The sequence below is a fragment of the Deltaproteobacteria bacterium genome (assembly GCA_016210045.1).
Classification (GTDB): Bacteria; UBA10199; UBA10199.
Genome location: JACQUX010000019.1, coordinates 1 through 57,671, shown reverse-complemented (window position 1 = coordinate 57,671; position 57,671 = coordinate 1). Strand labels below are relative to the sequence as shown.

Here is a 57,671-nt window from a genome sequence, read left to right as displayed (position 1 = left end):
CCGCGAAGGGTCGCAAACGAGTCCCAATTGCCGGAAGAAAGAAAGCCCCAACCGCGAAGTAAAGGAGAGATGGCATTATGTCGACGAACCAAGAAAAACAGACGCCACCAGCGACCGCTGCGGAAGCGGCGAAGCCTGAAGTCGCCGCCGCCGCGACCCCGGTCAAAGGGAAGCGAAAGAGCAAAAAGAATGTGCCGACCGGAGTGGTGCATATCCTGGCGACGTTTAATAACACCCACATCACGATCACCGATCTGCAAGGGAACGTGCTGTGCTGGTCGTCGGCCGGGGCGCGCGGTTTTAAAGGATCGCGTAAAGGGACTCCGTTCGCGGCGCAAGTGGCGTCGGAAGATGCCTGCCGGCGAGCTCGCGATATGGGGATGAAAACAGTCACGGTGTTGGTGAAGGGCCCGGGTGCCGGCCGCGAATCCGCCATGCGGGCGATCGGGCAAACGGGTTTGAAAGCGACGTCGATTCGAGATGAAACTCCGATTCCCCACAATGGGTGTCGGCCGCCTAAGCGACGGAGGGTGTAAGTCTATGTTCCCCTCTCCCCTTGGGGAGAGGGTTGGGTGAGGGGGAGGAATGTCTTGGTATGCGCTCCCCCTCACCCCGTCCGCATGTTGCGGACTTCCCTCTCCCCAAAGGGAGAGGGAGAGCAAGGAAAGGGATTGTGGTATGGCACGGTGTACGGATTCAGTGTGTCGGCAATGCCGGCGAGAGGGAATGAAGCTCTTCTTAAAGGGCGATCGGTGTTTCACCGATAAATGTGCCTTCGAACGGCGTGCCACCCCGCCGGGGCAGCACGGCGAAAAACGGACCAAGCCAACGGAATATTCCGTGCAGTTGCGGGAGAAGCAGAAGGTGAAGCGGCTCTATGGCATCTTGGAACGTCAATTTCGCGGCACGTTCGAACGCGCGGAGCGGATGAAGGGCATCACCGGCGAAAACCTGCTGCGCCTGTTGGAACTGCGACTCGATAACGCCGTGCAACGTGCCGGACTGGCGCGTTCGCGCAACGCGGCTCGCCAGTTGGTACGTCATGGGCATGTGAACGTGAACGGCAAACGGGTCTCCATTCCCTCGTACAGCTTGCGCGAGGGCGACGAGATCGCCGTGGCCGAACCGAGTCGGAAATTGACGACCGTCGTGGAATCCTTAGAGGGCGTGGAGCGTCGCGGTGGCGTTCCCGATTGGCTCCAGCTGGACAAAAATGCGGCCAGTGCCAAGGTCGTTGCGTTGCCGCAGCGTGAACACATCACGTTGCCGGTGCGGGAGCAACTGATCGTCGAATTGTACTCGAAGTAACATTGGGGCCACGGTGCCTCCTGGAGGATCTATGCATCTTTATCGGAACTGGCGCAGTCTGATTCGTCCCCGCGGGTTGTTGCGTGAAGAGGTCAGCGGGACCTACGGAAAATTTGAAGTGCGTCCGCTCGAACGTGGCTTCGGGATGACGTTGGGCAACAGCTTGCGGCGCATTCTACTCTCTTCATTGCAAGGGAGTGGGATCGTCGGCGTGAAAATCGACGGCGTGTTGCACGAATTTTCGACGATTACCGGCGTCGAAGAAGACGTCAGCGATATCCTCCTGAATCTGAAACAAGTGCGCTTCAAGATCCATGAGGTGCAGGAAGCCACGTTGACCGTGAAGGCCAGTGGGCCGAAAATCCTGACGGCCGGCGATATTGAAGTCTCATCGCAAGTCGAAGTCATGAATCCGACGTTGAAGTTGGCCACGCTGGGCGAAGGTGCCAAGTTGAACATGGAACTGCTGGTGCGGATGGGGAAGGGTTACGTCTCGGCGGAACGCCACAAGGAGAACGAGTTCCCGGTCGGCATGATGGCGATCGACGCGGTGTTTTCCCCAATCCGGCGCGTGAACTTCACCGTCACGAACGCGCGCGTCGGTCAAATCACCGACTACGATTGTCTCAATCTCGAGATCTGGACCGACGGCTCGGTCCGTCCCGACGACGCGATGGCCTATGCCGCGAAGATCTTGAAAGAACAGTTGCAAGTGTTCATCAATTTCGACGAAGTGCCGGAGCCGACGGAAGAACTGCGCGTGGAAGAACAGCCGATCCTCAATGAAAATTTGTTCCGTCGCGTCGACGAGTTGGAATTGTCGGTCCGTTCTGCGAACTGCCTCGCGAATGCCGGGATCAAATATATCGGCGAATTGTGCCAAATGACCGAACAAGAAATGTTGAAGACCAAAAACTTCGGTCGCAAGTCGCTGAACGAGATCAAAGAAATCATGCTGAACATGGGGTTGTCGCTCGGCATGCGCGTCGAAGGCTTTGATCCGAAGCATGCGGAGCAATTCAAACCGAAGGATGTCGAGTAACAAGCTTGTAGTGACTAAGGAGCGGATTCTATGCAGCACCAGATCGCATTTCGGAAACTTGGGCGGACCACGCCACATCGCTTGGCCTTGTTGCGGAACATGGTCACCTCGTTGATCATGCGCGAACGCATTGAAACGACGTTGCCGAAGGCCAAAGAAGTACGGCGGCTGGCGGACCGGATGGTCACCTGGGCCAAGCGAGGTTCGTTGGCGGCACGGCGACAGGCCGCGCGCTTCGTGCAAAACCAAGGGGCGCTAAAAAAACTGTTTGCGACCATGCCGGAACGCTTCAAAGAGCGCAGCGGTGGCTATACCCGGATCGTGCAACTCGGGTTCCGGCACGGCGACAATGCCCCGATGGCGATTTTGGAATATCTTGCAGCGAACGGCGCCGCCGAGGTGGCGGCCGAGAAGGGCACGAAGCGGAAGGCTGCGCGTCCCCGACGTGGTGGTTCCGCAACGGGCGGTGCGCCTGCGGCGAAACGCACGGCCAAGTCGGAAGGCGCGGCCTCGAAGCAGGCCAAGCCATCAAGTGCGCGCGCGCCAAAGACCGCTAAAGCCCAAGGCTAAATGGCTCGCCGCGCGTTTTTCCATCTCACAGGGCGTGTCTGGCTTATTGCCGTGGTTGCGGCTGGCATAGCGGCCTTCATCAGTCAACGGGCCCCCACAGATGGCTTGGGCCTCGGGGCGATCGCTCCGGCATTTTCACTCCCCGTAGCTGCCGACACGCGTGTCGATTTGCCGGCGGGCACGCTTGTCTCGTTGAATCTTTTCCCCAAACACGTGCGGCTAATCAATTTCTGGTCGACGACCTGCGGCCCCTGTCTCATGGAGATCCCCTCGCTGAACCGCTTGGCAGCGCACTTCGCGGGCCGTGACTTCCAGATCCTCGCGATCAGCGAAGATGGCGATCAACCAGATCCGTGGGGTACAATCGCGCAATTTCAGCAGCGGGTGCCGATGCAGTTTCCGATCCTCCTCGATAGCGACGGTCGCGTCGCCGATCTGTATGGCACGTATGTGATCCCGGAGAGTTTCCTGGTCGATCGCTCCGGCCGTGTGGTGCGGCGCATCACCGGCGCCATTCGTTGGGATGATCCGGAGATTGTCGCGGAGATCGAACGATTAGTGTTGGAGCCTTCATGAACGTTGCTACCGGCATCCGCCGCATGGCGGTCGGCTGGCTCCTGCTGCTGAGTTTCAGCAGTGGGAGCTGCGCCCTCGATTTGATCAGCGGCAAGAAGAGTTACAATTGGTTTTCGCTTCAAGACGACATCAAATTCGGTCAACAAGTCATGGAGGCACAGCGCGTGGCGTTGCTCGCAGCGCGTCCGCGTGCGGTGGCGACCGACACAAAGGCCGACGCCGCGATGTATGAACGGCTGAAGCGCATCGTGGCGCGGTTGGCGGTCGTGTCGCATCGGCCGAATTTTCCGTACGTCGTCCGTTTGGCGCAGCTGCCGATCGTGAATGCGTGGTGCGCGCCGGGCGGTCAGATCATGGTGTACACCGGATTGTGGGATGCACAACACGGACTGGTCCAGCAACGGAGCGACGATGAACTGGCTGCGGTGTTGGCGCACGAAATCGCCCACGCCACGGCGCGCCATGTCACGGAATCGCTCACGCGCAATATGACGATGGCGCTCGCCGGAAGTGTTGCGAGTTCCATTATCGCAACGCAATCGGTTGAAGGCGGCAATCTGTTTCAACAGATCTTCTCCGAAGGCGTGAATGTCTTTATTCCGAGTTACAGTCGACGCAATGAACTCGAAGCGGATCGAATCGGCTTGACGTATATGGCGAAGGCTGGGTATGACCCACGGACGGCAATTGTTCTTTGGGAGCGGGCTGCAAGTCGGCGTGGAGCGCAAAACAGCATATATGCTTCACATCCCAGCAGTGGCGTGAGGGCAGAGCGATTACGCGCTTATTTGCCGGAGGTGATGCCGCTGTATGAAGCCGCGACGCGATCGCGCGCTCGGAATGGTGCGCGAAAATGACTCCTTTGTAATCTATTGATATTGCACGACAAAAAAATGGTTCGTTTTTTTTACGCAACTTTTTCGGCGGGGGGCCGAACAACAGATAGAAAGAAAGGAGCTTCCTATGCGGTCAAATCGGTTCCCCACGAGTTATCTCGTGTGTCTTTGTGCGCTGAGCTTGCTCGGCGCGGGCTGTGAGGCCTTTAACGATCATCCCCAGGAACAGGAAATTCTCAGCTCTTTGAATCTGATGCCCGAAGCCGCGCCGGCAGAGGAAACGCCGACCGCCGAACCGACCACTGTCGGGAGCGTGGACTACAGCACCGATGCGACGACCTGTGACGCCGCAACGGCCGTCACCGTGTCCGCCGCAGAAGTCGCCTCAGTCACGGAAAACAGTGGCTATAGCAGCGAGGGCTCAAACACCGTCGCGGTGAAGGCGTTAGGCCAATTCACTAACGAGATCACGATCGCGCCGAGTAGCGCCGGACTCGTGGTCGGCGAAGCAGTGCAACAACTGACCATCGTGATCAAGCAGACCGGTGAAAAAAGTTTCAGCGTTTGCTCCGTCGCCTATAGCGATGGGAGCCAGACCTATGCCGTGCAATCCGGCGCCGTGGTGATCGAGCGTTTCAACGCCGTCGGCGAAGACGGGGCAGTCACGAATGCCGGTTCCTATGATTTGACGTTTGCCGCCAACAACGATGTCGCCAGTGCCGCGCGCGTGATCTTAGGCATGAAGGCCGGGGCGAATGGGGTCACGTTGCTGGGAACGTATTACGTGAACACGCCGACCGTCACCGAATAACGGAGTGAGTCGTTCGGATCGCCGTAAGTATACACACGGCGCCGAGGAGGATCTATGTCGTCGACGCGGAGGTTGGCTGTGAAGGTGGCAAAGACCGAATCGGAAACAGCACATAAGCCGTTTATCGCTGATCACCTCCGTATTCCCGAACTCACGACGCTCCCGCTGATTGTCGGTTGCGTATTGGGCATCGTCTTCGGGGCCTCGAGTCTCTACTTGGCGTTGAAAGTGGGGATGACCGTCAGCGCGTCCATCCCGATCGCGGTGATGTCGATCACGATCTTCCGTCTCTTCTCGAAAGCGTTTAACGTCCGCCGCGCGACGATTCTGGAAAATAACGTCGTGCAAACGACTGGGTCGGCCGGCGAGTCGATTGCATTCGGTGTCGCCGTCACGATGCCGGCGTTGATGATCCTCGGCTACAACATGGAGTTGGCCCGCGTGATGCTTGTCGCACTGCTGGGGAGCATCCTCGGCATCTTAATGATGATCCCGCTCCGTTGGGCGTTGATTGTCCGGGCCGAAAAAGAACTCGTCTATCCGGAAGGCACGGCGTGCGCGGAGGTCTTGATCGTCGGCGAAAAAGGGGGCACCAGCGCGCGGACGGTCTTCATCGGATTTGGTATCGGCTTCGTCTACAAGCTGCTCAATATCGGTATGAAGTTGTGGAAGGATGTCCCGGAATACGCGCTGGCGTGGTACAAGAATGCCGTCTTTGCGACCGAGGTCGCGCCGGAGCTGCTCGGGGTTGGTTACGTGATCGGTCCGCGCATTGCGAGCATCATGGTGGCCGGCGGCGTGTTGTCCGCATTCGTACTCATTCCGGCCATCACATTGTTCGGCAGCTATCAATCGACGCCACTCTTTCCCGCGACGAAATTGATCGCCGAAATGAAGCCGTACGAAATTTGGCGGAATTACGTATTGTATATCGGCGCCGGTGCCGTGGCGGCGGGCGGGATCATCAGCATGATCCGCAGCCTCCCCGTGATTGCGCGGTCGTTGGTCGCGGGGCTGCGCAATGTGCGCGCGGCCGGTGTGAGCGTCGCCGGTGCCGTGCGACGGCGCACCGAGCGCGACATCCCGATGCGGATCGTGTTGGGCGGCGTTGGCTTGTTGACCCTCGCCATCTGGTTTGCGCCGACCTTCCATATGAATTTACTGGGCGCGATCCTGATCGTGCTGTTCGGTTTTCTCTTCGTCACGGTTTCTTCACGGATCACCGGCGAAATCGGATCGTCTTCGAATCCGATCTCCGGGATGACCGTCGCCACATTGCTCCTGACGTGTTTGATCTTCGTCGCTGTCGGTTGGATGGGCGCGGGTTATCGCCTCACGGCGCTCAGCGTCGCCGCGATCGTCTGCATTGCGGCCTCGAATGGCGGAACGACGTCACAAGACTTGAAGACCGGATTCCTGGTTGGCGCGACGCCGATGGCGCAACAGATCGGCATTATCTTGGGTTCAGTGACCTCCGCGCTCGTGATCGGCTACACGTTGTTGGTGTTGAACAATGCCTCGACGATCTACCATAAAGTCGATTTCCCCAAATTCACGGTCGATGTCAGCGCGATGACGCTGAAGGAGCATGTGGGTGGACCGGAACGTGCAATCGATCAGAAAGAATATCATGTTGTGCAACTCCCCGAGGCACAGGGCGAAGTCGCGGCGGGAAAATATCTGGCCGACGACACGGGCCACTTGGCCTATTTAGTGGATCCGGGCATCAACGGCACGCTGAAGGCGCGCGACGACGGGACCACAGTCACGAAGTACGAGGCCCCGAAGGCGCGGTTGATGGCCTTGATCATCGACGGCGTGATGACACAAAAACTCCCATGGGGCTTAGTGCTGATTGGCGTCTTTATCGCCGTGCTAATGGAACTCTGTGGCGTGGCGTCGCTTCCGTTTGCGGTGGGCGTCTATTTGCCGCTCTCGTCATCGGCGCCGATTTTCTTCGGCGGCATGATTCGCTACTTCGTCGAGCGCGTGACGCGTCGCGGACAGAGCGATGCCGAGGCCGAAGGCTCGCCCGGCGTGCTCTGGTCGTCGGGTCTGATTGCCGGCGGCGCGATTGCCGGAATCCTCGTGGCCTTGATGTCGGTGAAGGAGCAATGGGGGAAGGCCCTCGACTTGAGCCAGTGGTTCCCGGGGCTTGCCGAAAGCGACCTCTTCCCGTATATCTGTTTCGGCGCCTTAGTGGTCGCCACCTTTGCCGTGGGCCGGGGTTGGCTCCTCAAAGACCGAACCGCAAACTAATCAGCCATAGAGTGTGGGGAAAATCGCATGATCGCAGCCACGCAGATCCGTGTCGGGATGATTCTTGAGCTCGACAAGAAACTCTGTCGCGTGATGAACGTGACGCACATTACGCCGGGCAATAAGCGGGGCATCATTCAGACGCAGCTCCGCAATTTACTCTCCGGCAATCAAGAAGAGCGGCGGTTCGGCTCGGATGAAAAGGTCGAGCGCGCGATTTTGGAACAGCACGAAATGGAATTCTTGTACGCCGACGGAGAACATTATCATTTCATGCATACCGAGAATTACGAACAAGTCACGTTCGGCGCCGATCTGATCGGCGACGGCAAATCCTATCTGCTCCCTAATTTGAAAGTGGTCGCGGAATTTTATGACGGGCGGCCGGTGAGCGTCGTGTTGCCGCCCAGCATCGCGTTGACCGTCACCGAGGCGGAGCCGACGGTGCGCTTTGCGACCGCCGCCGCCTCGTACAAGCAGGCGACGCTCGAAACCGGACTCAACGTGAAAGTCCCGAATTTCATCCAAGTCGGCGAAAAAGTGAAAATCGATACCTCGACCGGCGACTACATCGAGCGGGCTTGACCCACACCCCTCTCTCACGTTACACCCCGTTGCATGGGGACTTTTCTCGCTCAATTCCACGAAAATGTTGTGCATTTCGCGTCGCAACCCTGCTGGCGCTTTAAGGCGTCCGGCGTGGGGTGGAAGACGCTAACTTGGGAACAAGTCGGCCGGCGCGTGGCCGCGCTCGCGACCTGGCTGCGGCAACGCGGACTCGACGTCGGCGATCGTGTCGCGATCTGGAGCAGTACTCGCTATGAGTGGAGTTTAGCCGATCTGGCGAGTTTGGCCGCAGGCGGCGTGGTGGTCCCGATCTACCAGACGTTGCCGCCGACGCAGGCGCTCTTTATCGTGCAGGAGCCGGCGTGTCGTTTTCTCTTTGTCGAACGATTGCCCGAACTCGCCGTGATCGAGCTGTTGCACCGCGAATGCCCTGCGTTGGAACAGCTCATCGTCTTTGCTGAAATGGATGCGGCGGCGATCGCATCGCCGATCCCCGTCACAACGCTCTCGACGATCATCGAGCGCGGTGCGCTGTCATCGGGGGACCAATCCGTTTACGAGCAATGCTGGCGCGCGCGCGGGGCGGCGGATCTGGCGTCGCTGGTGTACACCTCCGGAACGACCGGGACACCGAAAGGGGTCGAACTGACGTTCGAAAACTTTACTGTCGAAGTGGCCGGACTCCACGACGTATTTTGTTTTCCGCCGCATTCGGAATGCCTGATGTTTCTGCCGTTGGCGCATATTGTCGCGCGCGCGATGCAATTTTTTCAAATTGCCTCGGCGCATGTTGCCAGTTACGCGGAGAGTCTGGAGAAAATCGGCGAGAACCTCCAAGAGACCCGCCCGCACTTCTTCGCCGCGGTGCCGCGCATTTATGAAAAAGTCCAGGCGCGCATCCTCAATACCCTGGCCGCCGCGCCGGCCTGGAAACAACGCCTCTTTCATTGGGCGATGCAAGTCGGCGAGGCAGCGGCGCGGGCCGGGGCACGCGGCGGACATTTAACGCTCGGCCTGCGTTGCCGATTGCCGTTGGCGCGACTGATCACGCGGCCGGTGAAGGCGCGGCTGGGTGGCAATTTGATCGCCGCCGTATCGGGCGGGGCGCCGCTCGCGGCGGAGGTCGCGCGTTTTTTTGAAAGTCTCGGGATCTTGATCCTGGAAGGCTATGGATTGACCGAAACGGCGGCGGCCGTCACGTTGAATCATCTCGATGATTATCGCTTCGGCACGGTTGGGAAGCCGTTGCCGCAGGTGCACGTGCGGATGGCCGACGATGGTGAAATTCTGGTGCGCGGTCCCACGGTGTTTCGCGGCTATTTTCAGCGGCCGGAAGAGACGGCGGCGGTGTTGGAACCGGATGGTTGGTTCCATACCGGTGACATCGGCGAATTTTCCCGCGATGGATTCTTGCGGATCACGGATCGTAAGAAAGATTTGCTCAAAACGTCCGCGGGAAAATATGTCGCGCCGCAACCGATTGAAAACCAACTCAAGACGTCGCCGTATATCAGCGATGCGTTGTTGTATGGCGATCGACGCAATTTCGTGACTGCGCTCGTAACGCTCGACCGACCGGCCGTCGAGGCGTATGCGCAGCGGATCAAAATCCCCTATGCGGATTGGGAAGCGCTGACCGGCGAGCCCCGCATCGTGGCCTTAGTGCAAGTCACGGTCGATGCGGTGAATCGCGATCGCGCGTCGTTCGAACAGGTCAAAAAGTTTCGCATCTTGCCGCGTGATTTTGCCATCGAGCACGGCGAGCTGACGCCGACACTGAAGATTCGCCGTAAGGTCGCGTACGAACGCTACCGCGACCTCTTTGAATCGATGTATGCCACCGACGCCTCCCAGGGAGCTGCCTATGTCCGAGAAGCCAATGCCCGGCTCTAGCGGTCTCGCTCCGAATATCGCGAGCCTGCTATGCTATCTGCTGATGTTTCTGAGTTGCGGCTTTCCCGTCGCCGGGATCGTGTTTGTCGTGATCGAAAAGCAGGAACCGGTGGTGCGCTTTCATGCCTGGCAGAGTATCTTGCTGGGCGGCGTGGCCTGGGTCGTCATGATGGGCCTGTGGTTTATCGGCGAACTGGCCGGACGCGTGGTCGGGATTTTTGGGACATTTTTTGATTTCGTGCGCGGAGTGGTGGGCTTGAGCATTCTCTCGATCTGGATCATTTGCTTGATCAAGGCGTATCAATTCGAGACCTGGAAGATCCCGTTTATCGGCGAATATGCGGCCAAACAGGCGCATTCGGAAGGGACCTGACGATGCGGCGTCGCGCGCTGTTCTGCTACCTACTGGCACCGCTGAGTGCGGTGCCGTTTTGTTGGAGTTGGGATCGGGAACTGCGGTTTCATGCCCGACAGGCCGCCCGAGTGGGCTGCGTCTACTGCGTCGGACTGTGTGGATTAGGCGTCAGTGAAGCCGTGGCGGGATTATGGAGTGTCTGGGCGTCGCGACTGTTACACGATTTGCAACCGTTATTTGCAATCGCCCTCGGACTCGCATGGAGCTCTGCGTTGTGGGGGGTGTTGCACGGTCGCCGGGTCGTCCTCCCACTCCTGAGTCCGCGCCGTATATAGATATCGTAACCGTTACTGTTCAACCGAAAGGAGAGCATCATGGGTGCACAACAGATCATCGAGCAGGTCATTCCGCAGCGGGTGCAGGCGAAGCCGGCAGTGCAACAATCTATTAACGGGTTAGTCGTTTTCGATTTGAGCGGGGAGGGCGGCGGCCAATGGACGCTCGACCTCACGACGAGCGAGGGAAAGGTCCAAGGCGGGAGTGTGGCGACGCCGAAAGTGACACTGCTAATGACTGCCACCGATTTTGAAGCGATGATCAACGGACAGTTGAACGCGCAACAGGCCTTCTTGACCGGCAAATTGAAAGTGAAAGGCGATATGGGCGCGGCGTTGAAACTCGGGCAGTTGCTCGCATAACTCGATCGGCGGCATGATGCGCTACGCGATTGCCCAACTCAATCTCACCATCGGTGACTTCGCCGGCAATACGCAGCGGATCTGCGAGCATATTGCGTGGGGACGTGCGCAAGGCGCCGATCTGATCATTTTTCCAGAACTGGCGACGACCGGCTATCCGCCGCGTGACTTGCTGGAGTTGCCCGATTTCATCGCTGCCAATCTCGCCGCACTGGATCAGATCCGCGCTGCGGCGCAAGGGATCGGTGTCGTCGTGGGCTACGTCGCCCGCAATCCCGCTGCCGGCGGCCGCGCGTTACACAACAGCGCGGCGTTGCTGGACAACGGTCAGTTCGTGCTGAGTCAAGCCAAGACGTTGTTGCCCACCTATGATGTCTTCGATGAAGGACGCCATTTTGCCCCGGCGCAGACACACCAAGTCGTGGCGTATCGCGGTAAGCGGATCGGCCTCTCCATTTGTGAGGATTGCTGGGCGCTGTATGAACCGAGCAATGGGCGCCGACTCTATGCGGTCGATCCGATGCGCCAACTCTACGAAGGCGGCGCAGAACTCGTGATCAATATTTCCGCCTCGCCATTCTCGGTGGGGAAAGTCGATCTGCGCCGCGAGCTGCTGCGTCGCGCCGCAAAGGCCTATGGCTATCCGATTCTCTACGTGAACCTGGTCGGCGGCAACGGCGAGTTGGTTTTTGACGGTCACAGCATGGCGCTGAACGCCGATGGCGATGTCGTGTGGCAAGGCCCGCGCTTTGCCGAAGCGCGTGTCCTCCTCAGTGACACGGAGTTACGCGGTCCCGCCACGGCACTGCTCGATCCGCCGCCGATCGAACAAGTGTTTCATGCGCTCAGTCTCGGCGTGCGGGACTACTTCCACAAATGCGGATTCACGAAGGCGATCCTCGGCCTCTCCGGCGGCATCGATTCCGCGGTCGTTGCCTGTATCGCCGCAGAGGCGTTGGGTCCGGAGCAAGTCATGGCCGTCGCGATGCCATCGCCGTTTACGCGCCCGGAAAGCGTCACTGACGCAGAGTTGTTAGCGCATACACTCGGGATCCAGTTTGAAGTCATCCCGATCGGCGAGGCGTACGCGGCCTTTCGCGAACAGGTCGGCAGCGGACAGCCGTTGGAAGCGCCCGATCTGGCTGAAGAGAATTTACAAGCACGAATTCGCGGGACCATTCTGATGACGCTTTCCAACCGGCGCGGCGCGTTGCTGCTGTCAACCGGGAACAAATCGGAATTGGCGGTCGGGTATTGTACCTTGTACGGCGATATGACCGGTGGGATGGCGATGCTCTCGGATGTTCCGAAGACGCAAGTCTATGAACTAGCGCATTTCATCAATCGTGACCGGGTCGTCATCCCGGAACACACGCTGCAACGCCCGCCATCCGCGGAGTTGCGACCGAATCAAGTCGATGCCGATTCGTTGCCGGCGTACCCGATTCTCGACCGGATCTTGAAATTGTATATCGAGCGGCAGCAAGGGATCGAGGAGATCGTCGCCCAAGGGCTGGATCGGCAGATGGTGGACGATGTCGTGCGGCGCGTACATCGCAATGAGTATAAACGGCAACAGGCCCCGCTTGGCATCAAGGTGACGGCCAAGGCCTTCGGGATGGGGCGCCGTTTTTCGATCGTCAATAAATTCTTCCCGGCCTAAGGGAGTGTATGTCTGTCGGCACGCTGTACATCGTCGCCACTCCGATCGGCAATTTAGAGGACATCACTGCGCGTGCGGTGCGGGTGCTGCGAGAGGTTGATTGGATCGCCGCGGAAGATACACGGCACACGCGCAAACTGCTGACGCATCTCGAGATCCACACGCGCGTGATCAGTTGTCACGGGCATAACGAACGCGCATCGACCGCAGGCTTGCTGCAATTGTTGCAGCGCGGGGAATCAGTGGCATTGGTCTCCGACGCCGGCACGCCCGCGATCGCGGATCCCGGCTTGCAGGTCGCTCAAGCCGCGCGCGAGGCGTCGATCCCCGTTGTTCCGATCCCTGGGCCTTGCGCGGCGATCACGGCGTTGAGCGCCGCCGGATTGCCGACGCATGCGTTTACGTTCGTTGGCTTCCTGCCGGAAAAAATGGGACGGCGCCGCACCTATTTGGAACAGCTGACGGCCATACCGCATACGTTGGTCTTTTACGTCGCGAAATGGGACGTCGCGCGTTACTTGCAAGAAATGCTCGCGTGTTTCGGCGATCGGCCGGCCGCGTTGGCCCGAGAATTAACGAAGCAGTACGAAACCATCCGCTGCGCCACACTGGCGGAGTTACTCAGTGCGGCACAGGCTGCGCCGCCGCGTGGTGAGATCGTCGTGTTGGTCGCGGGCGCACCGGAGCACAAGCGATGATGCAGTGGTCATGGATCGGGGCTTGCTTCGTGCTGGTCGCGTGCGCGGTGGCGTGGGGGAGCCGGCGCGTGCGCCGGCGCGCGCGGACGTGTCAAGAGACGCTGGCGCTGATGAAACCTCAGCTGCCGCTGGAAGTCGCGCGGGTACACGGTTTCCCGTCGCCGGCGTTGGACGGACGCCATTGCGGCTATGCGATTCATCTGACCTGCGAACCGACGGCGGAGACCACGACGTGGAAGCTGCATACGGAACTGCATGACGATTGGTCGGGCCGGTTATTGCTACAATGCGATCAGCGGCCGGGGAGAATGCGCGAATGGTATGGGGCCGAGATTCATTTGACCGGTGATTCCACTTTCGATCGGGCCGTCACGGTGGCAACGACCGATGATAGCCTCGCACGACGAGTGTTACAGCCGTATTTCCGGGAACGGCTGCGTCCGTTGGCGAACGCGCATTTGCAAATTGAAGTGGATCGGCGTGGCGTCTTTGCCGAATTGACCACCACACACCAAAGTGGCCACGAGCAACTCGTGGCCACGCTGGCCGTCTTCACTACTCTCTGCGGCTTGATCGACGTCGCGCTCGCTACTTGAGCTGTCGCTACTTGACCTCTTCGAATTCTGCGTCGACGACTTTTTCATCGCGGGGGGCTGCGCTGTCGTCGGTGCCGGTTTTCGCTTCGCCGTTGCCGGCGGTCTTGGCCTCTTTGGCCGCGCTGGCCCGATACAACGCCTCGGCCATGCGATGCGACGTCTGCTGCAATTGCTCCATCGTGGTCTTGATCGCGGCCGTATCTTTCGATTCGATCGCTTTCTTGCAGGCCTCCAGCGCGGCATCGACCGGCTGCACGTCTTCCGCGGGCAATTTATCGCGATTTTCTTTCACCGTCCGCTCGGTCCCATAGACCAACGCATCGGCCTGATTGCGCAATTCAATTTCTTCGCGCCGCTTCTTGTCGTCGCTCTCGTGCTGCTTCGCATCGCGCACCGCTTGTTCGACTTCGTCTTTCTTGAGTCCGCCGGACGAAGTGATGGTGATGTGTTGTTTCTTGTTCGTCGCCTTATCGAGCGCGCCGACGTTCAAGATGCCGTTGGCGTCGAGGTCGAACGTGACCTCCACTTGTGGTACGCCACGCGGCGCGCCGGGAATGCCGTCGAGGATGAAGCGCCCTAACGACCGATTGTCGCCGGCCATTTCGCGTTCGCCTTGCATCACGTGAATTTCGACACTGGTCTGGCCGTCCGCCGCCGTCGAAAAGACTTGCGACTTGCGGGTTGGAATCGTGGTGTTGCGTTCGATCAGGCGCGTCATTACGCCGCCCAGCGTCTCGATCCCCAATGACAGCGGCGTGACATCGAGCAGCAACATATCTTTCACTTCGCCGGCCAACACGCCGCCTTGTACTGCGGCGCCTGCCGCAACGACTTCGTCCGGATTGACGCCTTTATGCGGATCGCGGCCGAAAAAGTTGCGCACCAGTTCTTGGACCTTCGGAATGCGGATCGAGCCACCGACCAGAATGACTTCGTCGATGTCGGCCGGCTTCTTGTTCGCATCCGCGAGGCAGCGTTTACACGGCTCCAACGTGCGTTCGAAGATGTCCATCACCAGCGATTCGAATTTCGCGCGAGAGAGTTTCATCACTAAGTGCTTCGGGCCGGTTTGATCGGCCGTGATGAATGGGAGATTGATCTCAGTTTCCATCAGCGAAGAGAGTTCACACTTCGCTTTTTCGGCGGCTTCTTTCAACCGCTGCAACGCGCGACTGTCGGCGCCCAGATCGATGCCTTGATCTTTTTTGAACTCCGTCATGATGTAATCGATCAGCCGTTGATCGATGTTGTCGCCGCCCAAATGGGTGTCGCCGTTAGTGGCGATCACTTCGACGACATTCTCGCCGACTTCCAACACCGAGATGTCGAACGTCCCGCCGCCGAAGTCGTAGACGACAATGGTTTCATCTTTCTTCTTGTCCAGCCCGTAGGCCAACGCGGCCGCGGTCGGTTCGTTAATGATGCGGCGCACCGTCAACCCGGCGATCTGGCCCGCGTCTTTCGTGGCCTGGCGTTGGCTGTCGTTGAAATACGCCGGCACGGTAATCACCGCGTCGGTAACGGCTTCGCCTAAATAATCCTCCGCGGCCTTTTTCAATTTACGCAAGACGTGGGCCGAAATTTCCGGCGGCGTATGGACTTTGTTGTCGATCTTCACGCCGGCGTCGCCGTTTTCGCGCTCCGCGACTTCATAGGGGACCATCTTGATCTCGTCGGGTACTTCACTGCGCCGCCGACCCATGAAGCGTTTGATCGAATAGACGGTGCGATGCGGATTGATGATGGCTTGGCGCTTCGCGGTCTGTCCGGCCAGGATTTCGCCTTGGTCCGTAAACGCCACCACGGAAGGCGTTAACCGCGCCCCCTCTTCGTTTTGAATGATCTTCGGTTGCCCACCTTCCATAATGGCGACCACCGAATTCGTCGTACCCAAGTCGATGCCAATGATTTTTCCCATGTGTTCTCCTAATGTGTCGCGTTGTCGCACAGCCGCACAGCGGCGTTGAGGGGGTGGCTCCAGTGGCTTTGCCACTGGAGGGGGCGACGTGAGCCCCCGCAAAGAATCGCCGCCTCATATGGGAGGGGGGCGGAGAAAGTCAAGGCGGGAGGGGGATTTTTATTCCACCACTTGCCCTTGCAAGGTGAGCAGGACGGTTTGGCCGTGGAGTTTGGCGTCGAGTGGGGGGAGGCCGGTTTTGGGCATACGAAATGTGCCAACGAGGGTGGCGCGGCGCTCTTTTAATTGGAGGATGCCGGTCACGGGTTTGCCCCCGCCAGAGGCGGGTCCGCCTGCGGCGGAGGCGATTTGAATCGTCCCCGTCGTGAGACGGATCGGGGGGAGGGCGAAACGGAGCAGTGGTGCGGTGCCGTTGGCGGCAAAGACCTTGGCGTCGAGTTGCAAGCCGTGCAGTGTGATCGCAATGGCATCCGGGTCCCAAGTGATCGTGCTCCGGCTGCCGGCATGCCCGTTGAAGCTGAGCTTATAAGGTCCCCCGGGGATATCCGGACCTTGGAGCGTGCCACGTAATCGGGGCAAGTCGGAATTGCGAAGCAGAATCTGATCCGCTTGCAGTTGGTACGGGATTGTCCCACGACCGCTGACCCGCAGCGCAGGGAACGCGGGAACTGTTGGCAACGCAAACGTGGCCCGCAGTCGAAGCGGGATGGCCTCGGTCGCGGCATTCGCGCCGAGAAGTTGCCGTTGCAGCGCAGCGGCGGTGTCTTCCAATGACAGGGGAGGGGGTTCTTGGCTCGCGGCGGTGCCGATCCAGCAGCAGGCGACCAGCAGCGAACAGAGGGGACGGATGTTTTTCCAGAACATGTCTGGCTGATGACATAGGTGCGGCGTGTGCGGCAAGGCGGCCTGCGTTGGCGTGTTGTGTTATGACCGGATCAGCGTACGCGCATGACGATGATCACGCTGGCACGCGAAAATCGGATTGACTTCACCCCACCCGACAGTTAGCAGCACGCCCAAATCTTATACCGACGAGGGAGGCTCCGATGGTCAGCGATGTCTTGCAACAGATGGAAGCGTTCGATCACGAACAGATTGTGTTTTGTCAGAACAAAGAATCCGGCCTCAAGGCGATCATCGCGATCCATAACACCACGTTGGGGCCGGCGCTCGGCGGCACCCGGATGTGGCTCTATAAAGACGAGGGCGAGGCGCTGCGCGACGTGCTGCGACTCTCCCGTGGCATGACTTACAAGGCCGCGGCCGCGGGCCTCAGCTTAGGCGGCGGCAAAGCGGTCATCATCGGCGATCCGAAACGCGACAAGTCACAGGCGCTGTTCAGCGCGTACGGCCGTTTCTTGAACACGCTCGGCGGACGGTACATTACGGCCGAAGACGTCGGCACCGACGTCAACGACATGGAATATATTTACACGGAAACCGACTACGTGGTCGGGATCGCCGCATCGCACGGCGGTTCGGGGGATCCGTCGCCGTTTACTGCGCTCGGCGTGTTTCAAGGCATGCATGCCTGTTTACACCGCGTGTTCGGCAATGAAGACATCAGTGGGCGCACGGTCGTGGTGCAGGGCGTCGGGCACGTCGGTCATCACTTAGTGAAATTGCTGGTCGAGGCCGGCGCCAACGTCGTTGTTTCCGACATCGATGCGGAGCGCGTCGATCAGGTGTGCAAGGAGCATGGTACCACGTCCGTCAAACCCGATCGCGTCTTCAGTGTGCCGTGCGACATCTTCGCGCCGTGCGCACTCGGCGCCGTGATTAACGCCGACACGTTGGGCCAATTACAGTGCAAGATCATCGCTGGTGCCGCGAACAATCAACTCGATCTCGAAACGCGTGCCGATGACGTGCGGAAACGCGGCATGCTCTACGCGCCGGATTATGTCATTAACGCCGGCGGACTGATGAACGTCTATGTCGAATGCGAAGGCTATAGTGTCGAACGCGCGGAACGGATGACACGCGGGATCTACTATAACTTGATGCAAGTCTTCGAAACGGCGGAGGCCGAGAAGATTACGACCGTCCAAGCCGCCGAACGTCTCGTGCAGCAACGCCTCTATCGGTCCGGTCGGGTGGGCAACATCTTCACGTCGGAACGCAAAGATGTGCTGCGTTCCATCCGCCATCGGCGTTCGCGGGCGTAGAAAAGCACCGCGCCAATCCCGTAAACCATTGATACATCACACTTGGCGGGTTCCCGCTTGACAGACACGATCGCCCGCGCCTAGGGCGAGAGTAGGACCGTTGGCTCGAAGGGTCGTGCGCGATGTGCGAGCGGAGTCGTGCGGGAATCTGGGTGGTGTGGTGGTGCGTGGCACTGGCGTTGGCCGGCTGCCGCGACGAGGGGAGCGCGGACGGAGGCGACCTCCCGACACTTGCACAAGTCAGTGGCCTGATCGATTTGCCCGGCGGCAACGATGAAGGCTGGGTGGCCGCGGGGCAGCCAGCCCTTGCGACGCCGGAAAGTGGATGGCTCGTCGGCACGGTCCGCAATACCGCCACCAAGGCACCGTTGAACGGCGCAGTAGTCCAAGTTCGTGGCGTAGAAGGTGAACTGGTCACGGGGGACGACGGGAGCTTCCGTTTTCCCGTCACGCCGGTCCACGGCAGCGGCGTCTTCTTTCTCGACATCCACCATCTGCACTATACGTCGGCGTATCGGAAATTTGCCGTGCATGCGCAACAGCCGACGGCGGTCGGCACGATCTACCTGACACCGCTGGATGCCGCGATCGGGACGCTCCGTCCCGAAGGGAGCCGTCATACCAGTGCGTCCGGGCTGGTCCAAGTCGAGGCCCCGGCCGGCGCGGTGTCGGTCGGCACTGTGGTTCGGGCGACGGCATTTCCGTTTGGCGAGGCGCTGCCGGGGCCATTGCCGTCCACCTCCTTTTTTACACATGCGATCGAACTGGGTCCGGAAGGGCAACAGTTCGCGCAGCCGGTCACGATCCGGGTGAAGAATACGCGCGGCTTCGCCGCTGGTACCGCGATCCCGGTCGGGTATTTCAATAAGACTACGGCCGAATGGGAACACGAGGGGATGGGCAAGATATCGGCCGATGGGGCCTGGATCGAATACCAGGTCACCCATTTCTCACCGCGCGATTTGAATTACCCGACCATCATGCCGCCGGGAGCCATCAATCCCACGGCGATTGCGCCGCAGACGACGGATTCGGTCGGGCTGGGCGACGGCCGTTGCGGCGGCTCGGAGGTCAAGCTGGCGAGCGGGGAACTGATGCAGTCCTTTGCGCTCCCGTCCTATGCACTGCTCGATGCGACGTACGGGGTGACGCTGGCGTATTCGAGCGCGACGGCGGCCCCGACGGCGCGCGTGGCCTTCCAAAAGGACCCGGAGAGCGCAACCCCAATGCGCTGCTCCCGGCACAAGTGGGTTATCAGGTGCGCGTGGCCGGGCGAATGATTGCGCAACGCTTCACCCCGGCCGCCTCGATGGCGCTCGCCGCGGCCGTGCCTGTGGATGCACCCGAGGGCGAGCCGTTCCCATCAGGGCTCTATCCGTATCAGGCCGAGATTACCCACTACTTCGCCGGCCAATACGCCACGGCCCGCTGCTTCGGTTGTCCGCCCGAGCGCACGACAGGCATTGCGACCGACCAACTTGTCCCGTTGACCGCCGGGCGCGGTGGCGAATTGGCGATCCATAACCAGCGGGAGAGTCCGGTCGGTTCCGGCTGGGGCGTGGTCGGTTTGCGACGGTTGTTCTGGTCTCCCGACGGGGGAGCGGTGTTGCTGGCGGACGGTTCCGGAACGGCGGTCCCATTGCGTGCCGACCTGATCGAGACGATCGCCGGGAACGGCGAGCCCGGCGCGAGCGGCGATGGTGGCACGGCCACGGGGGCCCAGCTCAGTCATCCTGCCGGATTGGCGATCGCTCCAGACGGTGCCCTCTATGTTGCCGAGTCGGGCGGGCATCGGGTCCGCCGCATCGACCCCCATGGGATCATTGCGACCTACGCCGGCACCGGTATCCCAGGCTACACCGGCGACGGGGGATCGGCGACGGCCGCACAACTCAACGGCGCCACGGACCTGGCGGTCGATGCCGATGGGAATCTCTATATCGCCGACGACGGCAACCACGTAGTGCGGCGGGTGGACCGAAGCGGGGTCATCACGACGGTCGCGGGGACCGGCAGTGCGGGATATTCCGGCGACGGCGGGCCCGCGACGGCCGCCCAGCTGACACGCCCGAGTGAGGTCGACGTCGACCCACACGGCAACATCTATATCGCCGATCCCGGCGCCCACGTGATCCGGCGCGTCGACCCATCCGGGATCATCCTGACGATCGCCGGGAACGGAACGGCCGGCAGCAGCGGCGATACCGGGCTCGCGACGGCGGCTCGACTGAATGTCCCCGAAGATGTCGCCGTTGATTCGCTCGGCTATGTCTACATCGCCGACACGCTCAACCACCGGATCCGACGCATCAATCCGGCCGGGATCATCGACACCCTGGTCGGCGACGGGACCGCCGGATATAACGGAGAAGGGGTTGCGGGAACCAGCGCGCAACTCAATGGGCCGGTCGCGCTGGCGCTCGACTCCGCGGGGCAGATCTATTTCACCGAGAACGGCGGGCAACGCCTGCGCCGGCTCGGCCTCGACGAGATCGTCACGACAATTGCGGGACAAACGTTCGCGGGAGGCGATTCTCTCTTCGGTGATCACGGCAATGGCGGACCCGCCACCCAAGCGCGATTCGATGGGCCGAGCGGCGTTGCGTTTGCTCCTGGCGGCACGATCTATATTGCCGACAGCAAACACCACCGCATCCGGCGGATCGGCCGGGACGTCCTGCATCATCCGCTGGACCCCGGGATCCTTCTCACGCGACACGCAGACGGAACGGCCACGCTCAGCGACGCCACCGCCCGCGAGACGCTCGACTTCGATGCCGCCGGTCGCCAGACCGCGCGCACCGACCGCGACGGCCGCATGACCAAGTACTCGTACGACGATCAGCGTCTGAGCAGTATGACCGATCCGCTCGGTCAGATCACGTTGCTGACCTACGACGCGGATTTCCGGCTGCAATCGATCACCGACCCGCAGCAGCGTACCACGCAACTCGATCACGATGACCATGGCAACCTCACGTCCCTGACGCTCCCGGATGGGAGCCGTTGGCAGTTCACGTATGATACAGACCACCGTATGGTCATGAAGACCGATCCGCAGGGAGAGACAACGCATTACACCTTTACCCCATCGGGCGCGGTCACGAGCGTCGCCTTTCCCACCGACGAGACGTGGCAACTGGAGACCGTACACTACGACGGTTCCGTAACGGCCGACGCCGGGACGGAGAGCGATCCGTTGCCCGCACCACCCGCGGCGACCACGACGGCATTCACCGACGGCGAGGGGGGGAAATGGGCCTATGCCTTCGACCGCCGCGGCTTTGTCACCCGCACCACCGACCCGCTCGACCGTGTCACCACGATCACGCGCGACGCCCAATCGCGTCCGGTCAAGATCCTCTCTCCGGAGGGTCGCCCCACGCACTTCCAGTACGACGCGATGGGCCGACTGACGGACTACACGCGCGGTGGGGGCAACGAGGCTTGGGACGTCGACGTGGCCTACGATGCCCAGGGCAACGTGGCGGAGCTCGAGACACAAGGGATCGGGAGGCGCTACACCTACGATGAGCAACGGCGCATCCTATCCGCAGTCGACGACAACAATGCGACGACGACCTATGCCTACGACGTTGCCGGGCTGGTGCGGACGGTGACTGATCCGCTCGGCACGACAACGACTCTCGATCGGGACGCCCAAGGGCGCGTCGTGGCCGTGACCGACTCGCTCGGCACGGTGGCGACGTACGCCTACGACGCCGCCGGCAATCCAACACACATCACCAACGCGAATGGCGAGTCCACGCAGTTTGCGTACGATGCCATGAACCGCCTCAGCCAGCTCGTCGATGCTAACGGCGGCGTGACTGATCTCGGCTACGAGGTCGCCGGCTGCGGGTGTAGTCCGGCGGAACGGGTGACCCACTGGAGCGATCCGCTCGGGAATACCTGGCGCTATACCTACGATGCGTTGGGACAACTTACGGCGTGGACCGATCCGCAGGGCGCGACCGAGACGCGTGCGTACGACTGGAATCGGCAGTTGCAACGGATCGCCACACGGACCGGCGCTACGATTGAATTCGGCTACGATGCAGCCGGTCAACTCGTGACCCGCAGCGCGGATGGCGAAACGGCCTCGTTCACCTACGATGCCGACGGACTGCTCCTCAGCGCGGCCACCGTGGACCGTACCTATACCTACACCTACGACCTCGCCGGTCGCCCGGCGATCTCCCAATCCGGCACCGGTCCCGATCTGACGCTCGATTATCACTGGTGGCATAGCCAGGAATCGAGCCGAATCACCGGACTGCCCCATAAGATCGAGCGGATTTTCGATTTCGCAGGGCGGTGGACCCGCGTGAGCACCGATCTCTACGATGGCAGTGCCTCCTTGTCGTACGACCAGGGCGGCCGTTGGACTTCGCGGTGGAGTACGGCGTACGACTCACAAGCACTGGCATACGACCCCCGCGGTCGGGTGGCGCAGATCACGTTCAATGGCCCGCACGGTCAACACCTGCTGCAATACGGCTACGACGCGGTCGGGAACATCGTCGCGCGCACGGATGTGGCGACCACTCGGGCCTTCAGCTACGACCCGCTCGACCAACTCTTGAGCGCCACCAACCCTGCGGAGGCCTATACCTACGACGTCGCCGGCAACCGCCTCACTGGCCCCGACGACACGCAGTATTGGTACCTCGCCCCCAACAGGATCTTGGCCACGCTCCGGGACGCAGTGACCAATAGCTACACCACGGATGCCGCCGGGCGTCTGACCGAACAGATCCGCGACGGCCTCACGACCACCTACACCTGGGATGCCTTCGATCAACTCCGCCGAGTGCAGTCCGGCGATGCGGTCGTCGATTTCAACTACGACGCGTTCGGTCGCCGGATCGAGCGACAACAAACGGTGGTGGGAGTGACGACCACGGAACGCTACGTCTACGATGGCGTCCAGCGGATCGCCGATTATGACGGCGAAAACAATCTCATCGCCCAATACTTCTTCGGCCCCGGCATCGACCAGCCGCTCTTCGAGATCCGCGACGACGTCGTCCGCCACTACTATGTCGATGGCCAAGGCAATGTGATCCAAGTCGCCGGCAAGACCACGGCCGATCTCGCCACGTACCAATACGACAGCTTCGGTCGCCCGCTTGCCGCGACCGGACCGACCGCGGAGCAGCCTCCCTTCCGCTTCACCGGCCGCGAATGGGACGCCGCGACAGGCCTCTACTATTACCGCGCCCGCTACTACGACCCCAGCCTCGGCCGCTTCCTCACCGAAGACCCGCTCGGTCTCGCGAGCGGCGATGCGAATTTGTATCGGTACGTGGGGAATAATCCGGTGAATTGGCGCGATCCCAATGGTACTGACATTTGGATTGAGGGCCCAAACTCGTATGAACCTTATCGGCATCAAAGTATCAGCGTGGGAGATCCAAATGGAACATATAGTTCGTATAGCTTTGGAATGAATGGAAGATGGTTATTACAAGGTGAGGTATATCGCGACACAAAGCCAGGCGGGATTATTGAAGCGTTTAAGCGCACTACCCCATTTCAAGATGTCACCTTTAATGCACAGCTTTCATCTGAAGTAGGCAACACGGGCATTTACGGCATCACAGATATCTGCCGCAGCTATAGCCAACATAATTTTGAGCGAGCTCCCGGAGTTATCGGGGCGCCACCGATACGAACCACACCTGTCATCACAGAACCCAGTTTTTTCTTTACCAGTTCAACGCGCGCACCAAGTACCTCCGGAACATGGACGTCACGATGAAGCCGAAACCAATAATTTGGGTGCCAGTCTTCGGTCTCTGTTTTATGAATTTTGTATATTGCTCGATCACATTTGTGCATCCCCCCTCATTTTATAGTGCTGTCCTACGCTTTAATGACGTGCTCAATCCCGTGCCCTTGCTGGTCGCCGATCTGCTAGAAAAAATCGGCCTGTTTGACACATACTGGCTCTCAGTGCCGTTGCTCGTCATAACCATCCTGCTCTGGGCGTACTGTGTGGCATGGGGAATCAGCGCTTTATTACACATACTGCAACGCGTGCGGTAGATGGCACGTTCCTTCACTGATATTGAGGTAAGCTGATGTGTTGCTCAGATAATAACGACATCATTCACGCGGAATATTTCTTCGGCCCCGGCATCGACCAGCCGCTCTTCGAGATCCGCGACGACGTCATCCGGCACTACTATACCGACGCCCAGGGCAATGTGATCCAGGTCGCCGGTAAAACAAAATCGGATCTCGTCACTTACCGCTACGACAGCTTCGGTCGCCCGCTCGCCGCGACAGGCCTCTACTATTACCGCGCCCGCTACTACGACCCCAGTCTCGGCCGCTTCCTCACCGAAGACCCCATCGGCCTCGCGAGCGGCGATGCGCATCGGTATCGGTACGTGGGGAATAATCCGCTGCGCTGGGTGGACCCGTGGGGGTTGCTCCGCTGGAATGCGCCACCGCCGCGAACGGTGCCGGTCCGCGGTCAAACATTGGCGAATCTGCAGTGTGTGGAGGGCTGTTTGCAGCGACGCACGGGCAACGCAAATCTAGATTTACTGATAAACGGAGGGGCGGAACAATTCGGACACTCGCGCAACAGTCACCATTATCGCGGCGAGGCATGCGATATTGCTGGTCCTCGATTCAATCCGGTACCGCATGCCGACGTGATGCAGTGTGCCCACCAATGTGGGTTTGGAGCAGGGCATTTTGAGGACTCCGCAGGTTCGGCACATGACCATTGGCACTTGCAGAGGGTGCCGGGTAACGGTGTGCCGGCGCTCCCAAACACCACGCCGACATCAGAATCCCTGCCACAGGGGGGACAATGAATTGGTGCTCGGTACCGCGCCAAGGTGTCGCGTTCTTCGCGGCGTTGCTTGTGGCGCATACGGGCTCGTGTGGATTTACCAGGCCGTCCGCCAGCCCAACAACTGCACGGCAGGTACTAATGCGCTCCTTGGGTGAAGCTATAGCGCTAGCCGTTGAATACTGTCCGGACAATACATGCATGGTATTCCGGAGCTACAATCGCTCTGCGCACGCGGTCCTGCCTTCGTTTGCGCTGCTCTATCTCTACTATTATGACTCATATATCTATCTGTCCGCATTCAAGGCCTCCAGCAACATCAAGCGCGCAGCGGAGATGGAGTTGGAGAGATACCTCGACAAGCGTTGTCGCGGGAATAATCGACAACAAGAGATAAAGTGTGTGATCGAGCGGTTGGCGGCACAGTACAATATCGCCATTCTGTTTGCCCGCTATGATGAGGGCGTAAGATCTGAGGGTGAAATCGATTTGTCATCCGAATTGGCAGGAGAAGAACCACGGTGATGAGCCGCTATGCTTGAAATAACCTTTTGCGCCCTTGCCTACGACAGCTTCGGCCGCCCCCTCGCCGCGACCGGACCGACCGCGGACGCCCATCCCTTCCGCTTCACCGGCCGCGAGTGGGACGCTGCCACCGGCCTCTACTACTCCCGCGCCGCTATTACGACCTGAACGAAGACCCGCTCGGCCTCGCTGATATTACTGCGGTGTTGATCCATGATCGGTCGTGCGCCGTGCCTGGAGTTTTTTGATCGCGTCGGCAATGGAGCGCTGTAGTGGGGTCTGAAAGCGGTCCGCGTGTCGTAACGCGCGTTGGAGATCGGGGAGGGCCTGGACGTTGCCGCGCCGTCCCAGCACATACGCCGCTTCCGACACGATGTCAGGCGTATCGTTGAAGAGAAAGCGGGCCAATAAATGGTCGGCCTGCGGATAGGGGAGAAGCTGCACTGTCCTGACGGCCTCCCTCCGCATTGCCGGATTTGGGTGGTTCAAGAAGGGCTCCAGCAAGGCGACGTCTGCGCTCGAGCCGTGTAACGCCAGCAGCGCCAATCCCAGATGTTGGCGGGCTTCCATGGCTGCGTCGGCCTTCTTTTGCTCGCCCACACTCCGCAACACCGAAAGAAAGCGCCCATATTTTTCAGCGGCCGGGCGTGCGGGGTCCGGCGGCACGACCGCGAGGCGCACCATATCGAGCAGCTCATCCGTCGGGAAGGCGCGATCGGCACTGTGGTCAATTAACGAACCGACAATCGTCGCCGGGTAGACCCGGAAATGCCCAGCGAACGGGGCCGGCACCAAAAAACGGTTGACGCGCGAGTAATCGCCCGCCAGGACCTCCTGCGTCTTCGGGTGGGTCTTCGTCGATGGATTGAGAAATAACAGGTATTGTTCGCCGTTATAGAAGGCACCATGGCGGACCCCGGACGCCGACTGGAACCGATCGTTGAATGCGGTGACCGTGATGGTCCGCTTCGTCTTGCCGCGGACCCACTGATCCACATGCACGACCGCCGAATAGGTGCCGCCGGACCTGACCGTGGCGATGACAATAACGGGCCGCTCGAACAACTCCCGGGTACTCGGCCACCGCCACTGCGCGGAAATGTGCGTGGTGGTGCGAGCGACGTTGGACGTGAAGAGGAGCGAGACCATCAAACCACTACTGATGAAGGGAAATCGCATCGGCCCTCCCGTGGGACTCCACAAGCCTACGCACGAACATAGTAGGGCGCGGCGTCCAGGGCAATCGCATTATGCTGCACTTCGGAACGCAAAGACGTGTTGCGTTCCATCCGCCATCGACGTTCGCGGGCCTAAAGCAGACGCGCCGCCAACGTCAGGAAATGCGCCAATCCCGCTTGTTCGGTGGGGCCGAAACCGTAATGCAGACGCCGGGTCAAGTAGTCGCGATACCCGTCCGGGGCCAGGCCTTGGGCGCGCAGCAGTGGATCGAGATCGGCGAGATTGTGGTCGCGGACCGCGCATAACTGCGCTTCCAGTCCCGAGACGAGTGCCGCGCCGCTGCGTCGGAACCAGGCCGCGAACACGAACGGAAGCCCAGTCCACTCATACCACGCCGCGCCGAGATCGATTGATTGCGGCGGGGGCGGCGTCATTAACGCCCGATCGCCGATGATCACCGTCGCATCGGCGTTGGGGAGCGCTGTTGCATAGTGCACCGAGCCGTTGGGCCGTTGCCACCGTCCTGTCAGCAGGACCTGCGCCAACATATTCGACGTCTGCGACTCCGGACTCAACGCCACATGCCGCAGCGTCGTCACATCGTGTCCCGCAGCGATATCGAGCCGAACACTTTGGACCGCGCCACGACAACCGATCGCCGGTGCCTCCGGGAGCAGCTCCCAAGCCGGATCCCCAGCCACCGCGATCACCGGGGCCAGGACGAGATCGCAGTCACGGAGATGCGCGCGCGTCATCGCAGCCGGGAGCAGCGGCGTGACCGCCCACGGCAGTCCGACGGTCAACGGCCACGCATTCATAAATCCGACAGCGGCGATACGCATCGCACGTGGGATATCGCAAACGGTGGCTGGTGGCAACGTCCGTAGCCCCGCCCCCAAAATTGCCTTGCCAATAGGGGAGCCGATATGGTTAAACGCCGCCAGTTCCTATGGATGTATCCGTGGGCGGCAGTTACGCCCACTTTTTTTTGGCGCTCCTTTATGGATCGGGCAGAGTGGGTGACCTCCATCGAACGGGTCGCAACGCCGGTGGTGGCGCAGTTTGGGTGTGAGTTGGTCGACGTCAAAATCGTCCTAGGCCCGCGTCGCTGGACGGTGCAACTCCGGATCGATCGACTCTCCGGATCCGCTGCTGAAGCCGGCGTCACAATCGACGATTGTGCGCGGATCTCGCGAGCGCTTTCTGGTGTCTTTGATGTCGACGTGCAGATCCCTGTGGCCTACGACCTCGAGATCTCCTCGCCGGGCCCCGACCGTCCGCTGAAGCAACGCGCCGATTATGAACGCTTTGCGGGTCACACCATCGAAGTGCGGACGCGGGAACCGTTTGCGGGCCGCAATCACTGGAAGGGGACGTTGCAGGGATTAAGTGCCGATGAAATTTTGCTCGCCTGCGAAACCGGTCTGCAACGCATCCCGCTGGCCGTCGTCGCACGAACTAATTTGGCAGACCCGATTGTGATCGGAAAACGCCGAGCCGAAAAAGTGGTGAATTAACAAGGAGTGGTATTGTGGCAACAGCAACGGCAAAGAAAACGAAGACCGCAAAGACAACCAAGAAAAGCAAGAAGGCACCGGCTGAACCGCCGATGTTTCAGGAAATGGACCGCATCCTGGAACAAGTCAGTCGCGATCGCCGAATCCCGAAAGATCGCCTGATCGAGGCCATCGAGGCCGCGTTTTTAAGTGCTGCGCGCAAAAAGTGGGGACACTTAGGCGAACTCGAGGCCCACTACAATCGCGAGACCAACGAAATCGAACTCTTCCAATTTAAGACCGTCGTCGAGATCGTCCAAGACGCGTACCGCGAAATGACGCCGACCGAGGCCGCTCCGCTGGACGCCGAGGCCCAAATCGGCGACAGCATCGGCGTCAAAATGGATCCAAAGGTCTTCGGGCGCATTGCCGCACAGGCCGCGAAGCAAGTCATTATCTCCAAGATGCGCGATGCCGAACGCGACATCGTCTGCGAGGAATTCCAAGACCGCGTCGGCGAGATCGTCACTGGAATTGTGCGGCGCGTGGAGCGCGGCGACATCGTCGTCGACTTAGGTCGGACTGAAGCGATTATCCCGCGAACGGAACAAATCCCGGGAGAACGCTCGCAGCCAGGCGAACGGGTGCAAGGCTACTTCATGACGCTGAATCGGGAAGGGCGCGGTCCGCAAGTGGTGCTGTCCCGCCGTCATCCGCAACTCGTAGTGAAACTCTTTGAAATGGAAGTTCCAGAGATCGCGGAAGATATCGTGCAAATTAAAACGGTCGCACGCGAGGCCGGCGTTCGCACCAAAATTGGCGTCTATTCCAAAGATTCGGATGTCGATCCGGTCGGCGCGTGTGTTGGAATGAAAGGCTCGCGAGTGCAAAACGTGGTGCAGGAACTGCGCGGCGAAAAGATCGACATCGTGCAATGGGACGAAGATCCGGCGCGTTTTGTCTGCAATGCCGTGGCCCCGGCGGAAGTGGTGAAAGTGATCATTCGGGAAAAAGACCACTCGATGGAAGTCGTGGTCCCGGACGATCAGCTCTCGTTGGCCATTGGGCGGCGCGGGCAAAACGTTCGTTTGGCCGCGCAACTGACCGGATGGAACATCGACGTGCTCAGCGAATCGAAGGTGGAAGAGCTGGCCAGTCGTCACCGCAAAGTCCTGAGCCGCGTGCTCGAAGTCGACGATCCAACCTCGCTGATTTTGTACAGCCACGGCTATCGCACATTGGAAGATATCTTGGCGGCCGGTGAAGATGAATTCATCGAACTTCCCGGGATGTCGACGGAACTCTTGCGTGGATTCTTTAACAAGGCGAAACAAACGATCGAGAGTGGTCTCAGGACCGAGACGCTGCTCGCACAAGTGGCGGCAGAGGAACAGGCGGCGCGCGCCGCTGAAGCGGCTGCTGCCGCAGCCGCAGCCGAGGCAGAAGCCGCTGCTGCCGCAGTGCCTGAGCAGAGCGAGGCCATGCAATGACATTATCTACGCACAGTGAAACCCCTCCAGTCGGGGGTGGTGAGCGGACCGAGGTGGTCGAGAAACGGGTTGCCGCGACGGTCATTCGTCGCCGTGCCCGCGTCGTCACCGAGCCGCCACCCGCGCCGGAACCCCCCGCTGCGGTTGCGGCGGAGGCCCAGGGCGCCACAGCGACAGCAGGCACTGAAATGTCGCCGCCAACGACGGCGACCAGCGCCGCAGCGGCAGTCGCCCCACCAGCGGGCGCGGTGCAAAGCACGGCCGTAACTACGCCAGCGACGACCGCAGCCAAATCGCTGCTCAGCAAGATCCCGCTGACCGGCCCCGGCGCCCAGCGTCCTGGGATGGTCGCACGTCCCGGCACTCCGGGGGCGCCCCGGCCCGAGACCAAGGCCGAAATCGAGGCCCGGTTACGGAAGCCGTTACGTCGGAAGAAGAGTCGCGCCGAATGGGAGACGGAAGACATCCGCAAAGCGGGTGGTTTGTTCCGCTTCGTCGATGAAGTCTCTGTCAATGCCGAAGCCGGCGGCGAAGCGGCGGTTGAAGCGCCGTTGGAAGAAGGTGCCGAGGTGCCAGTGGTAGCCGCAGAGGCAGAGACCGTTACTGCAGCTCCGACGGCAGAGCCCGTAGTTCCTGCGACGCCGGTCGCCGTGCCGGTCAAAGTGCCGCTCGTGCTCCCGGTCACGACACCATTGCCGCCAGTCATGGCCCCCCGATATTCCCAACCCCATCCAATGGAACGGGTGTTTCGTCCCACCGGGTTGAAGCGGAAAAAGACGCTCCGGAAAGACTTTAAGAAAACGCAAATTACGCAGATTAAATCAGAGAAAAAAGTTATTAAAATCGAAGAGGCGATTTCCGTCAGCGCACTGTCTCAAGCCATGGGAGTGAAGGCGTCGGAGTTGCTCCGCCAACTCATGCAACTCGGCACGATGGTGACGATCAACCAAAACATCGATCCCGACACCGCCACGTTGTTAGCGCAAGAACATGGCTACGAAGTGGAACGCACGGCAATCAATGAAGCGGCGCTGCTCAAGGGGAAAGTGGTGGCTCCGGTGGCTTCGGTGGGGACAATCCTCCCGATCCGCGCCCCGATCGTCACCGTGATGGGCCACGTAGATCACGGTAAGACTAGTCTGCTGGACGCGATTCGGGCGACCGACGTCGCCGGCGGGGAGGCGGGCGGGATCACCCAACATATCGGGGCCTCGCAGGTCCAGACCTCTAAGGGACTCATTACGTTCCTCGACACCCCGGGTCACGAGGCATTTACCGCGCTGCGTGCGCGCGGGGCTCAAGTGACTGACTTAGTCGTTCTTGTCGTCGCAGCAGACGACGGCGTGATGCCGCAGACCATCGAGGCGATCAATCACGCGAAGGCGGCAGGCGTGCCAATCATCGTGGCCGTGAATAAAATGGATAAGGCCGATGCGAATCCGGACCGTGTCAAACGGGAACTTTCGGAACACGGCGTGGTGGCGGAAGATTGGGGCGGCGACGCGATTTTGGTCCCGACCTCCGCCAAGAGTCGGCAAGGCATCGATCAACTGTTGGAAATGATCCTGTTGCAAGCGGAAGTGCTCCAACTGCGCGCCGATCCCGCCGGGATGGCGGAAGGCCGCGTCATCGAGGCGCGGCTCGATCGCGGTCGAGGTCCGGTCGCGACGATCTTGGTACAGTCCGGGACGTTGCGGCGCGCGGCGACTGTGGTGTGTGGCACCGCGTCGGGACGAGTACGGGCGTTAGTGAATCCACGGGGTGAGCCGATCGACTCCGTAGGTCCTGGCTGTGCCGCCGAAGTCTTAGGGCTGGATGCCGTGCCGGTGGCGGGGGATCCACTCGTCGAGGCCGCGGATGAACGCGCGGCCAAGGTCGTGATCGAGACCCGAACGCGGAAGCAGCGCGAAAGCCAATTGGCTAAATCGGGTCGCGCGAGCCTGGAAGATCTCTTTAAACAAACGGCCGCCGATCAGGCCAAAGTGCTGCGCGTGATTGTGAAGGGCGACGTGCAAGGCTCCGTCGAGGCCGTCGTCGCAGCGCTGGAACGCAGCGGCACCGAAAAAGTCACGGTGGAAGTCCTGCATCGTGCGGTTGGCGGGATCACCGAAGGCGATGTGTTGTTGGCCTCGGCCTCGCGTGCGCTCGTGATCGGCTTCAACGTGGTGCCGGATGGGAAGGCGCGGCGGTTGGCCCAAAGCGAGCAAATCGAGATCAAACAATACAGCATCATCTATGAACTGATCGACGACGTGCGGAAGGCCATGGCCGGGTTGTTGGAACCGACACGCACCGAAAAAATCTTGGGCCGGGCCGACGTGCGCCAAATCTTCCAAGTCTCGAAGATCGGCACCATTGCGGGCTGCCAAGTGGCGGATGGACTGATCAATCGTTCCGCGAAGGCGCGACTATTGCGCGATTCCGTGGTGATCTTCACCGGACGCCTCGCCTCGCTGAAGCGCTTCAAAGACGACGCCCGCGAAGTGACGAACGGGCAAGAGTGCGGGATCGGGCTGGAGGGATTCCAAGACCTGAAACCGGGCGACGTGATCGAGTCCTTCCAAGTGGAAGAAACCGCCGCAGTGTTATAGGCAGGGAGAGCGCACACCCAGATGCAGCCACATCGTCCATTCGACCGCGCGTCACGCGTTGCGGAACAAATTCGGCAGATCGTCGCGCAGCTCTGCCATGAACGCTTCAGCGATCCGCGCTTAGTCGGTTTGCAGATTACCCGCGTGAAAGTGGCGCGGGACTTGCGTTTGGCGCGGATCCATTATTTTTTACGCGGACCGGAAGCGGCGATCCACGAGTGCCAACGTGCGCTGGAACACGCGGCCGGCCTGATGAAACACGCCATCAACGAACAGATCGCGCTGAAGTTTACCCCGGAGCTCAAGTTTCACTTCGACGACGCCATCGAGCACGGCGAACGGATTAACGATTTACTCCGTGAACTCCAAATCGACTCCCCGGCCGAACAGGATGAATCATGACCGAAACCGCGCTGGCGCGCGCGACCGCTTTTTTCAGTCGCCATCAGCATTACTGCATCGCCTCTCACATCCGTCCAGATGGCGACGCCATCGGGGCCTCGTTAGCGCTCGGGCTCGGACTGATCCACTGCGGCAAACGAGTCACGGTCTTTAATGCCGACGGCGTTCCGGCCAATCTCCGTTTTCTCCCCTATGCCGACCGCGTCGTGCGTTCGCTGGGCGAGAGCGTCGGGATCGATGCCGTCATCTTGGCCGATTGCAACCGACCGGATCGGGCCGGAGAACCGATCGCAGAGTTGGCGAAGCGCCTCCCGCTGTTTATTGTCGATCATCACGTCTCCTCCGGCGAACACGTCGAGACCCATTGCATTGAACCGCGTGCGGCGGCCACCGGCGAGATCGTCTACCATCTGCTGCAACGGATGCGGGTCCCGACCACGCCGGAACTCGCGACGCTGTTGTATTGCACGTTGGTGGTAGACACCGGCCAATTCCGCTACTCGAACGCGACGCCGGCCGTCTTTCAATTAGCGGCCGAATTGGTGGCGCGCGGGGCTGACCCATGGCAAGTCGCCTCCGCGCTGACTGAACAACACCACCCGGCGGTGCTCCATTTGCTCCGTCTGACCTTAGAGACCTTGGAACTGAGTGTGCAAGGGCGCGTGGCCACGATCCTTTTAAGCCAAGACATGTTGCGGGAGGCCGAAGCGCTCCCCGAATATGCGGAAGATTTTGTGAATTACCCGCGCTCGATTGCGGGTGTTGAAGTGGCCATATTGCTGCGAGAACTGCCGGACGGACGCTGGAAGGCCAGTCTCCGTTCCAAGCGCGAAGTCGACGTCGCGGTCATCGCCGCGAAATACGACGGCGGAGGGCATGAACACGCGGCCGGTTGCATGCTGTCGGGACCGATGGCAACGGCGCGGGACACCATCCTCAAGAGCGTAGCCGAGGCCTTACAGAAGCGAGCAAATAGGGCTGCTTCTTGACAACCCATGAAGGGGCGTGTTAGCGGGGCCCCACTGTGAGCGAACATATGGAAAAAAAGCAGGAGTTGATCAGCAAATTTCGCACCCATCCCAGCGACACCGGCTCGCCGGAGATCCAAATCGCCATCCTTTCGGGACGGATCAGCCAACTAAACGCCCATTTTGAAAAACATAAAAAGGACCACGGCTCGCGCCACGGCCTTCTCAAAATCGTCGGGCAGCGACGCAAGTTGTTGAGCTATCTCCGCCAAACAAGTCGGGAGCGGTATCAGCGGGTGTTGGGAGCATTAGGCCTTCGGAAGTAGTTGTTTCGGTGCGTGCGCTGATAATTTTGTTGGTCGACGGTGGCTTGGCTAGTGCCGCCGGTCAATAAAGTTATCAGGCCATTTCCGCAGCAGCCACTTCTGAAGTCATACTCAAATGAAGCAAGACCATTTCGCGTCGTGCGATGGCGTCAGTGGGGTACGGGTGTATCTCGTCACGATGCCGCGCGACTGCAAGTGTACTCAAACTAGGAGAACATTATGACGTACCGAGTCGAAACGACCTTTGCGGGGCGCCCGCTCACCATCGAAACCGGCCTGATGGCCAAACAGGCCCATGGCGCGGTCACCGTTCGTTACGGCGACACCATCGTGCTTGTCACCGCGTGCGGCAAGGAAACGCCACGCGTCGGTTGCGACTTCCTGCCGCTGACGGTCGACTACATCGAAAAGACGTTCGCGGCCGGCAAGATCCCCGGCGGTTTCTTCAAGCGGGAAGGGCGGCCGACCGAACAAGAAATCCTGACCAGCCGTTTCATCGATCGCCCCATCCGGCCGTTGTTCCCGGAATCGTGGCACAAAGACATCCAGATCATGGCGACCGTCCTTTCATGCGACGCCGAAAACGACGCCGACATCTTAGCGATGACCGGCACCTCGGCGGCGCTACTCCTCTCGCCGATCCCGTTCTTGGGCCCCATTGCCGGCGTAAGTGTTGGACGCATTAACGGCCAACTGATCTGCAACCCGACGCCGTCGCAAATGGCGGAGAGCGACCTCGACCTGATTGTGGCCGGGAGCCGCGACGCGATCGTCATGGTCGAAGGCGGCGCGAAAGAGGTGCCGGAAGAAGAAATGCTCCGCGCCATTTTGTTCGCGCATCAGCAAATGCAAGTGTTGCTCGATCTGCAAGAAGATCTGCAACGGCAATGCGGCAAGCCGAAGTGGGCGGTCACTGAAGATACCACGACGGCCGCGTTGACCGATCAAGTCCGGACCACGGCCCAAGGCAAAGTGAAAGAGGCGCTGACGATCGCTAACAAGCAGACGCGCTATGAACGACTCGGCCAGATCGCCACCGAACTGAAGACGGCTTTGGTCCCGACCGACGACACTACCGGACTCGCACAACAAGTCGATGCGGCGTACGAAGGGCTGAAGAGCACGCAAATGCGCCAAATGATCTTGCAAGAGGGGCGCCGGATCGACGGCCGGACCACCACGGACGTCCGCCCGATCAGCATCGGCGTTGGTTTGCTGCCACGGACCCACGGCTCCGCGCTCTTTACCCGCGGCGAGACCCAAGCGTTGGCCACGACCACGCTCGGCACGTCGGACGATCAACAGCTCATCGACAACATCACCGGCGAATATTTCAAACGCTTCATGCTCCACTATAATTTTCCGCCGTTTTGCGTCGGTGAAACCAAGCCATTGCGCAGCCCCAGCCGCCGTGAAATCGGCCACGGCGCGTTGGCGGAACGTGCGGTGAAAGCGATCCTCCCCACGGAAGACGCATTTCCGTACACGATCCGCGTCGTTTCGGAAGTCCTCGAATCGAACGGCTCTTCCTCGATGGCCACGGTCTGCGGCGCCAGCCTCGCGTTGATGGACGGCGGCGTGCCGGTGAAGGCGCCGGTCGCCGGCGTCGCGATGGGCCTGATCTTAGAGCAAGGCCGCTATGCAATTCTCTCCGACATCCTCGGCGACGAAGACCATCTCGGCGATATGGACTTCAAAGTTGCAGGCACCCAATACGGCGTGACCGCGCTGCAAATGGACATCAAGATCGCCGGACTGACCGAAACCATCCTGCGCGAGGCGCTGGCGCAAGCGCGGCAGGCCCGACTGCATATCCTCGGCGAAATGAACAAGGTCCTCGCCGCACCGCGGCCGGAACTCTCGACCTACGCGCCGAAGATTTGCACCGTGCAGATCGACAAAGAAAAGATCGGCGCGCTGATCGGCCCGGGCGGCAAGATGATCCGCAGCATCCAGGAACAGACGGGGGCGAAGATCGACGTAGAAGAAGACGGCACGGTGCGGATCGCCGCCGTGGATCAAGACGCGGGCGAGCGCGCGATGAAGATGGTGAAGTCGGTGACGGCGACGCCGGAAGTTGGCAAGTTCTATCGCGGCATCGTGCAAAAGATTGTCGAGTTCGGTGCGTTCATCGAAATCCTGCCGGGCACCGATGGCCTGCTGCATATCTCGCAAATTTCCGAGAAGCGGATCAAGGAAGTGTCGGAGGTGTTGAAAGAGGGGGATGAGTTGGTAGTGAAGGTCCTCGAGATCGACGGCAAGAGCGGCAAGATCCGCCTCTCGCGCAAAGAAGCCATCGACTACAACGGCCCGTTGGAGAATGTGTAGTCGGAACAAAGGGAAATCTCGTTGGAAGAGTCGGTGCCCCGGAAGGGGCGGGGGTGTGGCCCTCTGGCCGCTCGCCTCGCGTTACGGCGCTCGGCTCACTGAGACCTCGCTCGGTCGAGCTTCAACACCATAGTGCTCTGAACAAAGGACGGAAACGCGTTGCGTTTCCGACATGACTGCCGCGGACCAGGCCATCGCTGCGCGATGGCGTCCTTACCCGCTCAGACTCGCCCGAGGGTCACGCCCCCGCCCCTTCCGGGGCCCAATTTTTCCCCTTGGTCATCGATTGGTCATCGATAGGAGGGGATTCCTTATGAAAGAGTATTTTACGTTGGTTGGGGTTTATGTTCTGTGGCTACCGCTACTTCTTTTTGGATTAGGCATCTTAGGAGCAATCGGAGAAACTGGGGATTTGGCTGGTGATGGTGATACGATTGCGCTTTTCGCATATCTTTCAATTCTTACTACCCCTGGAGCATTCATTCTGTCGAAATGGTGGTGGGAGAAATTTATCAAAAATTGTGCAGAACAAAGGCTCTCACCAACCGTCACCTCGACGAAATCAAGCAGGAGTCGGATGTTCTCTTCAAATCTAGACAACGATACGAATGGTCGTTTGCCCAGTATTGTGCGTGTGACATTCACGGATGATGCCATGCGCGTGCAAGTGAGCGACGGTCGGGAGATCGCCGTTCCGCTGGCGTGGTACCCGCGTCTGGCAACGGCGTCGCGGCAGCAACTGGACCATTTTGAATTAGCCCCGGGCGGCTACGGCATTCACTGGCCCGACCTGAATGAAGACCTCAGCGTACGCGGCTTTCTGTTGCCTTAACGGCCCGCTGGAGAATGTGTCGCCCATTTCCTATAGACAAAATCTGTTGAGGAGTGCAGTCGCCTGCTTCGCTACTCTTGCGGGTTTGATGGCGTAGGGGTAAAGGCGAAACATGTGGGAAGAAAGCACCCTTGATGCGGCAGTCGACTTATATGGCGCCTATCTTCGCAAATACTATCCCAATCTCTCTAAACCTTACTACGACCGCAATAAAGCTGCTCCTGAGTCCGGAAGAGCTGAGGCGGCGCTGTTTGCTTTCCTCCAAGCGCACTGCAATAGGGTCGAACCTCATGAAACACGAGGAACTGGCGGCCCTGATTTTCTTTGCACAACAAACGGGAACCGGTTTCTTGTGGAAGTGACGGCTCTTGAAGAAGAGAGCGTGGTCAGAGCGTCGGATTGGAACAATGACATTCCAGACAACGGCGAAACTTTCGATTTTAATTTCTGCACGGCGAAAATTCGACAAAAAGCTTCCGATAAGGCTCCCCAATTTAAGAATTCGCCTATGCCCCGCATCCTGGCTATTGCGACCAGTCACCCTGGTTGTGACGTTTTGTTTGGCCGTCATGCGGCGCAAGCGGCTCTCCTCAGCGATACGCTCCTATCCGTCCCGATCAATTCACCCACGGAGTGTTTTTCGCAGGTCACTCACTTACAAGAATCTGTATTCATTAGACCGAAGAATGGCGCCATCGAGCCGTGCCGCCAAAGCATTTCAGCGCTGCTCCTTGCTGCACTGCTCAACGACCACTGTTCGGTTTTTGGGGTGTTGCACCCAGCGCCGGCAAAACGATTTGATATTGCAGGACTGCCCACCGTGCCCTTTGTGCGGTTAACTAAATGGCCGCCCGAGGGCAATCAACTCTCAGTCGAATGGATTGTGAGCAGTCCCCAACCCGCAAAACACCAATTCAGGAAACTCGACTTTCAGCGAGCGGAAGAGCTGTTTGATGTGAAGTCCTTGCAAGACAATCGAGCCAAGTGAGAAAACTTTGCAAAGTGGAAAGAGGCTCCGTAAGGGGCGGGGGAGTGCCCATCGGGCGAGTCTGAGCGAGGGAGCACGATGGTGTTGAAGCCCGACCGAGCGAGGTCTCAGTGAGTCGAGCGCCGTAACGCGAGGCGAACGGCCCGAGGGGCGCTTCCCCGCCCCTTGCGGAATAAAATGTTCACACGCATGCGTGGTGCATGGTTATGCAAACCGGCGCAATACGGTGTCTGCGGCGGTGGGGAGTTTTTGGGGGGTGGTGAGGTTGTAGTGGAGGCCGCGGCTTTCGCGGCGCTGTTGGGCGCATTGGACCATCAGTTGGGCGACTAACGCGATGTTGCGCAGTTCGATCAAGTCGTTCGTGACCGTGAAGTTCCAGTAATATTCTTGAATCTCTTGTTGCAACAACGCCAGCCGCGCGGCGGCGCGGGCTAAGCGTTTGTCGGAGCGGACGATTCCGACGTAGTTCCACATGGTGCGCCGAATCTCGTCCCAGTTGTGGGAGATGACGACGCTTTCGTCGGAGTCTGTGGCGCCGCCGGCGTCCCACAACGGGATCTCCGGCTCTGCCGGCCGCGCTGCGGCCAGCCGTAAACGCACAGTTTCAGCGGCGCGCCGGGCCATTACGATGCCTTCCAGCAGCGAATTGGATGCCAAACGATTGGCGCCGTGCAGTCCGGTGTGGGCCACTTCGCCGCAGGCCAGCAGCCCATCGAGGTTGGTACGCGCGCGGAGATCAGTGACGACACCGCCGCACAAATAGTGCGCCGCCGGCACGACCGGGATCGGCTGCGTGGTGATGTCGATCCCGTAACGCAGACAGGTGGCATAAATTGACGGGAAGCGTTCGCGAACAAAGTCCGCCGGTCGATGGCTGATGTCGAGCACGACATAGTCGTGGCCGTGATGTTTCAACTCCGCGTCGATGGCTCGCGCCACGATGTCGCGCGTGGCGAGTTCGCCGCGGGCGTCGTAGCGGGCCATGAAACGTTCGCCGGTAACTAATCGCAGCAGCCCGCCTTCGCCGCGCACCGCTTCGGAGATCAGGAACGACTTCGCCGCGGGATGAAAGAGACACGTCGGATGAAATTGCATGAATTCTAAATTTGCGACCGCCGCGCCGGCCCGATAGGCCATCGCGATTCCGTCGCCGCACGCCACATCGGGGTTCGTGGTGTAGAGATAGACCTTGCCGGCCCCGCCAGTGGCCAGACAGACTGCGCGGGCCGCGATGGTCTTCACCGTGTTCCGTCCGCGATCGAGGAGATAAGCGCCATAGACGTGTGTCGGCATGGGGCGTTCATCCGGCGGTGCCGCGCGCGCCAACGTGCGATTGGTGATCAAATCGACGGCGCTATGCAACGGGAGGAGGGTGATCCGCGGATGCTGCATCGCGCGGTCCAGTAACGCTTGTTGAATGGAGTGGCCGGTGCGGTCGCCAGCATGCAAGATACGCCGTTCGCCATGACCGCCTTCGCGGGCCAAATCGAAATCACCGCGCGTCGTGCGGGCGAAATCGACGCCCCACGCCGTGAGTTGATCGATCGCCGCGGCGGATTCCTGGATGATGGTTCGCACGGCATCCGCGTGGCAGAGTCCGTCGCCGGATTCGCAAGTGTCGCGGATGTGTCCTGTAATCGCCGCTTCGCCCGCTAACGCGGCGGCAATGCCGCCTTGGGCATAATTGGTATTGGTCTCCGCCGCGGCGCATTTAGCGGCCACGACGACGCGCATCTGGTCGGCCACGCTGAGCGCGAGGCTCAAACCCGCGACGCCGGAACCGAGCACCAGCAGATCGGTGTGGATGATGGAACGGTGGGGCATTGCCGTTGCGCCTAGCACGAGCTCCGGGCGGACGCAATCCGCTGGCCTTCCCAATATTTCTCCTGGTATTTTTCCGGCGCGCACGCTACTTCGTGCCGCCTCAATTCGGGAGGGATGACCTATGAGCTATGATCTGATTGTGGTGGGCGCGGGTCCGGGGGGCTATGTGGCAGCCATTCGGGCACGGCAGTATGGGGCGGAACGCGTGGCGGTAGTCGAAAAGGGCCACGCCGGCGGGACGTGTCTGAATGTCGGCTGCATTCCGAGCAAGGCCTTGATTGCCAGTGCGACGCGGCTCGAAGCGGTGCGACATGCGGCGACATTCGGCGTGCAAGGGGTCGATCCGGCCGCGCTCGGCATCAACGTGGCCGCGCTGATGGAACGGAAAAACAAGATCGTCACGATGTTGCGCGGGGGCGTGGAGCAGCTGTTAAAAGGGCACGGCGTCGAACTGATTCGCGGCACGGCCAGCATCCCTGCAGCGGGTCAAGTGGTCGTCAACGGCGACACGTTGGCGGCGAAAAATATCATCATTGCCACCGGCTCGACGTGGCGCACGCTGCCGGGATTGCCGATCGACGGCACGACCGTGGTGGTTAGCGATCACATGTTGGAATGGCAACACGTCCCGGCGCGACTCCTGATCATCGGCGGAGGCATTATCGGCTGCGAGTTTGCGAGCATGATGCAATCGTTCGGCGCCGCAGTGACACTGGTCGAAGCGACGGAAAGTCTGCTGCCCGGCGAAGACTTAGTCATCGGCCGCACGTTGGCGCGCAGCTTCGCCAAGCGCGGTATTACGGTGCACACCGGCACCACGGTCGAGCAGCTGGAGACGACCAATGGCGCAGCCGCCACGTTGGCGAATGGGACGCGTGTCGAGGCAGATCGCGTGTTGGTGTCGGTGGGACGCAAACCATACACCGAAGGGCTCGGCGCCGAGGCGTTAGGCTTGCTGAATGAACGCGGCTTCATTCCGGTCGATGCCGGGATGCAAACCACCGTGCCGGGCATCTACGCCATCGGCGACGTCGTCGGCGGGATGATGCTGGCGCACGTCGCATCGGCGGAGGCCGAAGTGGCGGTCAAGAATTGTTTGGGCGGTCACGTCACGATGGATTATCACGCCGTCCCGCGTCCCGTGTTTACGACGCCGGAAGTCTGCGCGGTGGGCGAAACGGAAAAAGGCCTACAAGCCGCCGGCGTGCGCTACAAAACCGGCCGCTTTACCTATGCCGCGGTCGGCAAGGCCCTGTGCGCCGGTGAAACCGACGGCGCGGCCCAAGTCTACACCGATGAAAATGGCGTGCTGCTCGGCGGCCATGTGATCGGTGCGGAGGCCACGGATCTCGGACAGCAACTCTGTCTCGCGATCCAGCAGCGCCTGAGCGTCGAAGACGTCGCCCACACCATTTTCTCCCACCCCACCTTGAGCGAAGTGGTAAAAGAAGCCGTCGAAGATGCGGCAGGGTTTGCCGTGCATAAAGTGGGGCCGAAACGCCCCTAAGATGGGGGGGGTCGGGGGGAGCGGGGCTTCCCCCGACTTTAGCGAGCATCCGGCTGTGCCGGTGCGAGCGAATCGATGCGGCGGGGTTTGCGGTCCATAAGGTGACGCCGAAGCGGGGGTAATGGCGGGTATTGCAAAATGCAAAATGCAAAAATCAAAATGCAAAATTGGCGGACCCCGATCCGTCATTTTGCACTTTGCATTTTGCATTTTGCACTTTGCCTTTCCCTCCTTCCCTCCTGTTCCGGCTGTCCGTGGGCGGGGCGGGATCGGGTGACAACGGTGGAAAGTCCGGCGTTGGTGTTGCAACTCCCGCAGCCGGAGCCGCCGCCGCCCCCACCGACCCCACCAGTGAAACCGCCCGTTACCGTCGCGAAACACGAGCCGACGCCGCCGGTGAAACCACCGGTGCGGCTCCCGACCACGCCGGAACCGGACGAGCTGCTGACCGATTTAGCGACCAGCAAGCCGCCACCGATCCCGCCGGGTGCGTTTATGGCCGAGGACTTAACGCAACGTCTAAAGGAAAAGATGGCCGAGGCCTACGGCGGCGATATGGGGCGGGTCCCGGACGCGAAGATTTATTTGGCCACGAACTCATTACAGGATTTCATTGAATTCTATGAGCAGCGCGGGTATCGCGTGCAACGGATCGCGGTGCCGGTGCAACGGATCCTCCAACCGGTGTTGCGCGATCGGCCGGAGTTGCAGAGTAAGATCCGTTTGGAAGACTACGCCGACGTGGTGATCCATCAAGCCATGGTCGAGGGGACCGGGATCAGCGCCGCAGATCGCTACATCGATCCCGATACGTATGAAGTGGTGGAACGCTTGTTCGTCACCGAAATGCCGGCGAAATAACAGATCATGCTGATCGTACAAAAATATGGCGGCACGTCGGTCGGCTCAGTGGAGCGGATCGGACGGGTCGCCGCGCACGTTGCGGCGACTTGCGCGGCGGGGCATCGCGTCGTCGTCGTCGTCTCCGCAATGGCGGGGGAAACCGATCGACTGCTCGGCCTGGTCCAGGCCGTAGCGCCGGAACCGAACGAACGCGAAGCCGATGTCGTCGTCAGCACCGGGGAGCAAGTGACCGTCGGTCTGTTGGCGTGCGCATTGGAACGGAGCGGAGTGCGAGCGCGCTCCTTTTTGGCCTATCAACTCCCGATCCTCACCGACGGCGTGTTTAGCCGCGCGCGCATTCAATGGATCCAGACGACGCCCATCTTGCAGGCATTGGAAGCGGGGCACGTCGTGGTACTGCCCGGCTTTCAAGGCGTCGACGAGAACGGCGCGATTACCACGTTGGGGCGCGGCGGTTCCGACACCTCGGCCGTCGCAGTTGCGGCGGCTTGCCACGCCGAGCAGTGCGAAATTTACACCGACGTGGACGGCATTTATTCCACCGATCCAAATGTCTGTCCGCAGGCGCGCAAAATTGAACGGATGGCGTACGAAGAACTGCTCGAAATGGCCGGTGCCGGCGCAAAAGTGCTGCAAATGCGCTCCGTGCAGCTTGCGGCCCGCTTCGCAATCCCGCTCCACGTCCGCTCCGCGATCGAAACATCTGATCCGGGGACGTGTGTCACAACCGATGATCCGCGTGTGGAAGCTACTTTGGTCTCGGCTGTGACGTACACCGTTAACGAAGCGAAGATCGCGGTGCGGCAAATCCCCGACCGACCTGGTCTGGCGGCACGGCTGTTCGAGCCATTGGCCCGCGCCAATATCAATGTCGACATGATCGTCCAGACGAAGAACGAGGCGGGGGAGTCGGAGTTGGCGTTCACGGTTGCGAAGGAAGATTTGAAAAAGACGATGCAGGTCAGCGAAGCCGCAGCTCGGGAGATCGGCGCGCGCCAAGTGCAAGCGGCCGGCGATGTCTCGAAGATCTCGATTATCGGGATCGGGATGCGTTCCCACGCCGGCGTTGCGGCGCGGATGTTCGATGTGTTGGCCGCGGCCGGGATCAACATCCAACTCATTTCCACGTCTGAAATTAAGGTCTCCGTGGTCGTCGACATGCACGAAATGCGCACGGCCGTGAACGCGTTGCATCACGCGTTCGGTCTGGACGCGGCGAGGCAGCCATGAGCTGCGCTCGGCCGGCCTCCGTGTCGCCGTTACTGGCCGCGACGACGCTGTTGGCCGTTGCGGTGGCCGGCACACTGTGGTGGCCGCCGGCCGCCACGCCACTGCCGCAGGCCTACACACTGCCAACTCACGCGGCGACGCGCCCCGAGACGCAAATCTTGTTGGGGCAACGTCTCGACATCAATCACGTCGACGCCGCGGCGTTGGCGTTGCTGCCAGGCATCGGTCCGGCATTGGCCGAACGGATTGTGCAACACCGCGCGCAGCATGGCGCGTTCGCCACCAGCGACGCGTTGCTGGCCGTTTCGGGCATCGGTCCGCGCGTATTAGAAAAGATTCGCCCTTTTGTGACGGTGTCGGATTGACATTTAGGAGTCGCTCACTATTATGCGCCGAGAAATTTTCGGAACGGTCTAAGGAGGCGGAACATGCGACAAACACGGTGGGGGATGTGGAGTAGGGCGCTGATCTTGAGTCTCATCGGCATGCTTCCGCTGACTGCGCAGGCCGCTCGCGATCCGCGTCCGGACCACTCGCTATTCGATCCCGCCACGGACACCGGTCGGTACATGAGCGTCCACGATGCGGAGACGCTGCTGAAAGGCCGTTGGGCCGTCGGATTTTATCTCAACTACGGACGCCGTCCGTTGCAATTGCGCAACACCGCGACCGGTGTTCGCTTCGACATCGTCCGTGACGAACTCTCCGGCACTGCGGTCGGTTCGTACGGAATCACCGATTGGTTTACCGTCGGCGCATCCGTGCCCGTCACGTTTTGGCAAGTCTACTTCGACCCGAACACCCAACTGCTGACCGGTGGCGCTGCCGCCAAGCAGCAAAAAGCGGGGCTGGGCGACATCCGTCTCGAAACCAAATTCCGCTTGCTCGACATCGAACGCTATAACTTCGGCATTGCGGTCGTGCCGCATTTCGTCTTCGCCAGCGGTCGCCGGGGCACGTTCATCAGTGGCGAGCGCTGGACGCCGGGTGTGACTGTTGCGCTGGAAGCCAACCCGAACGATCGTCTGTGGTTGGGCGCGAACCTCGGGTATCAATTTGTGGCCGGACAAAACCAATATTTCGCCGGCAACGCCAGCGCAGTGATCGACGATCTGCTCCGTTTCGGGATCGGCGGGCGCGTGAAGATCACCGATGAATGGGCCATCTTGGGTGAAGGGCTCGTGGAAACGGTCGCGAAGAGCGCGTTCAAAGTGTCCACGCAGACGCCGTTGGAAATCCTCGGCGGCGTTCAGTGGACTCCGCAACGCGCGCCGGCGGCGCGTGGACTGGCGATCACATTAATGGGCGGCGGCGGGATTACGCGCGGTGTTGGTGCCCCACAAGCCCGTGCCATCTTGGGCGTCAGCTATCCGACCCCGAAGATCGTCAAGATCAAGGAAGTCGTCAATGTGCAGGTCGAAGAAAAAATCGTCATCAGCCAAAAGATCCACTTCGCGTTTAACTCGAGCGAAATCCGTCCGGTCTCGTACCCGATCCTTGACGATGTGGCCGAACTGATGCGCCGTCACGCCGGGATTCGCCAAGTCCGCGTGGAAGGCCATACCGATGGAATCGGCGGCGATGCATATAATCAGCGACTCTCCGAACAACGTTCCCGGGCCGTAGTGGCCTACTTGATCAAGAAGGGGATCGAAGGGAGTCGCCTCATGCCGGCCGGTTACGGCAAGTCGCGTCCGATCGCCGACAACAACACCGTCGAAGGCCGTGCCAAAAACCGCCGTACAGAATTTACCGTCCTCAACGGCGACTAACTTTCCGCCGCGAGTGCAGGACCTCTCAACCCCGGTGCAATATCTGAAAGGGGTCGGTCCTGGGCTTGCGGCACGGCTCCTGCGTCTGGAAATCCGCACTGTCGCCGATCTGTTGTGGCACTTGCCGCATCGCTATATCGACCGTCGTCAGATTGACCGCACCGGAGATGTGGCGGTGGGACCGGAGCGCAGCGTGCTCGCGCGGGTCCGATCGTGCGGGGCCGGCGTGATCGGCCGACAACGGCGGCCGGTGTTCGAGGTGTTGTGCGACGACGGGAGCGGCCCAGTAGTGGCCAAGTGGTTTCATTTTCGCGAGGACTATTTGCGACGCATCCTCCCGGTCGGCCAATGGGTCCTGCTCTACGGCGAGGTCACGCAGTTCGGCGGCGTCAAACAGTTCATTCATCCAGAAATTGAAGCCGTCGACGACGGCACCGACGCCAACACGGCGGCACGCCTGTTGCCGGTCTATCCGTTGACCGAAGGGGTCAGCCAGCGCCTCGTGCGCAAGATCGTCGCGGTCGCCTGGGACCGTTTTGCCCCGCAGCTGACGGACCCGCTCCCGCCAGCGTTGGCGGACCACTATCAACTGATCGGTCGACGCGAGGCGCTGGAGGCGCTGCATTTTCCCGAGGCAACCACGGATGTTGCCGCGTTGAACGCGCGTCGCAGTGCCGCGCACCGACGACTCATTTTTGAAGAGGCCCTGTTGCTTGAACTGGGCCTCGCGTTGCGGCGTGCCCAAGTGGAACAACGGAGCGCCGCGCGCATCCCGTGGGACCCAGCCCGCGAAACCGCGCTCTGCAGCTGTTTCCCGTTCACGCTGACGGTGGCGCAACGGCGCGTCTGGTCCGAAATCGCGACCGACTTACAATCCGGCCGTCCGATGCAACGCTTAGTGCAAGGCGATGTCGGCAGCGGCAAGACCGCCGTTGCCGCTGGGGCCTGTGTGCAGGCGATCGCGGCCGGCTGGCAAGTTGCGTTTATGGCCCCGACTGAGATCTTGGCCGAACAACATCGGCAGACGCTGACTCCGTGGTGTGCCCAACTCGGGATCCCGTTGGCGCTGCTGACGGCCAAGACCCGCACGGCGGAACGGCGCCAAATCGTCGCGCAGCTGGGCGCCGGGGAATTGCCGTTGCTGATCGGGACACACGCATTGCTGGAAGACGATATCCAATTCGCGCGTCTCGGACTGATCGTGATCGACGAGCAACACCGCTTTGGTGTGATGCAGCGTTTCGTGTTGCACCAAAAGGCAACGTGCCCACATTTGTTGGTCCTGTCGGCCACGCCGATTCCGCGGACGCTCGCGATGACCTATTTCGGCGACCTCGACACGTCGGTGTTGGATGAATTGCCGGTCGGCCGCACGCCGATCGTCACGAAGCACTACACTGAAGTGCAGCGCGTGCGCTTGTACGACGGGATGCGCAAAGAACTGGCCCGCGGACGCCAAGCCTACGTCGTCTATCCGTTAGTCGCCGAAAGCGAAAAAGTGGATCTGAAAAACGCCACGGATATGGCGGCTGAACTGACGGTGGCCTTTGGCCCGACCTATCGCGTGGCCCTGCTGCACGGCCGAATGGAGACCGACGAAAAGGCCGCCGTGATGCAAGCCTTCAAGTCGGGTGACGCGCAGATCCTCGCGACGACGTCAGTAGTGGAAGTGGGCGTCGACGTCCCGAATGCGTCGGTAATGGTGATCGAGCACGCGGAACGTTTTGGATTATCGCAATTGCATCAACTCCGCGGCCGCGTGGGACGCGGCATGCATCAATCGTATTGCATTCTCGTCAGCAGTAATCGCTTGGGCGACGAGGCCTATGCGCGTTTGAGAGTCTTGTGTGAAACGACCGACGGCTTCCGGATAGCCGAAGAGGATCTGCGGCTGCGCGGTCCCGGCGAATTCCTCGGCACTCGCCAATCGGGTCTCCCCGGTTTTCGTGTCACGCGGTTGCTCGAAGACGCCGACGTCCTGCGCGAGGCCCGTGACGCCGCATTCCAACTGATCCACGACGACCCGACGCTCGCCGCCAACCCCGCTCTCCGCACCGCCGTCATCGCCCACTGGGGCGAGCGGCTGCAATTAGGGCAGGTGGGGTGATGGATCACGCAGATATCTCTCCACGCAACTTATTCAGCATGCGGCCGATAATGGGAGCGAAGGAGGGCAGGGCATATGGGCAATATTCGAGTGTTTCGGAATGGCGTGCATGCAGTGCACGCGGCACGGACTCGGCGGTCTGAGGGAGTTGGGACCGCGGTGGCGCCAAATCCGCGCGGATCGCATTTCACGATGCTGGCATCTCCGTCGGGACGACGGAGTGTCGGTCGCGCCGCAGCACGGCCTGTCGATCCAATCGCTATTGGACTGACGCGTTGGGCGGCTCTAGTCTGCCTCGCTGGGATCGGCTGTACGATCACAACTTCCTCGAGCCATGGGTCGTTCCTGATGGAGAACGGTGTTGTGAAAGAAGACAGCGGAGACAAGGAATACTCCGATTCAGAATTTGGCAGCTATACGTTCAGACAAAAATTCGGCGAAGCGACATTGTCGGTCGATCTCCATTGCGAATCCGATGCCGAGGCGCAAAACCGTTTCCGCCAGGCCCTCGAAGCCACATGTTCGCAGTGGCTTTTTTTAGCGGACAATCCCGTCCGCTGCGTGGCCCATCACTACGCCAGCACGATACGCGGCAAATGTGGGCGCTGAATCGACTTGCCAGCCCGCTTCACCAGTCACTAGGAGAAAGCCGCTTTCCATTGACGCACCGCACGTTCGCGACTAAGAGGCGCTTCGTGACGCAGCCTAACGCCCCACAAGGCCGGATCGGCCGCCTTCCGCCGTGGTTGAAAAAATCGGCGGGGGATTACCAGGCCATCCACGCGTTGAAGAGCCATTTGCGGGCACGACGCTTGACGACCGTCTGTGAAGAGGCGCGCTGTCCCAATATCGGCGAATGCTTTTCGCGCGGCACGGCCACGTTCATGATCTGCGGCGAGGTCTGTACTCGCGCGTGTCGCTTCTGCGCCGTGCAACATGGGCGCGGCGCGCCGTTGGATCCGGATGAACCGCGCCACGTCGCGGAACAAGTCGCCGCCATGGGGCTGCATCACGTGGTCGTCACGTCGGTCGCGCGCGACGATCTCCCGGATGAGGGCGCCGCCCATTTCGCCGCGACGATCCACGCCATTCGTGCCGCCACGCCATCTACGACGATCGAAGTGTTAGTGCCCGATTTTCACGACCGCACGGATTGCCTGCAAATCGTCGGTGTCGCCGCACCCGACATCTTTAATCACAACCTGGAAACCGTGCGGCGCTTAACGCCACAGATTCGCAGCAAGGCCCGCTACGATCGCTCGCTGGCCGTGTTGCAACATTTCAAGACCTTGTTCCCGCAGACCATGACGAAATCCGGCCTGATGGTCGGGCTGGGCGAATCGCCGACCGAGATGGAACAGGCGCTGCGCGATTTGCGCGACGTCGGTTGCGACGTCGTCACGATCGGCCAATATCTCCAGCCGACGGCACAGCACTACCCGGTCGCAGAATTTGTCCCACCCGCGCAATTCGCGCAGTATCAACAATTCGGTGCAGCGCTCGGGTTTCGGCACGTCTTCTCCGGCCCTTTTGTGCGCAGTTCCTATATGGCGGAATCCCAGTGGATCCGAGCGAAAACGCGTGAGGAGTGAGCATGCACTTGCTGCGGCACTGCTTACGCAAACTGAAGGAGCGTTTTATGGACACGACCACACTCACCGACCGCAACTTGGCGTTAGAATTGGTACGAGTCACCGAGGCCGCCGCGATCGCGGCCGCACGCTTGATGGGCCGCGGCAACGAACGCGAGGCCGACCAAGTCGCCGTGAATGCGATGCGCGACCGACTCAATATGCTCGAGATCCGCGGACGTATCGTGATCGGTGAAGGGGAACGCGACGAGGCCCCGATGTTGTACATCGGCGAGGAAGTCGGCACCGGCAAGGGTCCGGAGTTGGACATTGCACTCGATCCCCTGGAAGGCACGTCGATCACCGCGCGCGGCGGCAACAACGCGAGCGCCGTCATTGCAGCCACGGAACGCGGCGGATTCCTCAATGCGCCGGATGTCTATATGGACAAGATCGCCGTCGGGCCGGCCGGAAAAGGCCTGATCAATTTGGAAGCGACGCCGACGGAAAATTTGAAGCGGATCGCGAAGGCGAAGCGGTGCGGCGTCGAAGATTTGACCGTGGTCATTCTCGATCGCCCGCGCCACGAAGACCTGATCATGGAAGTGCGTCGCTCCGGAGCGCGGATCAAGCTGATCCCGGACGGCGATGTCTCCGGCGCAATCGCGACCTGTCGTCCGTCGCGCGGCGTCGACTTGCTGATGGGGATCGGTGGGGCGCCGGAAGGGGTGTTGGCGGCCGCTGCGCTGATGTGTATGGGCGGCGACATTCAAGGCCGACTCATCTTCCGCAACGACGACGAACGGGCGCGGGCCAAAAAAATGGGCATCACGGATTTGAACCGTGTCTATACGCTGCAGGACTTGGCGCGCGGCCCGGTCGTGTTCTCGATGACCGGCGTCACGGACGGCGACTTCTTGAAAGGCGTGCGGTTCTTAGGCGGCATCCGCTATGAAACGAACTCCGTCGTGATGCGCGGCAAGACCGGGACGGTCCGGTATATCGAATGCCATCATAAGAGTCGCATTCCGAATACGTAACTATCTGTCGGGGGCCTTGAAGAATGCCCCAGATGCGAGGCGCCCGGCAAGCCGCGACCGGAGCGTACTCGGTTGTACGTGAGGATCGCGGCTTGTCGGGCAACGACGCAGATGGGGTATTATGCGAGGCCCCCTATGGCGAGTGTGACACGGACGATACTGATTAATGCCCCAATCGAGCGGGTATTTGCGGTCATTACGGATTTCGCCGCCTATCCGGAATTCTTAAGCGATGTCACGTCGGCACGTGTGGTGCGGACCGACGGCGATTGCCAAGACGTGGAGTTTCGCCTCCAACTGATGACCACGATCCACTACACGTTGCGGATGCAACTCGCACCGCCGCAGGGCGTGCGCTGGCATTTGGTCCAAGGCCAATTCATGCGCAGTAACGATGGCAGCTGGGCATTGAAGACCGCCAACGGTGGCACGGAAGCGACGTACACGGTCGATATCGGACTCGGGATGCTGGTGCCGAAAATGGTCACAAACGCCCTGGTCGAAGGGAATCTCCCCGCGACGCTCGCGGCCTTTAAAGCGCGCGCGGAGGCGAAAGTGAAAACCGGCCGCCCGCGCAAAACAAAGGGACGCCAATGAGCGAGCGCGATGCCCCTGGTCGACTCAGTAAGCTGATCCGCATGGGTGTCGGCGCGCTCTGGATGACTGAAGAAGGGGTCCGCAAGGCGATCCAGGAGCTGAGCCTGCCACGCGACGCCACCGCGTTTGTGCTGGCGCAAGTCGACAAACGAAAACACGAGATCCTCAAACTGATCCGTCACGAGATCCAGCGCGCCTTTCAGAGTGTCGATGTCGTGCAACTGGCCAAGAATTTATTCCGCGACCACGAACTCGAAATCGAAGCCCGCATCCGGCTGCGCCCGCGAGAGCGGAAGGGGAAATCGTGATGGTGTCCGATGCGATGCGCTCACAGTTCAATCGTCGATAAGGGGCAATACCGCTTGATCCGTTCAAAATCGCTGTCGCGATGGATGAGAGTCGCATCGTGAATCAAAGCGACGCCGGCGATTAACATGTCCGTGGTCTGAGGGCGCGTGCCGGCACGACGCATCGTGCTGGCGACCGCTGCGGCTTTGAGCGCGGCAGCCTGTGTCAGCGGGAGCGACGCGAACAGTGCGAGAAAACGGTTCAGTTCCGATTGATCAGCACTCGGAATGCCTGACAACAGCTCGAAAACCACAATATCCGTATGGGCTGCCGTTCGACTTTCCAGAAACGGCACTAAGCGATCATCGCGCTTGCGGAGAAAATTGATCCAGGCCGAAGTGTCGATCAGATACACGTGTTACTCCCGACGCATCCGGGCCAGATCGCGCTGAGTGAGACGGAAGCCTTTCCACGGGCGTCGTGCTAAGAAACATTGCAAGTGACGCCGCCACAGGACTTCTTCCAGCGAGCGGATCACCGTTTCCCGTTCCGTGCGGACTTTGAGAAAGGCCTGGGCCTGCGTCAGGACATCTTGCGGCAATAACAGCGTCTTTTTGCGCAACGTCGGTCGGGAACTCATACAGACAGCGTAACGACCAAATACGGTTTGGTCAAGCCAAAGATATGGCTGCCCGATATTTCGCGAGCGCCAAGACGGGGAAGAAGTGACGATAGCCGTGGTAGCGGAGATAGAAGTGGCCGGGGAAGCCGGTGCCGGTAAACGCGCGTTCGTCCCAGCCGCCGTCGGGCTGTTGTCGCTCTAACAGAAACTGCGCGGCACGGACGGCCGCGTCGCTCGCCGCGGCGCCGGCGGCGAGCAGGCCCATTAAACCCCATGCGGTTTGGGACGGAGCGCTCGGCGCCGCGACGTAGCCGTTCTCCGGATAGCTCGCAACCGATTCGCCGAACCCGCCGTCGTCTTGTTGCGCCGCGCGCAGCCAGTGGAGGGCCCGCGTCACTTCGCGCGATTGGGTCGGATGGCTGAGGGCGGCGAATCCGCTGAGGACCGCCCACGTCCCGTAAAGATAATTCACGCCCCAACGGCCAAACCAGGACCCATCCGCTTCTTGGGTCTTCTTGAGATATGTTAACGCGCGGGCCACCACGCGGTCGCGTCCGGTGTAGCCACGCCGCGCCAGTAACAACAACATCCGGCCGGTGATATCGGGCGTCGACGGATCGAGACAGGCGCCGTGATCGGCAAACGGGATCTTGTTCACCAACGCGAGCGAATTGTTCTTGTCGAACGCGGCGAATCCGCCGTCGTCGTTTTGCATGCTGAGACACCAGCGCAACGCGCGTTCTACCGCCGACTCCGCATCCCGCTGGCCCTCGAGGGCGAGAATAATTTGCAGCGTGTCGTCGATATCGGGGAAGTAATCGTTTTCGAATTCAAACGACCATCCGCCGGGGATACCGTCCGGGTTTTTCTTGTGCCAATCGCCGTGACAGCCGACGACTTGTTGCTGCAGCAACCACGTGCAGGCCTTGGCAATCGCCGGATGGCGCGGTGTCACGCCGGCCGCGCGCAACGCACACAGCGCCCACGGCGTGTCCCAACCCGGCGAAATGCAGCACTGCTGGTGCAACTGCGGCGCGTCCGACACGATGCGCGAACGTTCGTAGCGCCAGCGTTCGTCGGGATCGAGTTGCGGATCAGGGCAGGGCAGCGCGGGGAGGGGACCGGCATAGGTGTGTTGGAAGCGTTGCAGCGCCCGCAACGCCTTCGTGATGCTCGGGTCGGTCACCGGGAGGCCCATCGCCCGCAGCGCCAACGCGCCAAACGCGAGCGCGGGGAAAATATCTTCGGTGCGGGCCAAATGGGTGCGGACCCATTCAATGGCGCGATCCAGCGCCATTTCCTTGGTTGGCAATCGCTTGACGACCGGCTGCGTGAGCTTCAGCATCCGATCGACCCAGTGGAAAAATTCCCGCCAAATATCGCCGCGCGGTTCCCGGGTCGCGTCGGCGGCTGCGGGATCGGCCACCAGTTCGGCGACTAAATGCGGGAGATGCAGTGGGTAGACTGGATGGCGCGCCATCACGACCAGGATTGGGACGATGCAAGCCCGCGCCCAACTGGAGAACGAATAGATCGAAAACGGGGCCCAGCTGGGCAACAGCATAATTTCGACCGGCATCGCCGGCGGACGTGTCCACGGGACGAGGCCGAGTAGGCCGAAATGGATCTGGGTGAAGACGCGGGCCTGTTCCAAACCGCCATTGCGGACGATGAACTGCCGAGCGCGCAATAACGGTGCGGACTCGGGCGCATGGCCGGTCATCCGCAGCGCGACGTAACATTCTAACGTGGCGTTCAGATCGCCGGGACAGCCGTATGCGAGTGGCCAGCTGCCGTCTTCATGTTGTTCGCTCAACATTCGGGCGCTGAGTCGCTCCCATGTGCCGGCAGTGCGGATGCCGAGGCAATGTTCAAGGAAGATATATTCCGCACCGATCGATTCGTTGGCCTCGAGCGTATACCACCAGTAGCCATCTGGGGTTTGGTGCGAGAGCAGTCGGCTGACCCCACGGTCAAGGGCTCCACTGAGGGTGGCGTCGAGGTCCGGCTTGGTTACTATATTACGTCGCATAAGAGATATTATGTAACATGGCGGCCGCCAAGGGGCGTATGGGGTCCGCTTACGGCCGCCATGTTACATAATATCGGCCACTCGGGGGGCCCTCGTGTTGCCTCGGGCTTGGTGGTCGTGCTCCTTTATATAGGTCGCTTTCACTGGGCTTTTCGCCCAGTGTTACTACTTTGACTCGTACGTTTTTTACCAGCCACCAGTCACTAGCCACCAGTCCCCTGTATTCCGGCCTTCATTAAATGTTCGCGCAGCTTCACGACGAGTCTGGCTTCTAGCTGGCGGATCCGCTCCTTGGTAATACCATATTCATCCGCGATCTCTTGTAAAGTCCTGGGAACTTCCGCCAACAGCCGCTCTTGGAAGATCTGCGCGTCTCTCGGTTTCAATTGGTGCACGAAACTTTGCAGCTGCTCGGCCAGCGCATCCTTAAATTCTTGTTGCGCGAGTTTTTCGTCGATCGGCACGTCGTTGTCGGCGACGAAATCGCCGAACGTGGCCGACTTGGATTCGTGACCAACCGGCGCATCGAGCGCCAATTCCGGCTGCTCGAGGCGTCGACCCATTTCCTCGATGGCCTTGATCGTGACCCCTAAACGACCGGCCAATAACCGGGCATCCGGTTTGAATCCCAGCGCCTCCATCCGCTGCTTTTCCTGCACTAAGTTAAAGAATAACTTGCGCTGCTCCTTCGTGGTCCCGATCTTCATCAGGCGAAAGTTATCGAGGATATACTTCAAGATATATGACCGAATCCACAACGACGCATAATATGAGAGTCGGGAGCCTTTTTCGATGTCGTATTTGCGGACGGCCACCAGCAAGCCGACGCTCCCCTCTTGGATCAGATCGACTAAGTTGTAATACGCGCTCCGATATTCCATCGCGATCTTGACCACTAACCGCAAATGCGACTGCACCAATTGGCGTGCGGCGTCGACGTCGCCGTGCTCACGGACGCGGATCGCCAACGCGCGTTCTTCCGCTTCCGTGAGATACGGATAGCGGCGCACTTCGCCCAAATAGCGCGCCAATGGGTCGAGCGGGACCAGCGCGCGAGAGGTCTCGTCGGGATCGCGCAGCTCCACTATTGGCGCAGTGGTTCTGAGTTCAGGCTCCGGTGTGGCTTGGCGGGTGCGCTTGCGCATGTCGGCCCCGCTTAGTTGAATTCCCCGATAGTGAAGTTAAAGACGGTCCGTGCCTCGCCGTCGCGCCGTTTGAACGGGAAGCCCCATTCGAAACGCAGCGGACCGAGTGGAGACAGCCAGCGTAAGCCCATGCCGTAATTGCTGCGCAGATTGCGGGCCGAGAACGGCTCGTCTTCGGCAAACGCATTGCCGACGTCGACAAATGCCACGGCCTTCAATCCAGCCGGCTCGTATAATGGGACTTCGATTTCGGCGTTCATTTGCACCATTTTATTGCCGCCGTAGACGAAGCGGGCGTCGCCGGAGGTGGGACCGGTTGGAATGCGCAGACTCGGGCCCACGGTCCAGAAGTTAAAGCCGCGCATCGAATTGGGGCCGCCGAGCAGGTAGCGCTCATAGAGCGGAACACTGCGATCGCCGAGACTTTTAATGTAGCCGACTTTGCCAAAGAGACGTCCTCCGACACCCTTCCAGATCGGTTGGTAAAAACGCGCGGCGCCGTTGATCCGATAGAAGTCGTTGTCGCCGCCTAATTTCGTGCCGGAGACTTCGTTGAAGACGTTCACGAACAGGCCCTTGCGCGGATAGATCCGATTGTCGCGCGTGTCGTAGGAGAGGCTCCCCGTGATGGACGACGTCAGGCCGCTGGCATTTTGGCGAAACACTTCGGGGACCGTGAATTGGAAGTTCAGCGCCTTCACGTCTTCGGCGTGGTAGCCGAGGCTCGCGGTGAAATTTTTCATGAAGCGATGGCCCAGCGAAAAGCCGCCGCCGAATGCGCGCCGATCGTATTCCGGATAGCGATAGACCGTCCGCGAACTTTGGGCGCTGAGGATCCAATCCGAATCGAGGAAATGCGGATCGGTCATATTAATGATGTATTGCTGACGGATTTTACTCAGTTCCACCGCCAATTGGCCGGAGAGTCCACGGCCGAAGAAATTTTCTTTCGAGACCGACGCCGTCAGGAAGAAACTCTCCGCCGTCGAGAAGCCCGCGCCGACATTGAAGGTGCCGGTCGGCCGTTCTTTCACGGTGAAATTCAGATCGACACTGTCCGGTCGGCGTCCGCGCGGCGTGGCGATATCGACGTTTTCGAAGTAGCCGAGTTGCATCAACTGCGCGCGGCTGTCTTCGATGAGTTGACGATTAAACAGGTCCCCTTCTTTCACTAAGACTTCACGTCGAATGACTTTGTCGCGCGTGCTGCTGTTGCCGTTGATGTTGATCCGATCGATCCAGACACGGCGACCCTTGCTGATGGCAAAGATCAAGTCGGCGGTACCATCGGTGTCGTTTGGCATCGGAATGGGTTGGACATTCGCAAACGCGTAGCCGAGCGTGCCGTAAAACAGATTCAGCTTTTGCAAATCCGTCTCGACTAATTCATGTTTATAAATCTCGCCCGGTTTCGTGGTGATCAGTGCACGAACCTCTTCCGGCGTGGTGACGATATCGCCTTCGACGCGGATATCCTTCACGCGGTACTGCTGACCTTCATCGATCGTGAAGGTCAGGAAGATATGTCGTTTGTCTTTACTGATTTCAATTTGCGGTTCGGCGATGTGGATGCGCAGGTAGCCGTGGTTCAAATAATGGCGGCCGAGCAGCGCGAGATCGGCGGCGAGGCCTTCGCGATCGAATTTGCCGCGCCGAAACGGAAACGAGCCGCGTTCTTTAGTCTTGAGAACTTTCTTGAGGTCGCGATCCGAAAAGACATGATTGCCGACGAATTGCACGCGCCGCACTCCCGCCTTACCGTGTTCCTTGATGCGAAACACGAGATCGGCGCCGCCTTCGCGCGGCTGCAGATCGTAGTCGATGTCGACCAGAAAAAAACGCTTTTCTTCGTACATCTGGTGCATCGTTTCGACGGCGCGCGCCAGTTCTTCTCCGCCGAGCGCCCGATACTCGCGTATCGTAATCTTTTCGCGCAGATCTTTTTCTTTGATCTTCTTATTCCCTTCGAAGCGGATCGACAGCACGGTCGGCCGTTCAACGACGTGGTAAATCAGTCGGACTCCCCCGCCGACACTTTCCCGCTCCACGCGGATATCCGCAAATCCGCCGCGCTTAAAGAGTGCACGGAGATCCGCCTCCACGGTGGCCGGATCGTACGGCTGGCCGACGCGGCTCTGCAACACGGCTTGGATCGCCGCCGTGCTGACGGATTGATTGCCGACGATCGCGATCCCTTTGATCGTTTGCCCGCCCGCGTGCGCCACCCATGGCATGGGACAGAGTAACGCCACCAGCAACACCCAACATAAGCCTTTAGGCGGCTTCATGAATCATCCCTTCGCGCAACTCGAGACGCCGATCGGTCGGCAACATCAGCTCGCGGTTGTGTGTGACCATAATCACGGTCGTGTCGCGTCCCCGTTGTAACCCCCGCAGCAGGGCCATGACCTGCGCCCCGCGCTCCGGGTCCAAATTCCCGGTCGGCTCGTCGGCAAATAACAACGGCGGGGTCTGAATGAGCGCACGGGCAATAGCGACCCGTTGTTGTTCCCCGCCCGACAAGGTTCCCGGTGTGGCCGTGAGGCGCTCCGACAAGCCGACCGCAGCCAGTAAATCGCGGGCCCGGGTGCGGGCCGCGGAGCGTCGCAACCCGGCCAGCAACGCCGGGAGCATGACATTCTCCTCCACGGAAAGCTCCGGGAGGAGATGGTAAAACTGAAAGACAAATCCGACCGCAGTATTGCGATACGCGGCTAATGCCGCTTCCGATTGGCGATACAAGGCTTGCCCCTGAAACGCGACTTCACCCGCATCCGGACGATCGAGCCCCCCCAACACATGGAGGAGCGTCGATTTGCCAGAACCCGAGGCCCCGTAGAGCACGACAAACTCGCCGCTGCGGACCATGAGCGATGCCCCGCGTAAGACAGTGAGTTCGCTGCCGTTACTGCGATACTGTTTAACGAGCCCCTCCGCTGCAAGCAGCCACATGAAGTCCGGCTTGTAGGCGAAGTGGCAAAGGGAGTTCAAGCGGAATTCACTTAATCGCTACCTGATGGGAGCATCGCACTGGCCCATTTGAAACGCGAGGGCCAGGCGGATGGGCCCGGGGCCCCAGGGTACGCTCTCGCGGCGCCATCGAGGCGCCGCGCGCTCGCCCTCGCCGTTTTCGACTTTAGATTTCGCAAGGAGAAAACGGCTGCGAGAGCCCCTGGGG

The 57,671-nt window shown here is 60.4% G+C and carries 54 protein-coding genes (1 of these 54 running past the window's edge); 43 read left to right on the top strand and 11 right to left on the bottom strand.

What is annotated here, in order from left to right; genetic code table 11:
- From rpsM to HY696_06085, 17 genes are all read left to right on the top strand, one after another.
- Positions 1–62 carry the 3' end of a 30S ribosomal protein S13 gene (gene rpsM, locus HY696_06165; GenBank protein MBI4237986.1) on the top strand. It extends 322 nt beyond the left edge of the window, so the window shows 62 of its 384 coding nt (coding positions 323–384); the start codon falls outside the window, past its left edge; its stop codon occupies positions 60–62.
- 15 nt (positions 63–77) lie between these two features.
- Positions 78–536, top strand: coding sequence for a 30S ribosomal protein S11 (gene rpsK / locus HY696_06160; GenBank protein MBI4237985.1), 459 nt, complete (start codon positions 78–80; stop codon positions 534–536).
- A 142-nt stretch (positions 537–678) separates the two neighbouring features.
- Positions 679–1,308 carry a 30S ribosomal protein S4 gene (gene rpsD / locus HY696_06155; GenBank protein MBI4237984.1) on the top strand — a complete coding sequence of 210 codons (630 nt, stop codon included), beginning with the start codon at positions 679–681 and terminating at the stop codon, positions 1,306–1,308.
- Positions 1,309–1,339: 31 nt separating this feature from the next.
- Positions 1,340–2,350, top strand: a complete 1,011-nt coding sequence (locus HY696_06150) for a DNA-directed RNA polymerase subunit alpha (GenBank protein MBI4237983.1) — start codon at positions 1,340–1,342, stop codon at positions 2,348–2,350.
- A gap of 42 nt (positions 2,351–2,392) precedes the next feature.
- A complete protein-coding gene (rplQ, locus tag HY696_06145) occupies positions 2,393–2,920 on the top strand; it encodes a 50S ribosomal protein L17 (GenBank protein MBI4237982.1) in 528 nt (175 codons plus the stop codon).
- Complete coding sequence (locus HY696_06140) at positions 2,921–3,496, top strand: TlpA family protein disulfide reductase (protein MBI4237981.1); 576 nt, start codon at positions 2,921–2,923, stop codon at positions 3,494–3,496.
- Positions 3,493–4,353, top strand: a complete 861-nt coding sequence (locus HY696_06135) for a M48 family metallopeptidase (GenBank protein ID MBI4237980.1) — start codon at positions 3,493–3,495, stop codon at positions 4,351–4,353. Before HY696_06140 ends, HY696_06135 begins: the two co-directional genes overlap by 4 nt.
- A gap of 106 nt (positions 4,354–4,459) precedes the next feature.
- Positions 4,460–5,143 carry a hypothetical protein gene (locus tag HY696_06130; GenBank protein ID MBI4237979.1) on the top strand — a complete coding sequence of 228 codons (684 nt, stop codon included), beginning with the start codon at positions 4,460–4,462 and terminating at the stop codon, positions 5,141–5,143.
- A gap of 72 nt (positions 5,144–5,215) precedes the next feature.
- A complete protein-coding gene (locus tag HY696_06125) occupies positions 5,216–7,402 on the top strand; it encodes an oligopeptide transporter, OPT family (GenBank protein MBI4237978.1) in 2,187 nt (728 codons plus the stop codon).
- Positions 7,403–7,429: 27 nt separating this feature from the next.
- Complete coding sequence (gene efp, locus HY696_06120) at positions 7,430–7,987, top strand: elongation factor P (protein MBI4237977.1); 558 nt, start codon at positions 7,430–7,432, stop codon at positions 7,985–7,987.
- 33 nt (positions 7,988–8,020) lie between these two features.
- A complete protein-coding gene (locus tag HY696_06115) occupies positions 8,021–9,862 on the top strand; it encodes a long-chain fatty acid--CoA ligase (GenBank protein ID MBI4237976.1) in 1,842 nt (613 codons plus the stop codon).
- On the top strand, positions 9,834–10,235 hold the full coding sequence (locus HY696_06110; protein MBI4237975.1) for a hypothetical protein: 402 nt from the start codon (positions 9,834–9,836) through the stop codon (positions 10,233–10,235). The genes HY696_06115 and HY696_06110 overlap by 29 nt, the downstream gene beginning before the upstream one ends.
- A gap of 2 nt (positions 10,236–10,237) precedes the next feature.
- Positions 10,238–10,552: a hypothetical protein gene (locus HY696_06105; protein MBI4237974.1), complete on the top strand. Its 315-nt coding sequence runs from the start codon at positions 10,238–10,240 to the stop codon at positions 10,550–10,552.
- A 39-nt stretch (positions 10,553–10,591) separates the two neighbouring features.
- Positions 10,592–10,915 carry an SCP2 sterol-binding domain-containing protein gene (locus tag HY696_06100; protein MBI4237973.1) on the top strand — a complete coding sequence of 108 codons (324 nt, stop codon included), beginning with the start codon at positions 10,592–10,594 and terminating at the stop codon, positions 10,913–10,915.
- 16 nt (positions 10,916–10,931) lie between these two features.
- On the top strand, positions 10,932–12,578 hold the full coding sequence (locus tag HY696_06095) for an NAD+ synthase (GenBank protein ID MBI4237972.1): 1,647 nt from the start codon (positions 10,932–10,934) through the stop codon (positions 12,576–12,578).
- Between the two features lie 8 nt (positions 12,579–12,586).
- Positions 12,587–13,276, top strand: a complete 690-nt coding sequence (gene rsmI, locus HY696_06090; protein ID MBI4237971.1) for a 16S rRNA (cytidine(1402)-2'-O)-methyltransferase — start codon at positions 12,587–12,589, stop codon at positions 13,274–13,276.
- Positions 13,273–13,872: a hypothetical protein gene (locus HY696_06085; protein MBI4237970.1), complete on the top strand. Its 600-nt coding sequence runs from the start codon at positions 13,273–13,275 to the stop codon at positions 13,870–13,872. Before rsmI ends, HY696_06085 begins: the two co-directional genes overlap by 4 nt.
- Positions 13,873–13,879: 7 nt before the next feature.
- On the opposite strand, the gene dnaK is transcribed toward HY696_06085, so the two are convergent.
- A complete protein-coding gene (gene dnaK, locus HY696_06080) occupies positions 13,880–15,790 on the bottom strand; it encodes a molecular chaperone DnaK (protein MBI4237969.1) in 1,911 nt (636 codons plus the stop codon).
- Positions 15,791–15,949: 159 nt separating this feature from the next.
- Entirely contained in the window at positions 15,950–16,654 is a 705-nt protein-coding gene (locus tag HY696_06075; protein MBI4237968.1) for a hypothetical protein, read from the bottom strand.
- A 206-nt stretch (positions 16,655–16,860) separates the two neighbouring features.
- Here HY696_06075 and HY696_06070 point away from each other — a divergent pair, with 206 nt between their 5' ends.
- The 6 genes from HY696_06070 to HY696_06045 all read left to right on the top strand — a co-directional run bounded on the left by HY696_06070 (position 16,861) and on the right by HY696_06045 (position 25,462).
- A complete protein-coding gene (locus HY696_06070) occupies positions 16,861–17,958 on the top strand; it encodes a Glu/Leu/Phe/Val dehydrogenase (protein ID MBI4237967.1) in 1,098 nt (365 codons plus the stop codon).
- A gap of 122 nt (positions 17,959–18,080) precedes the next feature.
- On the top strand, positions 18,081–19,238 hold the full coding sequence (locus HY696_06065) for a carboxypeptidase regulatory-like domain-containing protein (protein MBI4237966.1): 1,158 nt from the start codon (positions 18,081–18,083) through the stop codon (positions 19,236–19,238).
- The gene (locus HY696_06060; protein ID MBI4237965.1) at positions 19,223–23,722 is read left to right on the top strand and encodes a hypothetical protein; all 4,500 of its coding nucleotides are present in this window, start codon (positions 19,223–19,225) and stop codon (positions 23,720–23,722) included. Before HY696_06065 ends, HY696_06060 begins: the two co-directional genes overlap by 16 nt.
- A gap of 322 nt (positions 23,723–24,044) precedes the next feature.
- The gene (locus HY696_06055) at positions 24,045–24,791 is read left to right on the top strand and encodes an RHS repeat-associated core domain-containing protein (GenBank protein MBI4237964.1); all 747 of its coding nucleotides are present in this window, start codon (positions 24,045–24,047) and stop codon (positions 24,789–24,791) included.
- A gap of 179 nt (positions 24,792–24,970) precedes the next feature.
- Positions 24,971–25,294: a hypothetical protein gene (locus tag HY696_06050; GenBank protein MBI4237963.1), complete on the top strand. Its 324-nt coding sequence runs from the start codon at positions 24,971–24,973 to the stop codon at positions 25,292–25,294.
- A gap of 9 nt (positions 25,295–25,303) precedes the next feature.
- A complete protein-coding gene (locus tag HY696_06045; GenBank protein MBI4237962.1) occupies positions 25,304–25,462 on the top strand; it encodes a hypothetical protein in 159 nt (52 codons plus the stop codon).
- A 27-nt stretch (positions 25,463–25,489) separates the two neighbouring features.
- On the opposite strand, the gene HY696_06040 is transcribed toward HY696_06045, so the two are convergent.
- Together HY696_06040 and HY696_06035 are read right to left on the bottom strand one after the other, a co-directional pair.
- Complete coding sequence (locus tag HY696_06040) at positions 25,490–26,473, bottom strand: HEAT repeat domain-containing protein (protein ID MBI4237961.1); 984 nt, start codon at positions 26,471–26,473, stop codon at positions 25,490–25,492.
- A gap of 131 nt (positions 26,474–26,604) precedes the next feature.
- Complete coding sequence (locus HY696_06035) at positions 26,605–27,315, bottom strand: hypothetical protein (protein ID MBI4237960.1); 711 nt, start codon at positions 27,313–27,315, stop codon at positions 26,605–26,607.
- 159 nt (positions 27,316–27,474) lie between these two features.
- Between HY696_06035 and HY696_06030 the strand changes: the two genes are divergently transcribed.
- The 9 genes from HY696_06030 to HY696_05990 all read left to right on the top strand — a co-directional run bounded on the left by HY696_06030 (position 27,475) and on the right by HY696_05990 (position 37,894).
- Positions 27,475–27,990: a ribosome maturation factor RimP gene (locus HY696_06030; GenBank protein MBI4237959.1), complete on the top strand. Its 516-nt coding sequence runs from the start codon at positions 27,475–27,477 to the stop codon at positions 27,988–27,990.
- 92 nt (positions 27,991–28,082) lie between these two features.
- The gene (gene nusA, locus HY696_06025; GenBank protein ID MBI4237958.1) at positions 28,083–29,459 is read left to right on the top strand and encodes a transcription termination/antitermination protein NusA; all 1,377 of its coding nucleotides are present in this window, start codon (positions 28,083–28,085) and stop codon (positions 29,457–29,459) included.
- Between the two features lie 53 nt (positions 29,460–29,512).
- Complete coding sequence (infB, locus tag HY696_06020; GenBank protein ID MBI4237957.1) at positions 29,513–32,050, top strand: translation initiation factor IF-2; 2,538 nt, start codon at positions 29,513–29,515, stop codon at positions 32,048–32,050.
- A 21-nt stretch (positions 32,051–32,071) separates the two neighbouring features.
- Positions 32,072–32,452 carry a 30S ribosome-binding factor RbfA gene (rbfA, locus tag HY696_06015; GenBank protein ID MBI4237956.1) on the top strand — a complete coding sequence of 127 codons (381 nt, stop codon included), beginning with the start codon at positions 32,072–32,074 and terminating at the stop codon, positions 32,450–32,452.
- Positions 32,449–33,441 carry a bifunctional oligoribonuclease/PAP phosphatase NrnA gene (locus HY696_06010; protein ID MBI4237955.1) on the top strand — a complete coding sequence of 331 codons (993 nt, stop codon included), beginning with the start codon at positions 32,449–32,451 and terminating at the stop codon, positions 33,439–33,441. The genes rbfA and HY696_06010 overlap by 4 nt, the downstream gene beginning before the upstream one ends.
- Before the next feature lie 35 nt (positions 33,442–33,476).
- Positions 33,477–33,746: a 30S ribosomal protein S15 gene (rpsO, locus tag HY696_06005; GenBank protein ID MBI4237954.1), complete on the top strand. Its 270-nt coding sequence runs from the start codon at positions 33,477–33,479 to the stop codon at positions 33,744–33,746.
- Between the two features lie 219 nt (positions 33,747–33,965).
- Positions 33,966–36,074, top strand: a complete 2,109-nt coding sequence (gene pnp, locus HY696_06000) for a polyribonucleotide nucleotidyltransferase (GenBank protein MBI4237953.1) — start codon at positions 33,966–33,968, stop codon at positions 36,072–36,074.
- A 577-nt stretch (positions 36,075–36,651) separates the two neighbouring features.
- A complete protein-coding gene (locus tag HY696_05995) occupies positions 36,652–36,906 on the top strand; it encodes a DUF2442 domain-containing protein (protein ID MBI4237952.1) in 255 nt (84 codons plus the stop codon).
- A gap of 112 nt (positions 36,907–37,018) precedes the next feature.
- Positions 37,019–37,894, top strand: a complete 876-nt coding sequence (locus HY696_05990; protein MBI4237951.1) for a hypothetical protein — start codon at positions 37,019–37,021, stop codon at positions 37,892–37,894.
- Between the two features lie 204 nt (positions 37,895–38,098).
- On the opposite strand, the gene nadB is transcribed toward HY696_05990, so the two are convergent.
- Positions 38,099–39,718, bottom strand: a complete 1,620-nt coding sequence (gene nadB / locus HY696_05985) for an L-aspartate oxidase (GenBank protein ID MBI4237950.1) — start codon at positions 39,716–39,718, stop codon at positions 38,099–38,101.
- Positions 39,719–39,839: 121 nt separating this feature from the next.
- On the opposite strand from nadB, the gene lpdA reads away from it, so the two are divergent.
- The 11 genes from lpdA (at position 39,840) to HY696_05930 (ending at position 50,714) form a co-directional block, all read left to right on the top strand.
- Entirely contained in the window at positions 39,840–41,225 is a 1,386-nt protein-coding gene (gene lpdA / locus HY696_05980) for a dihydrolipoyl dehydrogenase (protein MBI4237949.1), read from the top strand.
- A 273-nt stretch (positions 41,226–41,498) separates the two neighbouring features.
- Complete coding sequence (locus HY696_05975; protein MBI4237948.1) at positions 41,499–42,086, top strand: hypothetical protein; 588 nt, start codon at positions 41,499–41,501, stop codon at positions 42,084–42,086.
- 3 nt (positions 42,087–42,089) lie between these two features.
- Entirely contained in the window at positions 42,090–43,319 is a 1,230-nt protein-coding gene (locus HY696_05970) for an aspartate kinase (GenBank protein MBI4237947.1), read from the top strand.
- Positions 43,316–43,684 carry a helix-hairpin-helix domain-containing protein gene (locus HY696_05965; protein ID MBI4237946.1) on the top strand — a complete coding sequence of 123 codons (369 nt, stop codon included), beginning with the start codon at positions 43,316–43,318 and terminating at the stop codon, positions 43,682–43,684. Before HY696_05970 ends, HY696_05965 begins: the two co-directional genes overlap by 4 nt.
- 63 nt (positions 43,685–43,747) lie before the next feature.
- Positions 43,748–45,091, top strand: coding sequence for an OmpA family protein (locus HY696_05960; protein MBI4237945.1), 1,344 nt, complete (start codon positions 43,748–43,750; stop codon positions 45,089–45,091).
- Between the two features lie 13 nt (positions 45,092–45,104).
- Positions 45,105–47,198, top strand: coding sequence for an ATP-dependent DNA helicase RecG (gene recG / locus HY696_05955; GenBank protein MBI4237944.1), 2,094 nt, complete (start codon positions 45,105–45,107; stop codon positions 47,196–47,198).
- Positions 47,199–47,273: 75 nt separating this feature from the next.
- Entirely contained in the window at positions 47,274–47,807 is a 534-nt protein-coding gene (locus HY696_05950) for a hypothetical protein (protein MBI4237943.1), read from the top strand.
- The gene (lipA, locus tag HY696_05945) at positions 47,795–48,790 is read left to right on the top strand and encodes a lipoyl synthase (protein ID MBI4237942.1); all 996 of its coding nucleotides are present in this window, start codon (positions 47,795–47,797) and stop codon (positions 48,788–48,790) included. The genes HY696_05950 and lipA overlap by 13 nt, the downstream gene beginning before the upstream one ends.
- Before the next feature lie 47 nt (positions 48,791–48,837).
- On the top strand, positions 48,838–49,809 hold the full coding sequence (glpX, locus tag HY696_05940; protein ID MBI4237941.1) for a class II fructose-bisphosphatase: 972 nt from the start codon (positions 48,838–48,840) through the stop codon (positions 49,807–49,809).
- A 135-nt stretch (positions 49,810–49,944) separates the two neighbouring features.
- Positions 49,945–50,406, top strand: coding sequence for an SRPBCC family protein (locus tag HY696_05935; protein ID MBI4237940.1), 462 nt, complete (start codon positions 49,945–49,947; stop codon positions 50,404–50,406).
- Complete coding sequence (locus tag HY696_05930) at positions 50,403–50,714, top strand: hypothetical protein (protein MBI4237939.1); 312 nt, start codon at positions 50,403–50,405, stop codon at positions 50,712–50,714. The genes HY696_05935 and HY696_05930 overlap by 4 nt, the downstream gene beginning before the upstream one ends.
- Before the next feature lie 20 nt (positions 50,715–50,734).
- Here the strand turns inward: HY696_05930 and HY696_05925 are convergent, their stop codons facing one another.
- From HY696_05925 to HY696_05900, 6 genes are all read right to left on the bottom strand, one after another.
- Positions 50,735–51,109: a PIN domain-containing protein gene (locus HY696_05925; protein ID MBI4237938.1), complete on the bottom strand. Its 375-nt coding sequence runs from the start codon at positions 51,107–51,109 to the stop codon at positions 50,735–50,737.
- 3 nt (positions 51,110–51,112) lie between these two features.
- On the bottom strand, positions 51,113–51,334 hold the full coding sequence (locus HY696_05920) for a hypothetical protein (protein MBI4237937.1): 222 nt from the start codon (positions 51,332–51,334) through the stop codon (positions 51,113–51,115).
- 31 nt (positions 51,335–51,365) lie between these two features.
- The gene (locus tag HY696_05915) at positions 51,366–53,348 is read right to left on the bottom strand and encodes a squalene--hopene cyclase (protein ID MBI4237936.1); all 1,983 of its coding nucleotides are present in this window, start codon (positions 53,346–53,348) and stop codon (positions 51,366–51,368) included.
- Positions 53,349–53,551: 203 nt separating this feature from the next.
- Positions 53,552–54,493 carry an RNA polymerase factor sigma-32 gene (locus tag HY696_05910; GenBank protein ID MBI4237935.1) on the bottom strand — a complete coding sequence of 314 codons (942 nt, stop codon included), beginning with the start codon at positions 54,491–54,493 and terminating at the stop codon, positions 53,552–53,554.
- Between the two features lie 11 nt (positions 54,494–54,504).
- A complete protein-coding gene (gene bamA / locus HY696_05905; GenBank protein ID MBI4237934.1) occupies positions 54,505–56,781 on the bottom strand; it encodes an outer membrane protein assembly factor BamA in 2,277 nt (758 codons plus the stop codon).
- On the bottom strand, positions 56,768–57,445 hold the full coding sequence (locus tag HY696_05900) for an ABC transporter ATP-binding protein (protein MBI4237933.1): 678 nt from the start codon (positions 57,443–57,445) through the stop codon (positions 56,768–56,770). The genes bamA and HY696_05900 overlap by 14 nt, the downstream gene beginning before the upstream one ends.
- Positions 57,446–57,671: the final 226 nt, after the last annotated feature.

Bases quoted from the DNA above. Each gene is read 5' to 3' on its own strand.
- rpsK (MBI4237985.1), top strand. From the start codon at position 78: ATGTCGACGAACCAAGAAAAACAGACGCCACCAGCGACCGCTGCGGAA.
- rpsD (MBI4237984.1), top strand. From the start codon at position 679: ATGGCACGGTGTACGGATTCAGTGTGTCGGCAATGCCGGCGAGAGGGA.
- HY696_06150 (MBI4237983.1), top strand. From the start codon at position 1,340: ATGCATCTTTATCGGAACTGGCGCAGTCTGATTCGTCCCCGCGGGTTG.
- HY696_06140 (MBI4237981.1), top strand. From the start codon at position 2,921: ATGGCTCGCCGCGCGTTTTTCCATCTCACAGGGCGTGTCTGGCTTATT.
- HY696_06135 (MBI4237980.1), top strand. From the start codon at position 3,493: ATGAACGTTGCTACCGGCATCCGCCGCATGGCGGTCGGCTGGCTCCTG.
- HY696_06130 (MBI4237979.1), top strand. From the start codon at position 4,460: ATGCGGTCAAATCGGTTCCCCACGAGTTATCTCGTGTGTCTTTGTGCG.
- efp (MBI4237977.1), top strand. From the start codon at position 7,430: ATGATCGCAGCCACGCAGATCCGTGTCGGGATGATTCTTGAGCTCGAC.
- HY696_06115 (MBI4237976.1), top strand. From the start codon at position 8,021: ATGGGGACTTTTCTCGCTCAATTCCACGAAAATGTTGTGCATTTCGCG.
- HY696_06110 (MBI4237975.1), top strand. From the start codon at position 9,834: ATGTCCGAGAAGCCAATGCCCGGCTCTAGCGGTCTCGCTCCGAATATC.
- HY696_06105 (MBI4237974.1), top strand. From the start codon at position 10,238: ATGCGGCGTCGCGCGCTGTTCTGCTACCTACTGGCACCGCTGAGTGCG.
- HY696_06100 (MBI4237973.1), top strand. From the start codon at position 10,592: ATGGGTGCACAACAGATCATCGAGCAGGTCATTCCGCAGCGGGTGCAG.
- HY696_06095 (MBI4237972.1), top strand. From the start codon at position 10,932: ATGCGCTACGCGATTGCCCAACTCAATCTCACCATCGGTGACTTCGCC.
- rsmI (MBI4237971.1), top strand. From the start codon at position 12,587: ATGTCTGTCGGCACGCTGTACATCGTCGCCACTCCGATCGGCAATTTA.
- HY696_06085 (MBI4237970.1), top strand. From the start codon at position 13,273: ATGATGCAGTGGTCATGGATCGGGGCTTGCTTCGTGCTGGTCGCGTGC.
- dnaK (MBI4237969.1), bottom strand. From the start codon at position 15,790: ATGGGAAAAATCATTGGCATCGACTTGGGTACGACGAATTCGGTGGTC.
- HY696_06075 (MBI4237968.1), bottom strand. From the start codon at position 16,654: ATGTTCTGGAAAAACATCCGTCCCCTCTGTTCGCTGCTGGTCGCCTGC.
- HY696_06070 (MBI4237967.1), top strand. From the start codon at position 16,861: ATGGAAGCGTTCGATCACGAACAGATTGTGTTTTGTCAGAACAAAGAA.
- HY696_06065 (MBI4237966.1), top strand. From the start codon at position 18,081: ATGTGCGAGCGGAGTCGTGCGGGAATCTGGGTGGTGTGGTGGTGCGTG.
- HY696_06055 (MBI4237964.1), top strand. From the start codon at position 24,045: ATGTGTTGCTCAGATAATAACGACATCATTCACGCGGAATATTTCTTC.
- HY696_06050 (MBI4237963.1), top strand. From the start codon at position 24,971: ATGGTATTCCGGAGCTACAATCGCTCTGCGCACGCGGTCCTGCCTTCG.
- HY696_06045 (MBI4237962.1), top strand. From the start codon at position 25,304: ATGCTTGAAATAACCTTTTGCGCCCTTGCCTACGACAGCTTCGGCCGC.
- HY696_06040 (MBI4237961.1), bottom strand. From the start codon at position 26,473: ATGCGATTTCCCTTCATCAGTAGTGGTTTGATGGTCTCGCTCCTCTTC.
- HY696_06035 (MBI4237960.1), bottom strand. From the start codon at position 27,315: ATGCGTATCGCCGCTGTCGGATTTATGAATGCGTGGCCGTTGACCGTC.
- HY696_06030 (MBI4237959.1), top strand. From the start codon at position 27,475: ATGGATCGGGCAGAGTGGGTGACCTCCATCGAACGGGTCGCAACGCCG.
- nusA (MBI4237958.1), top strand. From the start codon at position 28,083: ATGTTTCAGGAAATGGACCGCATCCTGGAACAAGTCAGTCGCGATCGC.
- rbfA (MBI4237956.1), top strand. From the start codon at position 32,072: ATGCAGCCACATCGTCCATTCGACCGCGCGTCACGCGTTGCGGAACAA.
- HY696_06010 (MBI4237955.1), top strand. From the start codon at position 32,449: ATGACCGAAACCGCGCTGGCGCGCGCGACCGCTTTTTTCAGTCGCCAT.
- pnp (MBI4237953.1), top strand. From the start codon at position 33,966: ATGACGTACCGAGTCGAAACGACCTTTGCGGGGCGCCCGCTCACCATC.
- HY696_05995 (MBI4237952.1), top strand. From the start codon at position 36,652: ATGTTCTCTTCAAATCTAGACAACGATACGAATGGTCGTTTGCCCAGT.
- HY696_05990 (MBI4237951.1), top strand. From the start codon at position 37,019: ATGTGGGAAGAAAGCACCCTTGATGCGGCAGTCGACTTATATGGCGCC.
- nadB (MBI4237950.1), bottom strand. From the start codon at position 39,718: ATGCCCCACCGTTCCATCATCCACACCGATCTGCTGGTGCTCGGTTCC.
- lpdA (MBI4237949.1), top strand. From the start codon at position 39,840: ATGAGCTATGATCTGATTGTGGTGGGCGCGGGTCCGGGGGGCTATGTG.
- HY696_05965 (MBI4237946.1), top strand. From the start codon at position 43,316: ATGAGCTGCGCTCGGCCGGCCTCCGTGTCGCCGTTACTGGCCGCGACG.
- HY696_05960 (MBI4237945.1), top strand. From the start codon at position 43,748: ATGCGACAAACACGGTGGGGGATGTGGAGTAGGGCGCTGATCTTGAGT.
- HY696_05950 (MBI4237943.1), top strand. From the start codon at position 47,274: ATGGGCAATATTCGAGTGTTTCGGAATGGCGTGCATGCAGTGCACGCG.
- lipA (MBI4237942.1), top strand. From the start codon at position 47,795: ATGTGGGCGCTGAATCGACTTGCCAGCCCGCTTCACCAGTCACTAGGA.
- glpX (MBI4237941.1), top strand. From the start codon at position 48,838: ATGGACACGACCACACTCACCGACCGCAACTTGGCGTTAGAATTGGTA.
- HY696_05935 (MBI4237940.1), top strand. From the start codon at position 49,945: ATGGCGAGTGTGACACGGACGATACTGATTAATGCCCCAATCGAGCGG.
- HY696_05930 (MBI4237939.1), top strand. From the start codon at position 50,403: ATGAGCGAGCGCGATGCCCCTGGTCGACTCAGTAAGCTGATCCGCATG.
- HY696_05920 (MBI4237937.1), bottom strand. From the start codon at position 51,334: ATGAGTTCCCGACCGACGTTGCGCAAAAAGACGCTGTTATTGCCGCAA.
- HY696_05915 (MBI4237936.1), bottom strand. From the start codon at position 53,348: ATGCGACGTAATATAGTAACCAAGCCGGACCTCGACGCCACCCTCAGT.
- HY696_05910 (MBI4237935.1), bottom strand. From the start codon at position 54,493: ATGCGCAAGCGCACCCGCCAAGCCACACCGGAGCCTGAACTCAGAACC.
- bamA (MBI4237934.1), bottom strand. From the start codon at position 56,781: ATGAAGCCGCCTAAAGGCTTATGTTGGGTGTTGCTGGTGGCGTTACTC.
- HY696_05900 (MBI4237933.1), bottom strand. From the start codon at position 57,445: ATGTGGCTGCTTGCAGCGGAGGGGCTCGTTAAACAGTATCGCAGTAAC.